Origin of the sequence: Pseudoalteromonas sp. S4492 (genome assembly GCF_005886115.1) — a bacterium.
Classification (GTDB): domain Bacteria; phylum Pseudomonadota; class Gammaproteobacteria; order Enterobacterales; family Alteromonadaceae; genus Pseudoalteromonas; species Pseudoalteromonas gelatinilytica.
On the sequence record NZ_PNCP01000036.1, the window covers coordinates 173015 to 230685 of the forward strand.

The 57671-nt window shown below is 40.4% G+C and carries 46 protein-coding genes and 2 riboswitches (2 of these 48 running past the window's edge); of the genes, 21 read left to right on the plus strand and 25 right to left on the minus strand.

The window, feature by feature from the left end; genetic code table 11:
* The 4 genes from CWC28_RS11380 to CWC28_RS11395 form a co-directional block, all read right to left on the minus strand.
* Window positions 1-318, minus strand: partial view of an ATP-binding protein gene (locus CWC28_RS11380; protein WP_063705743.1) — the 5' end (the start) only. It extends 1959 nt beyond the left edge of the window; the window shows 318 of its 2277 coding nt (coding positions 1-318); its start codon is at window positions 316-318; its stop codon lies off the left edge, out of view.
* Between the two features lie 9 nt (window positions 319-327).
* Window positions 328-1596 carry an ABC transporter substrate-binding protein gene (locus tag CWC28_RS11385; protein WP_063705745.1) on the minus strand — a complete coding sequence of 423 codons (1269 nt, stop codon included), beginning with the start codon at window positions 1594-1596 and terminating at the stop codon, window positions 328-330.
* Window positions 1597-1717: 121 nt separating this feature from the next.
* The gene (locus CWC28_RS11390; RefSeq protein WP_063705747.1) at window positions 1718-3736 is read right to left on the minus strand and encodes a hybrid sensor histidine kinase/response regulator; all 2019 of its coding nucleotides are present in this window, start codon (window positions 3734-3736) and stop codon (window positions 1718-1720) included.
* A gap of 161 nt (window positions 3737-3897) precedes the next feature.
* Window positions 3898-10032, minus strand: a complete 6135-nt coding sequence (locus tag CWC28_RS11395; RefSeq protein ID WP_249324968.1) for a M4 family metallopeptidase — start codon at window positions 10030-10032, stop codon at window positions 3898-3900.
* A gap of 379 nt (window positions 10033-10411) precedes the next feature.
* On the opposite strand from CWC28_RS11395, the gene CWC28_RS11400 reads away from it, so the two are divergent.
* From CWC28_RS11400 to CWC28_RS11410, 3 genes are all read left to right on the plus strand, one after another.
* Window positions 10412-11710 (plus strand): diguanylate cyclase domain-containing protein, encoded by a 1299-nt coding sequence (locus CWC28_RS11400; RefSeq protein WP_138625175.1) that lies wholly within the window; start codon window positions 10412-10414, stop codon window positions 11708-11710.
* Window positions 11711-11800: 90 nt separating this feature from the next.
* Window positions 11801-12694, plus strand: a complete 894-nt coding sequence (locus CWC28_RS11405) for a TIGR01777 family oxidoreductase (protein ID WP_063705754.1) — start codon at window positions 11801-11803, stop codon at window positions 12692-12694.
* 81 nt (window positions 12695-12775) lie between these two features.
* Window positions 12776-13918 (plus strand): GGDEF domain-containing protein, encoded by a 1143-nt coding sequence (locus tag CWC28_RS11410; RefSeq protein ID WP_063705756.1) that lies wholly within the window; start codon window positions 12776-12778, stop codon window positions 13916-13918.
* Window positions 13919-13935: 17 nt separating this feature from the next.
* Here CWC28_RS11410 and CWC28_RS11415 read toward each other — a convergent pair whose 3' ends face one another.
* Window positions 13936-14886 carry a LysR family transcriptional regulator gene (locus CWC28_RS11415; protein WP_138625176.1) on the minus strand — a complete coding sequence of 317 codons (951 nt, stop codon included), beginning with the start codon at window positions 14884-14886 and terminating at the stop codon, window positions 13936-13938.
* A gap of 109 nt (window positions 14887-14995) precedes the next feature.
* Between CWC28_RS11415 and CWC28_RS11420 the strand changes: the two genes are divergently transcribed.
* The gene (locus CWC28_RS11420; protein ID WP_063705760.1) at window positions 14996-15937 is read left to right on the plus strand and encodes a sodium-dependent bicarbonate transport family permease; all 942 of its coding nucleotides are present in this window, start codon (window positions 14996-14998) and stop codon (window positions 15935-15937) included.
* 83 nt (window positions 15938-16020) lie between these two features.
* Window positions 16021-16440 (plus strand): hypothetical protein, encoded by a 420-nt coding sequence (locus tag CWC28_RS11425; RefSeq protein ID WP_063705762.1) that lies wholly within the window; start codon window positions 16021-16023, stop codon window positions 16438-16440.
* Between the two features lie 12 nt (window positions 16441-16452).
* On the opposite strand, the gene CWC28_RS11430 is transcribed toward CWC28_RS11425, so the two are convergent.
* The 3 genes from CWC28_RS11430 to CWC28_RS21940 all read right to left on the minus strand — a co-directional run bounded on the left by CWC28_RS11430 (window position 16453) and on the right by CWC28_RS21940 (window position 17799).
* Window positions 16453-16833 (minus strand): hypothetical protein, encoded by a 381-nt coding sequence (locus CWC28_RS11430; protein WP_063705764.1) that lies wholly within the window; start codon window positions 16831-16833, stop codon window positions 16453-16455.
* A gap of 113 nt (window positions 16834-16946) precedes the next feature.
* Window positions 16947-17534, minus strand: a complete 588-nt coding sequence (locus CWC28_RS11435; RefSeq protein ID WP_063705766.1) for a hypothetical protein — start codon at window positions 17532-17534, stop codon at window positions 16947-16949.
* An 88-nt stretch (window positions 17535-17622) separates the two neighbouring features.
* On the minus strand, window positions 17623-17799 hold the full coding sequence (locus tag CWC28_RS21940) for a hypothetical protein (protein ID WP_156503651.1): 177 nt from the start codon (window positions 17797-17799) through the stop codon (window positions 17623-17625).
* Between the two features lie 264 nt (window positions 17800-18063).
* On the opposite strand from CWC28_RS21940, the gene sbcB reads away from it, so the two are divergent.
* Window positions 18064-19509, plus strand: a complete 1446-nt coding sequence (sbcB, locus tag CWC28_RS11440) for an exodeoxyribonuclease I (RefSeq protein ID WP_063705768.1) — start codon at window positions 18064-18066, stop codon at window positions 19507-19509.
* A 39-nt stretch (window positions 19510-19548) separates the two neighbouring features.
* Here the strand turns inward: sbcB and CWC28_RS11445 are convergent, their stop codons facing one another.
* Window positions 19549-20430, minus strand: coding sequence for an NAD(P)-dependent oxidoreductase (locus tag CWC28_RS11445; protein ID WP_063705770.1), 882 nt, complete (start codon window positions 20428-20430; stop codon window positions 19549-19551).
* 114 nt (window positions 20431-20544) lie between these two features.
* Here CWC28_RS11445 and CWC28_RS11450 point away from each other — a divergent pair, with 114 nt between their 5' ends.
* Window positions 20545-21060 (plus strand): glutathione peroxidase, encoded by a 516-nt coding sequence (locus CWC28_RS11450; protein ID WP_063705772.1) that lies wholly within the window; start codon window positions 20545-20547, stop codon window positions 21058-21060.
* The gene (locus tag CWC28_RS11455) at window positions 21026-22009 is read left to right on the plus strand and encodes a 2-hydroxyacid dehydrogenase (protein ID WP_063706187.1); all 984 of its coding nucleotides are present in this window, start codon (window positions 21026-21028) and stop codon (window positions 22007-22009) included. Before CWC28_RS11450 ends, CWC28_RS11455 begins: the two co-directional genes overlap by 35 nt.
* A gap of 60 nt (window positions 22010-22069) precedes the next feature.
* On the opposite strand, the gene CWC28_RS11460 is transcribed toward CWC28_RS11455, so the two are convergent.
* The 3 genes from CWC28_RS11460 to CWC28_RS11470 all read right to left on the minus strand — a co-directional run bounded on the left by CWC28_RS11460 (window position 22070) and on the right by CWC28_RS11470 (window position 24444).
* The gene (locus CWC28_RS11460; RefSeq protein ID WP_063705774.1) at window positions 22070-22396 is read right to left on the minus strand and encodes a hypothetical protein; all 327 of its coding nucleotides are present in this window, start codon (window positions 22394-22396) and stop codon (window positions 22070-22072) included.
* Between the two features lie 4 nt (window positions 22397-22400).
* Complete coding sequence (locus CWC28_RS11465) at window positions 22401-22907, minus strand: hypothetical protein (protein ID WP_063705776.1); 507 nt, start codon at window positions 22905-22907, stop codon at window positions 22401-22403.
* A gap of 211 nt (window positions 22908-23118) precedes the next feature.
* Window positions 23119-24444, minus strand: coding sequence for a sodium-dependent transporter (locus CWC28_RS11470; protein ID WP_063705778.1), 1326 nt, complete (start codon window positions 24442-24444; stop codon window positions 23119-23121).
* A gap of 147 nt (window positions 24445-24591) precedes the next feature.
* Here CWC28_RS11470 and CWC28_RS11475 point away from each other — a divergent pair, with 147 nt between their 5' ends.
* Entirely contained in the window at window positions 24592-25329 is a 738-nt protein-coding gene (locus CWC28_RS11475; protein WP_063705780.1) for a 4'-phosphopantetheinyl transferase family protein, read from the plus strand.
* Here CWC28_RS11475 and lysC read toward each other — a convergent pair.
* Both lysC and nhaD read right to left on the minus strand, forming a co-directional pair.
* Complete coding sequence (lysC, locus tag CWC28_RS11480) at window positions 25306-26685, minus strand: lysine-sensitive aspartokinase 3 (protein WP_138625177.1); 1380 nt, start codon at window positions 26683-26685, stop codon at window positions 25306-25308. The genes CWC28_RS11475 and lysC overlap by 24 nt on opposite strands.
* Before the next feature lie 81 nt (window positions 26686-26766).
* A riboswitch (Lysine riboswitch) is annotated at window positions 26767-26939 on the minus strand.
* An 88-nt stretch (window positions 26940-27027) separates the two neighbouring features.
* On the minus strand, window positions 27028-28278 hold the full coding sequence (gene nhaD, locus CWC28_RS11485) for a sodium:proton antiporter NhaD (protein ID WP_063705784.1): 1251 nt from the start codon (window positions 28276-28278) through the stop codon (window positions 27028-27030).
* Window positions 28279-28426: 148 nt separating this feature from the next.
* Here nhaD and CWC28_RS11490 point away from each other — a divergent pair, with 148 nt between their 5' ends.
* From CWC28_RS11490 to CWC28_RS11510, 5 genes are all read left to right on the plus strand, one after another.
* Window positions 28427-29701: an MksB family condensin complex protein gene (locus CWC28_RS11490; protein WP_063705786.1), complete on the plus strand. Its 1275-nt coding sequence runs from the start codon at window positions 28427-28429 to the stop codon at window positions 29699-29701.
* Window positions 29702-29703: 2 nt separating this feature from the next.
* Window positions 29704-30249 (plus strand): condensin complex protein MksE, encoded by a 546-nt coding sequence (locus tag CWC28_RS11495; RefSeq protein ID WP_063705788.1) that lies wholly within the window; start codon window positions 29704-29706, stop codon window positions 30247-30249.
* Window positions 30249-33035 carry an Mks condensin complex protein MksF gene (locus CWC28_RS11500; protein ID WP_063705790.1) on the plus strand — a complete coding sequence of 929 codons (2787 nt, stop codon included), beginning with the start codon at window positions 30249-30251 and terminating at the stop codon, window positions 33033-33035. Before CWC28_RS11495 ends, CWC28_RS11500 begins: the two co-directional genes overlap by 1 nt.
* Window positions 33036-33158: 123 nt before the next feature.
* On the plus strand, window positions 33159-33713 hold the full coding sequence (locus tag CWC28_RS11505) for a DUF4136 domain-containing protein (RefSeq protein ID WP_063705792.1): 555 nt from the start codon (window positions 33159-33161) through the stop codon (window positions 33711-33713).
* Window positions 33714-33874: 161 nt separating this feature from the next.
* Entirely contained in the window at window positions 33875-35713 is a 1839-nt protein-coding gene (locus CWC28_RS11510) for a TonB-dependent receptor (protein WP_063705794.1), read from the plus strand.
* Between the two features lie 54 nt (window positions 35714-35767).
* Here CWC28_RS11510 and CWC28_RS11515 read toward each other — a convergent pair whose 3' ends face one another.
* Together CWC28_RS11515 and CWC28_RS11520 are read right to left on the minus strand one after the other, a co-directional pair.
* On the minus strand, window positions 35768-36460 hold the full coding sequence (locus CWC28_RS11515) for an ankyrin repeat domain-containing protein (RefSeq protein WP_138625178.1): 693 nt from the start codon (window positions 36458-36460) through the stop codon (window positions 35768-35770).
* Window positions 36461-36513: 53 nt separating this feature from the next.
* Window positions 36514-36762 (minus strand): YkgJ family cysteine cluster protein, encoded by a 249-nt coding sequence (locus CWC28_RS11520; protein WP_054562006.1) that lies wholly within the window; start codon window positions 36760-36762, stop codon window positions 36514-36516.
* A gap of 158 nt (window positions 36763-36920) precedes the next feature.
* Between CWC28_RS11520 and CWC28_RS11525 the strand changes: the two genes are divergently transcribed.
* The 4 genes from CWC28_RS11525 (at window position 36921) to CWC28_RS11540 (ending at window position 43898) form a co-directional block, all read left to right on the plus strand.
* Window positions 36921-38093: an efflux RND transporter periplasmic adaptor subunit gene (locus CWC28_RS11525; RefSeq protein WP_063705798.1), complete on the plus strand. Its 1173-nt coding sequence runs from the start codon at window positions 36921-36923 to the stop codon at window positions 38091-38093.
* Between the two features lie 3 nt (window positions 38094-38096).
* On the plus strand, window positions 38097-41249 hold the full coding sequence (locus CWC28_RS11530; protein ID WP_063705801.1) for an efflux RND transporter permease subunit: 3153 nt from the start codon (window positions 38097-38099) through the stop codon (window positions 41247-41249).
* 160 nt (window positions 41250-41409) lie between these two features.
* Window positions 41410-43026: a L,D-transpeptidase family protein gene (locus tag CWC28_RS11535; RefSeq protein WP_063705803.1), complete on the plus strand. Its 1617-nt coding sequence runs from the start codon at window positions 41410-41412 to the stop codon at window positions 43024-43026.
* Between the two features lie 8 nt (window positions 43027-43034).
* Window positions 43035-43898 carry a D-Ala-D-Ala carboxypeptidase family metallohydrolase gene (locus CWC28_RS11540; RefSeq protein WP_063705806.1) on the plus strand — a complete coding sequence of 288 codons (864 nt, stop codon included), beginning with the start codon at window positions 43035-43037 and terminating at the stop codon, window positions 43896-43898.
* Between the two features lie 124 nt (window positions 43899-44022).
* Here the strand turns inward: CWC28_RS11540 and ribB are convergent, their stop codons facing one another.
* Both ribB and CWC28_RS11550 read right to left on the minus strand, forming a co-directional pair.
* A complete protein-coding gene (ribB, locus tag CWC28_RS11545) occupies window positions 44023-44676 on the minus strand; it encodes a 3,4-dihydroxy-2-butanone-4-phosphate synthase (RefSeq protein ID WP_105174345.1) in 654 nt (217 codons plus the stop codon).
* A gap of 106 nt (window positions 44677-44782) precedes the next feature.
* Window positions 44783-44930, minus strand: a riboswitch (FMN riboswitch).
* A gap of 47 nt (window positions 44931-44977) precedes the next feature.
* Entirely contained in the window at window positions 44978-45916 is a 939-nt protein-coding gene (locus CWC28_RS11550; RefSeq protein ID WP_063705813.1) for a LysR family transcriptional regulator, read from the minus strand.
* A 102-nt stretch (window positions 45917-46018) separates the two neighbouring features.
* Here CWC28_RS11550 and CWC28_RS11555 point away from each other — a divergent pair, with 102 nt between their 5' ends.
* Window positions 46019-46675, plus strand: coding sequence for a nitroreductase family protein (locus CWC28_RS11555; RefSeq protein WP_138625179.1), 657 nt, complete (start codon window positions 46019-46021; stop codon window positions 46673-46675).
* A 37-nt stretch (window positions 46676-46712) separates the two neighbouring features.
* On the opposite strand, the gene CWC28_RS11560 is transcribed toward CWC28_RS11555, so the two are convergent.
* From CWC28_RS11560 to dapB, 5 genes are all read right to left on the minus strand, one after another.
* Window positions 46713-47756: a S66 family peptidase gene (locus CWC28_RS11560; protein WP_138625180.1), complete on the minus strand. Its 1044-nt coding sequence runs from the start codon at window positions 47754-47756 to the stop codon at window positions 46713-46715.
* A 119-nt stretch (window positions 47757-47875) separates the two neighbouring features.
* On the minus strand, window positions 47876-48352 hold the full coding sequence (gene greA / locus CWC28_RS11565; protein WP_063705817.1) for a transcription elongation factor GreA: 477 nt from the start codon (window positions 48350-48352) through the stop codon (window positions 47876-47878).
* A gap of 51 nt (window positions 48353-48403) precedes the next feature.
* Window positions 48404-51622 (minus strand): carbamoyl-phosphate synthase large subunit, encoded by a 3219-nt coding sequence (gene carB / locus CWC28_RS11570; RefSeq protein WP_063705819.1) that lies wholly within the window; start codon window positions 51620-51622, stop codon window positions 48404-48406.
* Between the two features lie 16 nt (window positions 51623-51638).
* Window positions 51639-52775, minus strand: a complete 1137-nt coding sequence (gene carA, locus CWC28_RS11575) for a glutamine-hydrolyzing carbamoyl-phosphate synthase small subunit (RefSeq protein WP_138625181.1) — start codon at window positions 52773-52775, stop codon at window positions 51639-51641.
* 207 nt (window positions 52776-52982) lie between these two features.
* Window positions 52983-53780, minus strand: coding sequence for a 4-hydroxy-tetrahydrodipicolinate reductase (gene dapB, locus CWC28_RS11580; protein ID WP_138625182.1), 798 nt, complete (start codon window positions 53778-53780; stop codon window positions 52983-52985).
* A 289-nt stretch (window positions 53781-54069) separates the two neighbouring features.
* Between dapB and CWC28_RS11585 the strand changes: the two genes are divergently transcribed.
* Window positions 54070-55383: a Na+/H+ antiporter NhaC family protein gene (locus tag CWC28_RS11585; RefSeq protein WP_138625200.1), complete on the plus strand. Its 1314-nt coding sequence runs from the start codon at window positions 54070-54072 to the stop codon at window positions 55381-55383.
* Between the two features lie 93 nt (window positions 55384-55476).
* Complete coding sequence (locus CWC28_RS11590; protein WP_105173989.1) at window positions 55477-56259, plus strand: outer membrane protein OmpK; 783 nt, start codon at window positions 55477-55479, stop codon at window positions 56257-56259.
* A gap of 86 nt (window positions 56260-56345) precedes the next feature.
* On the opposite strand, the gene CWC28_RS11595 is transcribed toward CWC28_RS11590, so the two are convergent.
* Together CWC28_RS11595 and CWC28_RS11600 are read right to left on the minus strand one after the other, a co-directional pair.
* Window positions 56346-56849 carry a hypothetical protein gene (locus CWC28_RS11595; protein WP_105180364.1) on the minus strand — a complete coding sequence of 168 codons (504 nt, stop codon included), beginning with the start codon at window positions 56847-56849 and terminating at the stop codon, window positions 56346-56348.
* Window positions 56850-56962: 113 nt separating this feature from the next.
* On the minus strand, window positions 56963-57671 hold the 3' portion of the coding sequence (locus CWC28_RS11600; RefSeq protein WP_119851981.1) for a M48 family metallopeptidase. It continues 89 nt past the right edge of the window; only the last 709 of its 798 coding nucleotides appear in the window; its start codon lies beyond the right edge, outside the window — the gene reads right to left on this strand; it ends in the stop codon at window positions 56963-56965.

Sequence of the window (57671 nt, forward strand, 5' to 3'; positions counted from 1 at the left end):
TTCAAGTTCATCACTTTTCAAATCAACACTTTCTAAGCGTGTTTTTATACTTTCAAAGTTCTCTATGATTTTACTAAATACCGTTTTACTACCTGAGAATCCATAAACAGAGATATCCCGCTGCATTTCAACGATATCTTTATTTATTCGAAGAATAGCCACAGCATAATTACTGATACGGCTTATATCGTTAAAGGATGCTTCAATTCTTTGCAATCGCTTGTTCAAGACAAAGTAGCTCGCCCCCATTGCAAGTAATACAAGCGTCAATGCTAATAACACCTTGGCCGCCAAAGACCTAGAAACAATTGTTAGCAAAGTAATTCCTTATGAGTTCAATAACTCATACCATTTATCTAAACTGTAATCATAGTTAGGCATTACCGTATTCCATACCGCTATATTTGAAAAGCGCTTGATATAGCTGCCTCCATCGCGGACTTGACCCGCTTGCACAGATATTTTTCCGTCTGTTCCGCGTAAATCGATGGATGCTTCTTGCCCTTCATACCAATATTGCCATTCAGCTTTTGACATAAGAGGCTGACTCCGCTCTGGGTTTGAAATGTAATAGCCTTGTCTTGCTATAAACGCGCCTGGGTAGCCAGAAAGCCACCAATTCATGTATTCATAGGCAGCATCTTTAACATGCCCCTGTGCATTTGCAGATAAGCACATTACCCCATGCCAAGCACGATAGCCTTCTTTTGGAGAGGCATACACAACGGGTATACCTTGCCCTTTGCAAGCGCTGACACCGGGCGAAAACATGCTTTGAATCGTGACGCGCTTCATTTTCATAAAATCGACGGATTGCGGTACCGAAGTCCAAAAGCCAGCGAAGTGACCCTGCCTTTTCTTTTGCAATAAAATTGCAAACAGCTGGTCAATTTCGCTAATACTCATATTGCCCATATCTTTAAATGTCATCAGCCCCTGCGCTTCGGCAGCCAGTGCAGCATCAAAAATACCGATTGTTGGCGCATTAACAAGGGCGACCTTACCTTTATTCTTTTCATCGAGTAACCAAGACCAAGACTCTGTTTCGTAAGGAGTACCCTGTTTTATAAATTGTGTGTTGTAGCCAAACGAGTCAACATTGTGTACATAAGGCATAAAACTTATTGCATTGGTTGGTGTAGTCGCAAGCGAACCATCTGCTTGTACGTATAGAAGTTTGTTGGGTGAGTCACCAGCGCCTAATTTAGCATCAGGTACAATTTTTCCCGTTTTAGAAAGTGGATTAATTTCCTGCCAATAAGTAAGCCGCTCTGTTTCGATAGGCTGAATTGCACCTGCTTGCCAGAGAATGTTAATTGAATCTGACCATTGCTCATATAAATCGAAACTACTTGGATCTGAAGCTGCTTTTTGCAACACTGCGGCACTGCCCATTGGAGTAAATTCAATATTAATACCCAGCTCAAGCATCGCTTTTTGCCTGAGCTCTTCTTGTAGAGTTACGTGGGTGCCCATTACCCTAATTGTAGGCGTGCTCTTCGCGAACACATAAGGAGCCTTGAAAGCAAGTGTTGAAGCCACAGCACCAACACCTAATGTCTTAAGAAAGTCACGGCGGTTATCAGAGTAGTCCATTTAGCAATCCAACATTTTAAACCCATTAAAAGTATAGGTTAAATTTCGAAATTGCCTAAAATAAGTACTAATTTACCTTGTTATAATTTTTCTATCCTGAGCAGCCATACAACACGAATGCTTACATTGAAAAATGCTCTTTTGCAGTTGCTATTGCTTGTTCAATGGCCGTGTTTTTAACAGGTTTTGAAACAAATAAATCCATTCCAGCTTGTTTGCAGGCTGCCTTATCATCTGCAGAGGTGTTGGCTGTTAAAGCGATGATATAGGTTTTATCCGTTGGGCAGATTTGCTCCTCTCTTAAAATACGGGTTGCTTCAATACCATCCATTTCAGGCATTACACAATCCATAAAAATTAGATTGTAATTGTTTTGCTTACACTTATTTATCGCATCAATCCCATCGCAGGCATAATCGGCCGTTAAACCTAATTTCTCAAGATGCGCTTTCAAAACAAATCGATTTATTTGATTGTCATCAACAACCAGTATTGATAGAGGCAAGGTTGAAAAGTCGATATCACAGGTAAGTAGCGCATCATGTGATTGTGGCTGCCCGAGCTTTAGAGGTAGTTGAATATCAAAACAACTGCCTTTTTGATATTCGCTACTGACCTGTATTGTGCCACCCATATAATCAATCAGTTCTTTGACAATAGCGAGCCCAAGGCCTGTTCCGCCTTGCTTACGCTCTTTTGTAACCTCTTGTGTAAAGGGTGAAAATAGCGATTTCATAAAGCTCTCGGTCATCCCTATTCCTGTATCGCTAACCTGTAAATGAAGGCTCACATCACCATCATGATGTTTAGCAGATACCTTAAGCTTTATTTCACCCTGCTCAGTAAACTTTAACGCGTTACTCAGTAAGTTTGAGGCTATTTGAGTGAGTCGAGTATTGTCACAATAAATCCAACATTCATCACTAATATCAATGTCGACGTCAAAATTGAGATTCTTTTCCTGGTATAAAGGTAAATATAATGACGCAAGATCAACAAAGATTGTTTTTAGTAAAAAGTGACTAGGCTCTAATTTGAGTTCACCATGATTTATCTTAGAAAAGTCGAGCACTTCGTTGATGATGTTTAACAAAATATCAGCACTTCGTAGTGCAACTTTGAGTTTTTCTTCTCGCTTTTGCTCTGACTTTTCATAAAGTAAAGTCGTTAGCATGCCTGTAATGCCATTTAACGGCGTGCGCAGTTCATGGCTAATTTTAGCCAGCAAGATACTGCGATCTTCAAGTGTACGTTCAGCATCCGCTTTTTGCTTTTTAAGCTCTTCACGAAGTAGCACCTCTTTCGTGACATCTTGAAAAGTACCAATTAAACGAATGCATTGCCCGTTTTCAAATTCAGCTTCGCCATACGTTGAAACCCATATAGGATTCCCTTTTGCTGTGATGAGCTGAATTTCGATATTCCAATCTTTACCCTGCTCGATTGCTTCTTGGACTACGTGTTGTATTGCATCACGACTTTCACCTTCTTTATAAAACTCAATGGCCGTTTCAAGATTAGGGGAATAATCTGCAGGGACTTCGTGGATAGCTTTCGTTTGCTTGCTCCAGTACAATTTACTGGCCAACAAATCGAGTTCCCATGAACCAATTCGAGCGACCTCTTCCACTTGCGCCAGCATGTAGTTTTTTTTCAATAACCGTTCAGATGAAGCATTTCGTGCCAATTCATTCCCTAACCACTGAGCAAATAGCTCAACATAATCATGGGACTCTTCACTAAATGGCTCTGATACATTCGGGGCAGAGAAGTTAACTGTACCAAATACTTTTTTGCCAACATAAATAGGTGCACCTATGTATGACTCAAGTTGGAAATTTACATAACAAGGGTGCTGTGCAATATGGCTTTTTGATGCATGATGAAACGACAAAGCCTTGTTCGCTTCAAGAGTATGAGTACAATAGGTTCCCTCAATATCAAACTGCGTTCCAACAGCAATCGCATCATCAGGTGCAACCACATGAATGACCGTATAGAGCTTGTCATCAACTTGACTCACAATCGCAAATTCGAGTTCGAAAACATCTAAACCAAATTGCAGTAACTTGACTACTTTACTAGAAAAATCAATTTCTTGGTTTGATACTATATCGTGAAATTGGCGCAGAAAGTTCAACCTAGCTCCCTAGTTATACGAATTTTATTTTGCTCTAAAGAAGCATACCAAGAATTTCAAATAACAACAGCAGGAATCATAATTTAAGATTGAATTTGTATTATTAATAATGATTTTCACTTATTAAAAAGCCCCTTAAAAAGGGGCTTTTCTTAGCTCTTTTAGTGTCTGTATACTCGCCTTCTATAAACGAAAGGTAACAGAGCAATTAGAAATACAAAAACGCCACCGCTACTAGACTCAGTTTTATCACCATTGCTACTAGTAGTTACATTTTTGACAGTAACATCTATTGATTGTTCTGTCGTTCCTTCTCCATCCGAAACAACTACTTTGAATCTGATTAACGAATCCACTGAGACAGTTGGAGATTTAAATTTTAACGTTTGAGAAGTAGATTGAAGAATATCAGCTTGAAGCCCTTGCGTTTGCGTCCAATTGTAAGTTAATGACTGTGATTCTTTATCTGTCGCAGAAACAGTAATCACACCTTCTGCATTCTCATTAACTGTATAACTATTAGCAAGTTCAATTGTTGGCAATTGGTTTACATGCATGAATAAAACAGATTGCTCATGAACAAATTCCTCGTAACCATCGTTAATGGTTAAAGAAATTGTTCCCTGCTTCGACTCTAAAAGCTCAGACACTTTCAAGATTGCTATACTTTCATTCTGGTTTTCGATAGTAACTTCGGGTATCGAAATAGCCCAGTGATACGTTAATTCATCTGCGTCACTATCTGATGTGCCTGACGCATCTAGAACGAAAGTATGCAGCTCTTCTATCGTTTCTGGAATAATAAGAGATAATGTTGGTGCGCTATTAAGACTTTCTTGTGCAAGTTTTGCGACAACCTCAACAAAACCATTTTTCACGCCGTCTAAGTCAAATTCACTACCATCTTCAATCCTAATCACTGAACAATTACTGCACTCAGAACTAAACTCGCTGCTTGCAATTATCTCTACCGATTTCCAACCACTTAACGTTAGTACGCGTGCTTGTAGCTCATCGCTCAATAAAGCGTTTTCAAGCATTGGTAAAGCAAGGTCTACTGATTCTGTGCGCTGAGCGAGCTCAACATTAATGTTTATCATGTCACTCTTCAATTGGAAGTGAGGATCTTCAACCCTCATCTCGGTGAAGGCATCAAGCAACATCTCTTCAGATACATTCATATTTTCTATGAAGTGCTCACTGTGAGTGCGAATAACGTCACCTGCTCTGATGATATGGAAAACATTGTTCGTATGTACATAAGAATCAGATGCGAGTACCCCCTTCGAGGTGTTTGCTGAATTATCTAAGAAATCAACAATGCCATCACCATCACTGTCGCCTATCCACTCTATGCTATCAGGGATATTATCACCATCGGTGTCCGCACTTTCATCATCAAAGATAACATTATTAATTAATGGCACGGTCTCAGTTTTAGTCAGAACCGACTCTCCATTTTGTAAAATGTCATACTGTAAGGTAATGTCTCCTTGCCAAGCATCTTCAATACCAAAATAGCCACTCCAAATTGATGTGTCATACATATACACGTCAACTTCATTGATGACTTGTTCAGCAGATAATAATGTTACTTTTAGCTCTAAACTTTCATAATCTGAAAAGCCATATACTTGTATATAAAGTTCGGCGCTATTCCCTTTGACCAAACTTGCCATTTTCTTACCATTTTGTTTATAAGTGGCAGTGATAGTACGTGGAGCATCTTCATCTAAATGAATTATTTCAGATTTACTAAACTCCCCTGTATAACCGCCGTCGTATACTTCAAGCTCAATTGAATCGATTGACGATTCCACGATACTTGGGAAGACTACATTCTTGATCCCTTCAATACTGTAGTCACCAACATAATGGCTATAATTTCCAGCACTTAAATTTAACCCCAAATAATCATATAGCGGTTTACCTCTTACATTAAGCGCAACGACGGGCAGAGCATTTCGATAAGCATAGGTATAAGGCTGAATATCAATACGAGGATTTATATGTAGGTTTATTGTGCCTGAGGCTGTATTACCAGCATTATCGCTTGCCGTAATATCTAAAGAGTAACGCCCTGATTCAAACTCTATATCTAGCCCTGATCCGACAGTTATTTCTTTGATGCCTGATACCCTATCAAAAACAATAAACTGCTCTAGCAAGGTTTCAAACAATTGTTCTTCAGTAAATTCGCCGTTCATAGCGACGACATCGTTTCGGATGGTTGGAGCCGTCGTATCAGTAACAAAGAATGTTTGCACAGCTCTTGCGCTATTCCCTGCAATATCTTCAGCGACCCAAGTTACTTGATTCTCGCCATATACTAGCGTTCTAGATAAAGGGTATACCTCAACTGCTGCTCTATTGTTATCTGTAACCTCAGGATAAAGACTTCTAGGAATAGATGTGTTTTCATAGACACCTTCAATTGTCACAGGTGTTAAATCAGAGAAAACAGGTGGTAAATTTTCTCCTAAATTTGGATCATCTGGATGACTATCCTCACTATCAACCACACCATCTGAATCAGTATCTTCAGCTGTTGGGTTTGACCCTATTTCAAATTCAGTTATGTTAGCCAAACCATCTCTGTCTAAATCTTGACTTGCATCGAATGAGTCAAGGACATTTAAGCCAAATTGATACTCCCAGAAATCTGGAATGCCATCATTGTCGGTATCTAAACGAGTATCAACCTCTGAAATCCACATGACTCTATCAATATAAAATGGTTCATAACGGTAAAAGTCTGCATCAGCTAGATTAATTTTAATGACGTTGAAGCCATCATTGACAGGTATAAGTAAACGAGATTCACTATATTGAACAAGGAGATTTTCGTTGTTCAGTTGAACTTGAAAGTGGTCATTTTTGTTAACTCTATAGTCAACGGTGATAAAACCCTGCTCAAACAAACCAGCAATAGCAAAACCTGCATTTACTTCTGTATAATCTTCGCCATCAAACTTAGGATTGAAAGAAAGGCTATTCACTCCGTTTGTAGACCAACTATCACTTGAAATCCAGTCAACATTATTTGCTGCTAACACCGTAAAGCGGTTTGGTAACCCACCATATTCAAAACTTTCGAAAAGGTTATTTATTGCTGAAGGTGTTGAAGCGTAATCTGATGGTGAGCTTTGTGCATAATACTCTTGTACGTCTGTATAACCATCTTCATCTAAATCAGCACCAGTAACATTTGCATTAATCGGTGAGGTCATAAGTATATTTACTTCATAACCGTCAGGAAGTTCATCTCCATCACTATCAGAATGTCTAGGATCTGTTCCAATACCATACTCTTGCAGAGCTGTTAATGCGTCATTATCGTAGTCAGAAGATGCATCATTAGCATCAGTTAAATTAAGCCCATTTTCAACTTCCCAAAAATCTGGCAGCCCATCACTATCTGTATCAGCATCGCTCGTTTTAGAAATAAACTTAAAATTATCTAGCCAAACAGCATCCTCTCCTGTAGATATTGAACCATCTTTTGAATATGAAAACTCAATAACGTTAATACCTTCAGGGATTTTAACAGTTACCGACCCTTCCTTCGTTCCAGCGATCCACTCAATATCACTATTTGAACCATTAATTCTCAGCGCAAAAGAATCGCAACATTCTTCAGATTCTATTTTATAGTCAAATACAAGGTATGCTTCTACGAAGACACCTGTAGCACTGAATGAGCTCATCTGACTATCTGAGATTTTACCAGAACGAATGCTATGCGAACCATCGGTAGCAAAACTATTATCAATGTACCAATCTGCGTTGTTCTCTGATGAATGGTTAAACCATTGAGGTAGTTGATAGTCTTCAAATGAACTAGTTAGATTCAATTGCTCTGGAAATGACGCTGCATCTTGTGGGTCTGTTTGTAACTGAAACTCGGTGTAGTTACTAAATCCATCATTGTCACTATCAAGCATTGCATCAGTAGAGTCTGTTAAATTTAGACCATGCTCATATTCCCAGCCGTCTGGAATTTGGTCTCCATCTGTATCAAGGTTATTAGGATCGCCCTGATTTAAAAATTCATTGAGGTTACTCAAACCGTCATTATCATTATCCAATGATGCATCGTCTGGATTCGAAGGATCTAGTCCGTGTGCAACTTCCCAAGAGTCGGGTATTGAATCACCATCATTATCAGCAAATTCATTACTGATATAAATGTTATCAATGAAAACTGTATCTAAGCCTGATGATACAGAACCATCTTTAATGTAAGCGAATTTAAGTGTATTTAAGCCTACAGGAATAACCTGCTCGAAAGAGCGCCAATCGGTGATACCAGAATCAATAACAATTAATTGCTCGTTTAGGTAAACATACAAATGATCAAAACCAGCTTCTGTAGAAAGTTTATAAATAAAGCTTAAATACTTAGTCTGGTCTGTTACAAAGCTGTATTCAAAACTAGTTGCTTGACTATCGTCAATGTCATTATTAGCCAAAGAGAAACTATAGTTTTCATCTATTTGTGAAGTTTCCCAAGGCGTAGAAGGGTCTGTAAAATTAAAACTCTCAGGAACAAGATTGTCATTAAAGTTAAATGAGATTGTTGCAGGTATTGTTGGCGTAGAATCAGCATCACTTGGGTCTGAACCTAATAAAAATTCAATTAGGTTAGTGAAGCTATCATTATCTAAATCACTTTGTGCATCTGAACTATCAAGTGGATCTAAGGCGAAATTGACTTCCCAACCATCCGTCATTTTATCGTTATCAGAATCAGGGTTAGTTAGGCTCGTTTGATACACATGATGTTCTTGGTAATCAGTTAAACCATCGTCATCTGAATCAGAATCATTTGGCAAAGAATTTAAACTGTATTCTTCTAGGTTGGTCAATCCATCTTCATCTAGATCACCTGAGGCATCTGTAGGGTCTGATGAATCGAGTGAATATAACAACTCCCAATTGTCATCCATTCCATCGTTATCATTATCAATGAATTGAATATTATTACATACAACACCTACCGTATTGAATGCATCAACAACATCATTTGCCGCATAACCTAAATCAATGGCACTGTTTATTGCACCACATGCACCATCGATAAAGTCCGTTGAATTTACCCAATAATTTTGGTTTGCGTAGAGCATAATTTGAAAAGCTTTACGTGGATCCCACTCTGGCTTATTTGCTAGTAAATAAAATGCTCTGTTGAATACACCACTACTGTAATGAACATCAATTCCAGAATAAAACTGTGATGCGTGGTCTATTGAAATACCATCATTTGACGGTGTTTCAAAATAACGCAATGCAGTTCTATTTTTTGTGATGTCGGCACCAGACAACCAATCTGTAGTGCCTCTGACAAAGTATTCAGCAGTTTCACCAGCCATGTCTGAGAAAGACTCATTGATCCCTCCCGATTGGTCATAATAAAATAAATTAGAATTTTGCTCAGTTACACCATGACTTACTTCATGAGATACGATATCTAAAGAAACTAGTGGGTAAAAACTATCAGCACCATCACCAAAGCTCATCGCAGAGCCATTCCACGTCGCGTTTTCCCAACCATCACCTTGGTGAACACGTAACAATAACTTAAAAGTCAGTGGTGCCGTGTTATACCATTGCTCATACATATCAAACACTGAGGTACCAAATGCATGGGCATCGTTTAAAGGCGAATAGGCACCATTAACCTCTTTGTGAGTATTTCGAGCACATGGGAATGAAAACGCAGTTGAAGGCTCGCTCCCTGACTCCATCGAAACAGTTTTTACTTTATCATTTTCTAAAAAACATGTTTCTCCTACTTGGGAAACAGCAAATGCGGGATAATCATCGCCATATTCATAACGGCCAACTTTCTCATTACCACCAGGTCCCATCGCCTGTGTGTGCTTGATATTATTCCACGCTTTAAACACTTCATAAGTCTTTTCACTGATAATAGCTGAAGGCCTTGATTCATGTTTTGCATTTAAAATTTCAAGTTCAATTAAATATGCGTAATGAGCTTGATCGTTTTTAACATAAATGTAGCGCTCTGATTTTACGAGCTTATAAGAAGAATCTAGTGACAGTTTAGAGGCTTTAAGTACTGCTAAAACAGCGGTCTCTAAATCAAATTGATTATTCGCTCTTAATTGCAATTGTGTTTCATTGATATCAGTCGCAAAAAAGCCACTCATATGCTGTGACTGCGCTTGAACACGAATTTGTTGGCCCCAAATTGGAATGCCAGAATAATATTGCTGTAAAATTTTATTTGATGAGTTTTTTCTTAACACACTACTCGAGTTAAAGTGAGGCAAAGTTACCTCTTCAAAATAAGAACCTTTTTTTTGATTATTTTGAAGATTCTGATTTATTAACAGCAGGTTTTGAAGTTGTGGTTGGTTGAGGGGACTGACCCTTTCGACTGTTGCAGCTTGAAGAGAGTATGCGTTAAACATACTAAAAACTGCAGCACCTGCAATTAATCCCTTATGCATAATAGTTCCTTAAATACATTATTTACTTATTATCGGGACTAAATTACCAAAAATAAACACAATCTGCACCAATTTGTTAAGCTCACATTAATAATTTAACCAAAATTTCGACTACATATCTTAAAACTCACACTGGAAAAATACTCAATACCCATCAATACTTTATTATTAATAACTGAAACAGTCCCCTACTCATTCAATGTCGCTAAGAGCTAAATTTATCCTTCTGCTATCCACAATTTTTTGTGTGGTGGTAGCCAATACTTTCATTATTTATGCATTAGATAAACAAGGTCAGGCTAAGCTTGAGGCAGTGATCCATACTCATAATGTGCTCGATGAATCAGAAAAGCTCTACAATCAAATAACGAACGCCGAAACTGGACAGCGGGGTTATTTATTAACACAAGACCTCAACTATTTAGAACCCTACTATTCGGCTCTTGAACAAGTAAAAAAACATTTCTTGGCTGTTAATAGACTTACCCTAAGCAACCCCGAACAACAAAATACGCTTGCTTTAATTGATGAACTAGTTAACAAAAAATTAGCTGAGTTGGCATTAACAGTGACACTTGTAATGCAAGGCACACCTTATGCCCTTGAAGAAGCTAAAGCGATTGTGTTAACTGATGAGGGTAAACAGTATATGGACCAAATCCGTTGGCATATTCTACAGTTTCAAAATACTGAGAAAGCCAAGCTAGAACAGCAAAATGCTGAGTACCAAAGAAATAGGTTGTTTATTACCCGGTTCGTCACTTTGCAAATCCCATTAATTGTTATCTTATTAGTATTTTGTGCTTTTTATATCAATTCTAAACTTTTCAAGCCAATGAAAATATTAATAAAAAATACCAAACAGCTTGAAAAAGGCATGCCTGCAAAAATGATGACGATTAATTCTCATGATGAAATAGGTTACCTTTTCAAACGCTTCATACGTATGAGCAACATAATTAATAAGCGAGCAAGTAAATTAAATTTTCAAGTAAGTCACGATCATTTGACGGGTGTTTTAAATCGAACGGAACTAGAGCCTGCATTAAAACACGCTACTAGTCTTTGTTCTGAAGATAACAAACTGGCTGTAATCTTTATTGATATTAATAAATTCAAGCAACTCAACGATAACTATGGTCATTTAATCGGTGACCTAGTACTTAAAGAAACAGCAAAACGGGTTACTTCATCAGTTAGAGCTGATGATGATGTTTACCGTTATGGAGGGGATGAATTCGTTATTGTTGCCCACAACATTGCCAAGCGTTGCTACATAAATGCCATGCTCAACCATTTAATGGAACGATTTGATAGCCCTTTTATATTCGAACAACACACAGTTACGGTGTCACTTAGTATTGGTGTAGCCCTAGCACCTGATCACAGTCAAGATCCTCAAAAACTGCTCAAGCTTGCTGATCAAGCAATGTACCAAGCTAAACAAGCGTCAAAAAATGGTTATCATCTTTACCAGAATAGTACTCAAGAAGACTAATCTAAATTACTGCTTTATCCGTATATATTTGCAAAAACCCTCATCACTATGTATAAAATTTACACAGCACTTTTAACTTAAGGCAACACTATGCATCTTTTATTGACAGGCGGAACGGGTCTTATTGGTAGGCATTTGTGCCCTTTTTTATTAAACCATCACAAGGTGACTGTACTTACACGAAACCCAATTCAAGCTGCTGTTATTCTGACTCATCAAGTGCACACTGTTAAGTCACTCGATGAGGTGAATTTTGAAGAGGTTGACGCTGTAATTAATCTAGCTGGAGAGCCAATTGTCAACAAACGTTGGAGCGAGTCGCAAAAGCGCACTTTGTTAAATAGCAGAATTAATCTTACCCTACAGATATCTAAAGCGATTAGCCGCTGTGAATCACCACCTCATACCTTTATTTCTGGCAGTGCGATTGGCTTTTATGGCCGCCAAGAAAACCAGCCAATTGATGAAAGCTTTAATGATATTTATCCTGAATTTAGCCATGTGCTTTGCCGTGATTGGGAGCATGCAGCGACGAAAGCACAATCTGACCAAACTCGAGTATGCCTACTTCGTACAGGTATCGTATTAGCTAAGCAAGGTGGTGCTTTAGGTAAAATGCTGCCTGCTTTTAAATTTGGCTTGGGTGGACCAGTAGGCCATGGTCAACAAGGAATGTCGTGGATCCATATTGACGACATGATCCAACTCATCCTTTTTGTGCTTTCACATCAGGATATACACGGGCCTGTCAATGCCACTGCGCCAAATCCTGTTGATAATAATGAGTTTAGTCAAACTCTTGCACATGTGATATCGCGTCCTGCCATGTTACGTATGCCTAGCTGGGTTTTAAAATTGATGATGGGCGAGATGTCAGACCTACTCCTTCATGGTCAATTTGTGCTTCCCAATAAACTACTTAGTCATAATTACCGCTTCCATTACCCAACGTTAAAACCAGCATTAGAAAGTCTAAAATTATAGTTACAATGTACGGGTTGATAATACTCAACTAATACATAATAATTAATCTGATTTTAGTCGAGTGATTATTCAGGGAAAATCATGATGCATTTACCCACCATAATCAGCATTTCAATTTTATTGAATGTGATTATTGGGGCGTTTCTACTGTCTTTGTATTTTTTAAGGCAACAGCCGAGCTATTTATATTGGGGTAGTTCGTGTTTATTTTTTGTATTTGCGCAAATCACCGCTTCTCTTCGTGTTTTTATCGACTTACCTTTAATTACCCATTATCTGGCAGCTTTACTCATTATTTCAGCGCCTTTGGCTGCAATTTTAGGGATCCATGCTTATAGTCAGTCAGATAGGAAATACCATAAAGCCTGCGCCTTTGTGCTGATCCTATCCATGCTGATATTACTGCCAGTGCATGACTCCCCATTAAACCAAATAATCAGCACGGCTATCATAGCTATTTGCTTTAGCTACGCTGCATTTGCGCTCAGAAAGCTGCAAGTTGAGCGCATCATACACCTGGCTTTACTAAAACTGTGCTTTGTAATTCATGCTTTGATTATGTTAGTACAATTTTTGCTTTTAGTTTCTGATTATAAGGGCGATATTAATACTGATTTAAGCCACATTCTCGCGGTCATTTTGATAAGCCATATTATAATTACCACCCTAACTGCTATGATTTGGCCATTAATGATGTTTTTAGAATCAGAGCAGATACTAAGCGATCTTGCCAATCGTGACCCGCTTACAGGATTATTGAATCGCAGATCATTTATAATGATTAGCAATAATTACTTAGAGCAAGCTAATAGTAATCTTACAGAGCTCTGTGCTTTGATGATTGATATCGATTTCTTTAAAAAAGTAAATGATCAATATGGTCATGAAACCGGAGATGAAGCACTCAAATGGGTTGCTAAAAAGATTAAAAGCCAGCTTCGCGAACACGATTTAGTCGCCAGAATCGGCGGTGAAGAATTTGCTGTAATATTACCAAGCACCAGTCAGACCCAAGGCGAAAGCCTATCTGAGCGGATCCGTTTAGCAATACACAACGATAGCTTTCAATATCAGCAACATTCAATAAAGCTTTCAATTAGTGTTGGCATCATAACTCATAAATCGGGCACAAATAATGTTAACGAATTACTGGCAGAAGCCGACAAAGGCTTATACAAAGCAAAATTAAATGGCCGAAATCAAGTTGTTACTATGGCATTTTAACGTGACAGCTTGTTAGTTTAATTTAAACTTTTATTTAGCTGACTTAACTCATTGGTCACCCACTGTTTATCTAAGCATTGCTCTAAGTTAAGTTGGGCAAATTTTAAAAAATTGCGCGCCGCATGTGACAAATGGCGATCGGTGCGAACCACAAAATACCAATGACTGGCTAAATTCACATCCTCTACATCTAGTATGCAAAAGCTCGTATCATGGGGTGGCAATACATGGCGAGAAACAACACCGAGCCCCATTCCTGAGCCAACTGCAACACGTATTGCCTCGTTACTCGCCATTTGTACTGTGTTGCTTAAAACAAAACCTCTACTTTGTAATTCACTTTCAAAAAGCATTCGCGTAGCAGAGCCTGGCTCTCGAAGTAAAAAACGTTCACTCACTATGTCGTGCAAAGTGACATGGCTTTTACTCGCAAGTAGATGGTTTATTGGCGCAATAAACACTAATGGGTTTTGCAAAAACCGCCCTGCTTTTGCGTGCTCTAATGAAGGGGGGTGACTAAATACATAAATATCATCTTCGCCTCGTTCAAATCGAGCAAGCACCTCGGCACGATTACCTATTTCAAGCGGCAGCTCAACATGAGGATGTAAATTACTGTACGGTCCAAGCAATTTGGGCAAGATATATTGTGCGGTGTTAACCATGGCTATTTTACAGCGCCCGCGCTCCCCACCTCTGAGCTCAGCTAAGTAATCCTGATAATCATCAAAATGACCAAACACCTGCTGGCAAGTTTGAAACAACGCAAAACCCGCTTCTGTAATATGAATACGCTGCTGATTAACCATCACTAATGGCTCATTCACTGTTTCTTGCAAGCGTTTAATTTGTTGTGAAACCGTTGGTTGCGTTAAGTGTAACTGCCTTGCTGTCTCACTAATTGAGCGCGTTTTTACCACACACATAAACACTTCAAGTAAGCGAAAAGAAATATGCCTTAAGTCCATTAACACCAACCCATAGATAATAACCTATAAGATACTATCATTTATTTAATTATTTACTATGTGAATTTTTATCTAGAATAGCGGCGCTTTTAACCAAGAGGAGAACAAAGTGCCTGATATTGTTGTAATGTTTTTTGTTTTAGGGCTCACAGCCGGATTACTTCGCTCTGATCTTAAAATTCCGCAAGCAACCTATGAAACCCTTAGCCTATTGTTAATGCTCACCATTGGCTTAAAAGGCGGCATGGTGCTGCATGGCAATTTGCATTGGCAACTTCTACCCGAGATGGGCGCTGTGTTACTGCTTGGCGGCTTGATACCATTAATGCTGTATCCGGTATTAAACAAACTGCTTAACCTTTCTGTTGCTAATAGCGCAAGTATTGCCGCGCATTACGGCTCAGTAAGCGCAGGTACATTCGCCGTTGCTTTAGCTTATGCCGAATCGAACTCACTTAATGTAGGTGCTGAAGTCACGCTTTATTTAGTAATGCTTGAATTACCTGCCATCATCGTTGGCTTATTACTATACCGCCGTCTAGGAAATGGCTCTGGGCAAAACCTATCACTCAAAGCGCTGTGGCATGAAACACTGACTAACAAAAGTGTGATCTTGCTTGTGGGTGGTGTGATTATTGGCATGATGTACGGCACGCAGCAAGGCAGCCAAGTAACTAGCCTTCTTACCAGCAGCTTTAAAGTTGTATTAGCGTTATTCTTACTCGAAATGGGTTTAATGGCCGCACAAACACTGCGCCCTATTCCATGGCATCATTGGCGTTTAGCGTTATTCGCTGTTATAACTCCAAATCTATTAGGTGCTATCGGCGTCTGTGTTGGTACTGCCCTGCAACTCGAGCTGGGATCGGTAGTGATATTAGCAAGCCTAGTTGCAAGTGCCTCTTATATTGCAGCTCCAGCCGCTATAAAAGCAGCTATTCCTGATGCTGACATAGGCTTAGCCATGTTATGTTCTTTAGGCATAACCTTTCCTTTCAATGTATTACTAGGAATTGGCTTGTATCATCAAATAGCATTGTATATGAGTTAAAAAATTCGCTAACTATCACTTTATGCATGAGATTTTTTAAAAAGTCGTTTAATATAAATAAAAAAGCAGTGCAAGGACATGCTATGTTCAATCAAACGCTCAGCACTGAGCAACAGCATGTAAGTGATATTTTTATGCGCTTATGTACGCTTTGTCAGGTGCAAAATAATTTAGAATTAGAGCAACATTTATCATTACAACTTGGCTTTTGTGAGCAAAGTATTGAGCTTGCAACTGTGCCCTATGAGTTAATTGATAAACTAGCTAAAGCTTCTGAGGTTAGTTTTGATTCACTACTTAATGGTAGTAACCAAACCACAGCTGTACTTGATGGTCCCATATTACAAGCAGTCAGTAACGGTATTATTAAGAGTATAAAAAAGCTATCAATGGCGGGGTTAATTAAAGGTGAGAACCAAACGCAAGAAGCACTTAGTCAACTTGCAGATATTCAGCTAAAACAAATAGCAAAAGAGCTCAAAATACAAAGCCAGGTTAAATAACCTGGCTTTTTACTAATTCTTACCTTTGTACATTTTCTCGTAAATGTCAGATATATTGTTTTGCTTATCGTAGTATCGCTGCAGCTCCCCAAGCGATAACTCCTTTATTTTATCGCTATCAAGCCCGGCAGGTTCTGCTAATTTAAAATGTGCGGCGTGTGGTGAATTGCCCATTAAGGTTGCAATTTCGCCCTTCAATTGTTCAGCTTTATTAAATAGTTTAATTGCTTTGCTGATATCTGTTTCATGTTCGGCTTGTAACGTGCACCAAACCACCTCAACAGACTTAGACCTGATTTGATCTTCAAAGATATTTTTTCGCGCAATCAACCACGTACTTGCAATCAGCAAGATGGCTAAAACGGCAATAGCTATGTAAATTAGTTCAAGCATTACGATCCCTCGGTAAACTAAAAGTTACTATACACCCAAACTTGGTCCGTAATACATCAGGAAAAAGCATTATAAATGCTAGTATGAGACTGAAATTCATCTAATAATTAATGTTAAGTTTTTGTTCCGAACGGCCAGCTTGGACTAAGTAATAGTTTTAATTTGGTTTTCAAAAGACCAGGAAACAACATCACAACAGCAAGCACAATACTAATGTAGAGTACAATAAAGCTATACATGTAGTGTATGTAGGCGTGTTCAGCTTGTATGTCTAACACAACAAACTTAAACCAAAGAATAAAGTGAGCTATAGAAAGGCCAACTGTTAGCTTGATAACACAAAAGAATAGCAAACCGAACTTATAACTAAACTTTTCATGAAGCTTTGCAAGCACATACATACTAAACAATGAAGTAGCGCTTAAACCAAGGTAAACATTCTGAACATTATCAACTGCATGATTTTCTTGAATATAAGTCAATGCATATTCCATTAATAATGTTGTAAGCATGTATTTCGTGACGACAACAGCTATTGTTAAAAAGTCACTAAATAACTCTTTATCTTTAACAGCTCGTATCATTGAAAGTATGAGGGCTAAGAGGTAAGACAATGATATGAGTACTTGATATGAAAACACTTCTCTGTTTTCACTGACCAATAATGCCTTGTTGTATAATTCTGCTAAGTATTCAAACATAGTTTACCCTTCATACCAAGCATTAGGATATTACTATGTGGCAAAAAAAACCAGCTGTTTGAGCTGGTTATTTTGAATAGTCTATTGTTTAGTTAGGTTTTTTTTCTTTAATAATAACTATTCCACCAGAACCTTGTAGCTCTTCCTTTTTCTTTTCTTTAATGATTACGATTCCACCAGAGCCTTGAAGTTTTGTCGTATCAAAGCTTGAAACTGGTGCTGCGTCGAATGCTAAAGTAGATAGTAATAAAGCTGATAAAGTCATTTTTTTGTTCCTTCATTGTTAAAGATAGTTTTCGTTAGCAAATACCGAGCCACTAAAATACAAATTGGGTAAAAACTAACGACTAGCCCCTATATAAGCATAAAATTAAACCGTTAGGCCATTTTTTATACTATCCACGTATGCAAAACGTACGCTGAACAGCATCAAACCGTTTAGATCTATAAACTAGCTAGGCTCTATGCCATAATTCTGTTAATTCAAAAAATAAGTCAAAGCGGCCCTACGCTTAGCAAGGTTTAATGCATGGCATATCCAGAACAACAGCAACCAACAATTTATTGGCACGACTACGAAACATTTGGCGCAAGCCCGCAAAAGGACCGCCCGAGTCAATTTGCAGGTATTCGTACCGATCTCGATTTGAATATTATTGGTGAGCCGTTAATTGAGTATTGCAAGCCTGCAGCCGATTACTTGCCCCACCCTGAAGCGTGTTTAATAACGGGTATTACCCCGCAAGTTGCGATGCAAAAAGGCTTAGTTGAAGCTGAGTTTATGGCAAAGATCCATGCTGAATTTAGCCAACCTAACACCTGTGTTGCGGGCTATAACAGCATCCGTTTTGATGATGAAGTCACACGTTACAGCTTATATCGTAACTTTTATGACCCATACGAGCGTGAATACAAAAACAATAATAGCCGCTGGGATATTATTGATTTAGTGCGTGCCTGTTATGCACTACGCCCAGAAGGTATTGAATGGCCGCTTAAAGAAGATGGTACGCCGAGCTTTAAACTCGAGCACTTAACCGTTGCCAATGGCATCGAGCACGCTGCCGCTCATGATGCATTAAGTGATGTAACGGCAACCATAGCGTTGGCAAAATTAATAAAAGAAAAACAACCTAAGTTGTATCAGTTCTTCTTTAGCTTACGCTCTAAAAAAGCACTGGCTGATTTAGTTGATGTGTTTAACATGACACCATTGGTGCACACTTCATCACGAATTCCGGCAAGCCAAGGCTGCACCAGCTGGATTGCACCAATGAGCTTTCACCCAGTTAATAAAAACGCCATTATTTGCTTTAATTTAACTGAAGATCCGCAAGTGCTATTAGATTTATCTGTTGAAGAGCTACGCACGCGTCTTTACACAAAACACAGCGACCTTGGCGAAGACGAAGCACCGGTAGGCTTAAAACTCGTGCATTTAAACAAGTGCCCTATTCTTGCACCAGCAAAAACCTTGTTACCAGAGAACGCAGCCCGTTTAGGTATTGACCGCGAAAAGTGCCTACAAAATCTCGCTATTTTAAAAGCCAACACAGAACTTCGCGACAAAGTCACCGAAGTGTTTAACGAGCAGCGTGATTATGGCGAAACCACTAACCCTGATTATCAACTTTATGATGGTTTTACAAGCCATGCTGATAAAGCTAAATTTGCCATTATTCGAGATGCAAGCCCTGAGCAACTAGCATCAATGCAGCTTGATTTTGATGATAAAAAGTTTGCAACCTTGTTATTTAGATACCGCGCTCGAAACTGGCCACACACGCTTAGCCAAGATGAACTGGCAAAATGGCGCCAGTATTGCCAAAACAAGCTAATGCACGGTGAAGATAGCCCGTCGATCAGTGGCCAAGATTTCATGATCACCCTTGAAAATCTGGCTCATGAAAATGATGATAACGAGAAAAATCTGCATATATTAAAAGCGTTGTACAATTACGCACAAAGCATGTAATAAAAAACGCGACAATTATTGTCGCGTTTTTTATGGATATTACTTTTTATGTAACGCTTCGATACGCGCTAATAAACTAGATGTGTCGTAGCGACCGCCACCTAAGGCTTGTACATCGGCGTAATATTGATCAACTGTTGCCGTCATCGGCAAAGTTGCGCCGTTGGCCTTTGCCTCATCCAAAGCGATGCCTAAATCTTTACGCATCCAGTCAACAGCAAAACCAAATTCGTATTCGCCAGCCCACATTGTTTTGTAGCGGTTTTCCATCTGCCACGAGCCTGCAGCGCCTTTAGAGATGGTTTCAATTACTTTTTCACCATCAAGGCCTGCTTGTTTTGCAAAGTGTAACCCCTCAGCCAAGCCTTGTACCACACCCGCAATACAAATTTGATTTACCATTTTACAAAGTTGACCAGAGCCTACTTCACCTAATAATTGGCTAAAACGACTAAAAGCAGCCATGACAGGTTGAACAACATTAAAATCAGCTTCGTCGCCACCAACCATCACGGTTAATACCCCATTTTCTGCCCCAGCTTGACCGCCAGAAACCGGTGCATCTAAAAATGCGATGCCTTGTAGTTTCGCTTGAGCACCCACTTCACGTGCCACTTCAGCTGATGTTGTAGTGTGGTCAACTAAATAGCTGCCCTCATGCATGCTTGCCAGCACACCATTTTCACCATAAACAACTGAACGTAAATCATCATCATTGCCTACACACATGAAAACGATATCAGCCCCTTTTGCGGCTTCACTTGGCGTTTCAGCGTGTTCACCTTGATATTCTGATACCCACTTTTGCGCTTTAGCCGTTGTGCGGTTGTAAACTGTCACACTGTGACCTGCGTTGGCAAGGTGACCCGCCATTGGGTAACCCATTACACCTAATCCGATGAAGGCGACTTTCATTGACATAAAACTGACCTATTTGAGTGATAAATTAGTAACAATTTCATTATCTCAACCGAATAACTAAAAAGCGAATGAAAAAAAGTTCATTTAAACCGTTTAAAAACACACAGGTAAAACATGGATAGTATATATCGTTTCAATGCCCAGCTTGCATCTGGTGAAAACTTCAGCCTTGAATCGCTACAAGGAAAAACAGCGCTTATCGTCAATATTGCTAGCAAATGTAATTTTTCAGTGCAAATGGCAAGCCTTGAAAAACTCTATCAAGAATATAAACAGCAAGGATTTACCGTACTCGGTTTTGCCTGTAATCAATTTGGCCATAATGAGCCACTTGAAGGCAATGAACTTAAAGCCTTTTATCAGCAACACTTTGATGTCAGCTTTCCTATTTTTAACAAGGTGTTAGTCAACGGGCCTGACGCTCACCCTTTATTTAATTATTTAAAGTGCCATACCCGTGGAATTGCGCAAAACCGCGCAATTAAATGGAATTTCACCAAATTTCTTATAAACTCAGAGGGTCAACTTGTTGCGCGATATGCCCCGCGCACCAAGCCCGAAACCCTCAAAATGGTGATAGAGAGTAATTTAAATGATGAAACTGGCCTTATTCAGTGCGCAAAAGTATGAGCAACCGTTTTTTGAAAGGAATCTAACTGAATACGCTGAGTCTGTTTCGCTCAGTTATTTTGAGCAATCCTTGAACAGCAATACCACACCCCTTTGCCAAGGTTTTGATGCCGTGTGCGTGTTTGTAAACGATACGGTCGACAAACACGTCATTGCTGATATGGCGGCTGTCGGTATAAAAGCAATCTTATTACGCTGTGCAGGCTTTAATAATGTTGACCTTGATGCTGCCAAAGAGCATAACATCAAGGTTTGCCGCGTCCCTGCATATAGCCCAGAAGCAGTAGCAGAGCATTGTATTGCACTCATGCTAACGCTCAACCGAAAAACCCATAAAGCCTTTAACCGAGTACGTGAAGGCAACTTTGATTTAAACGGTTTACTCGGTTTTAATCTGTTTAAAAAAACTATTGGGATAATAGGCTGTGGCAAAATCGGTTTAGCACTGGTTAATATCTTAAATGGCTTTGGTGCTAAGGTGCTCGTGTGCGACCCTATGGCTGGTGAAGGCCCTTACACCCTATGCGATTTAGACACATTGCTTACCCAAAGTGATGTCATTTCATTGCACTGCCCGCTCAACGAGCACACCCATCATTTAATTGATGCTAACGCATTTAAGAGGATGAAAGACGGTGTCATGCTGATTAACACCTCTCGCGGTGCACTTCTCGATAGCCAAGCATGTATTCAAGCACTTAAGTCTAAAAAGCTTGGACACCTAGGCCTAGATGTATACGAGCAAGAGTCAGAGTTATTCTTTAAAGATCACCGTGAAGAAATCATGCAAGACGATATTTTTTCACGCCTTATTAGCTTTCCGAATGTGTTAGTCACAGGCCACCAAGGCTTCTTCACCCAAGAAGCACTTAGCGAAATAGCCTGCACTACATTACAAAGTGCTAATGAAATAAGCCAAGGCTTACCATTAACTAACGAAGTGAATTAAACATTATTAAATTTAAAGCCAGTTATCAAAAAATTAAACTGGCTTGGCTTTATTAAGTTTCTAAAAGCCGAGTCCAGCTAATACTAACTTCGTCTTAAATTTGGCCGCTGAGGTTGATACACATACCTTATATTGATTTTTGCTGTTCTTAAGCTTTCGTAATAAAATATTGCGTGCAGTTTTTTTTATATAGCTAATTGGGTTTGCTCCCAAAGGCATTGGTCTTGGAACAAAGTCCATTAAATCAGTGCATTTATTAGACTCTTGAAGCATATATATGGTTTGATTAAAGACTTCATCATTCATTTCCCAACTACGAGCTTGATTACCATAAACTGACGCTAAGAAAGCTTTTAGATTTTCTTGCTCTATTTTATTCAATTCCATTTGTCTATTCCTTCAATAATTTGACGATATTGTTAAAATCGTTTTTTTCTCCCATCACTGAAAACCAATGCACCTCACCACCATTCAAAATCAATATAACTCCATGCTCTTCATTATCATTATAACTAGAGTAAAGTTTGATTTTACCTAAATCTTCAATGTAAGTATTTTTTGACTCAATGTTGAATGAAGCAGACGTACTCTCAGATAGTTTAGCTAACCAAATTGGTAGCTCTTGTCGAGTTTTAATATCAAAAAGTGAACTCATAAAAGTTTCAGTATTGCCAGTAAGATCAACTGTTGGTATGAAATTTTTGGGATCAACTATCTCATGTGTTAACACAAAATCATCAAATTTTAAAATTATTAAATTACCATTATGGGCAACTTTATGAGGGTTAATATTGAGTTTTAGTTCGTTAGAAAAAAATATTTCTAAACTTTTAGCTGAAAAAGAAATCGATGTAATAAATATAAAAATTGCAACCAGCATAATCTTATTTATATTCATAATTAGTCCCTTAATTATTAAGATTTCTTAAACGTAAATTTTCGCATTTAATTTGTCAATAGGTTATAAATTACTCAGCTGTGGTTTTACATAAATTTAAAGTTACTCAGATACAAGTCTTTAAAGTAAAAGGCGTGAGGTTTAAACCCCACGCCTTTTACTTTTTTCTTTCACCTTGAAACTAGAAACTTGTAACTAGCAACTCGAGTTTCTATTTCAACAACGCCACGTTCACGAATACCGCCGTCATTAATAACGGGCAGATAAAGCGAATGTACTGGGCAAACCAATAATGAGGGCCGCTCGATACTTGATGCAATTTATTACCACGCTGCCATAACCAGCCAACAGTAATGAAATAGAACAGCCCCATCAAAGGTAATTGGTACTGTGTAAGTACCATAATGACTAAACCAAATAACCAGTCAAAGTTTAAGATAATCAGTGATGAAGCAATAAACACGATTAGGGTTACAAATAAGGTCGCTTTTTTGCGCTCTACACTGTGATTCTCAACCAAAAATGCTACTGGAATTTCAGTCGATGAAATAGTTGATGTCACTGAGGCAATCGACATTAATACAAAGAATAATAAGCCAACGAGTAAACCCACTTGACCCATCGTGCTAAACAGTTCAGGTAAAATCGCAAAGATTAACTGCCCTTCACCAACCAATTTACCGCCACTAAATACCTCTACACCGTTATGTTGAGCAACAAAAATAGCCGGAATAATCAATAAACCTGCTAAAAAAGCCACACCGGTATCTAGCAGTGCCACGGTTCCAGTAAGTTTCGGCAGGTTGGCATCTGGTTTTAAATATGAGCCGTAAACCATCATACAACCAACACCTAACGACAATGAAAAGAACGCTTGTCCCATTGCCGCAATAATTAAGTTGGCATCAAGAATTTGACTAAAATCTGGCACTAAGTAAGCTGCAAAACCATCCATCGCACCATCTAGGGTCGCGATATAAGCAATTAACGCCACTAATAACACTAGCAATAATGGCATCAAGCGGCGTGACCAAGTTTCGATACCTGATTTAACACCTTTTAAAATAATACTCGCAGTAAGAATAAGCATCAGTGGCGTAAACACAAAATTGCGCGCCATGGAGTCACTGTGCAAAAAGTTACTTAACTCAGTAAAACCAAAGAAGCTTGCGACTGGCTCGAGCGCATAAGCGAGCATCCACCCTGCAACTATCGAATAAAAGCTCAGCATCACAATCGCACCAAAGAGGCCAATATAGCCAGCTGCAGCGCCCACTTTAGGTGCTGTGTCTTGCCATGCACTAGATAATGCTTTTACCGGATTAGCTTGCGCTTGGTGGCCTAAGTACAGCTCAGTATAAAGAGCTGGAAGCGCTAATAAGAAAATAACAATGAAATAAACAAGTAAAAATGCACCGCCGCCATGGTTTGCCGCTTGTGTTGGAAAGCCCCAAATATTACCTAAACCTACCGCCGCGCCAGAAGCTGCTAAAACGAAACCTAATCGGCTTTGAAAGCCGTCACGAACTTGTGCCATACATCTACAAATCTGTTATTATTTTTCCTCATTAAACCATAATTACAGTCAACTGCGTAAACTATTTGCGTTTGTTCGTGCCTATAAAAGTGCATTTGCTGTAAAAATAAACAAAACTAAATTCAAGCCCCGTGTAAGCGTTATACCATGAGCAGTCACTACTTTTCGAACACCCTTATCATTGAACAGCAGTGCCAAACAACGGCCAAAAAAATCATGCTTATGGATGCAACAGGTATTGATGTTGCAAGTTTACCCCTTGATAAATTACTTAGTGAGTTTGAGTTAAGTGTGCTTGAAAAACGCAAAGTGCCTAATGCAAAGCAAGAGTACTTAGCGACTCGCCTCACGTTAAAGTATTTGTATCAACATGCTTACCCTCATGATGATTTAGCGCTCAGTGAAATATCGAGCCAGTTTGATGACAAAGACAGCAAGCTAAAATTACATACCCCGGTTAGAGAACCTGTGTGGACCTGTTTATCACATTCAAATGGTTTAATTGGCGCAGCTCTTAACCCAGAACAGCAGCTATTTGGTTTTGATATTGAACAAAGCAGTAAGCCTCGCCCTTTTATCAAACTCGCCAAGCATTTTTATCATCACGATGAAGTTGACTTCATTAGCCGTTTTGACACATCCAATGAACAGGCACAGTGCTTTTTTAGAATTTGGACATTAAAAGAAGCGCTTGCCAAAGCAAGTGCTCAGCCTATTGCGAAACTACTTGCTCCTAATATATTCGAAGAATTGAACAAACATGATTTCAGCGCGAGTAGCAACTCTATTGAAGGCTTTGATATAAGTGTTGTGGCACAAAAAAGCACTGACTGGCAGTGCTCTTTTATTAACTTTAGTGACTTACGCCGCGACTTGGCTTTCTAATAGTCGGCTGTGGATAGCCTGAACTACATAATCTGACTCGCTTTGTTCAACTAAGAAGCACAGGTTATGTTTACTTGCACCGTGGCAAATTAAACGAATATTAAAATCGCTTAATACCTGCATTAAGTTCATTTCTTGCTGACGTAATTGAATTTCAGAACCAATTAAAGCCACCAGCGTTAAGTTATTTTCAACCGATACATGACAAAATTCAGAAAGCTTATCTAAACAGGCTTGATCAAGCTCTGGACGTGATGCATTCGGTGCGTTATCCAACGTAATTGCAACACTGATCTCAGAAGTAGTAACCAAATCAACCGAAATATTAAATTCGCTTAAAATGGTGAATACACGGGCTAAGAAACCGCTCGCAAGGAGCATTTCTGGGCTTTTAACCGTTAATAGAATCTGGTTTTTACGCTGTGTTACCGCACGAATACCTGGTTGCTGAGACTTTTCTTTTTCAATCCATGTACCACCTAATTGCGGCTCACGGCTTGAACCAACAAACACACTAATGTGGCTACGGCTTGCCGGTAAAATAGTAGCAGGATGCAGTACTTTTGCACCAAACGTTGCCATTTCTGCCGCTTCATCAAAGCTTAAGCGTGCAATTGGGCTTGCTTTAGCGCATAAACGCGGATCAGTACTGAAAATACCGACTACATCGGTCCAAATATGCACGCTTTTTGCGTTAATTGCTTCAGCGAGTAATGCAGCACTGTAATCTGAACCACCACGGCCTAAAGTAGTCGTTTGATTGTGTTCATTGCTACCAATAAAGCCTTGGGTTACCACAACCTGATCATCAAGTAGCGGTACTAAATGCTCTTTAGCTGCCGCAGCGGTTGCTGCAACATTTGGGGTAGCTTTAGCAAATTGGCTATCTGTTTTTAGCACTTTGCGAACATCAAAACGCACCGCATCAAGACCTTGGCCACGTAACACTTGAGTAAACAAATACGATGATAAACGCTCACCAAAGCTCAGTAGCTCATCTTGCTCAGCTACTGACTTTGCGCCTTCTGACGCTAGATTTTGAAAAGCCTTAAGCGTTTCATTAAAGCCATGTGCTAAATCAGCATCAAGCGACAGCTCTGCCAAGATTGCTTCTTGTATGGCGACTACGCCAGTAATATGTTCATCACGCTCAGCCGCGCTCAAATCACGTTTACACAATGCAACTAAATGGTTTGTCACGCCCGCACTGGCACTCACAGCAACTATACGTACTTGATTATCAGCACAAACGATTTCTGCACAGCGGCTCATAGCATCAAAGTTAGCTACACTGGTGCCACCAAATTTTGCAACAACGTAATCTGATTTTGTGTTGGCGGCTAATTGGGTATTCATGTCGTCTCCTTTTGTGGAAAACTATCCACAGTAATTCAAGAAGAACTCGGCAAGGGGGTGCTTTGAAAATAAAGAGTAGTCCATGCCAGAAGCTCTCCACCTAGTTTGGTGACAGTTTTGAGGATTCAGCCCCATAAACCGAAAAATAACCGTGACGTCCGGTTAATTTTCTCGGCGAGTACTTCCCTCATTAATGGTCATCGGCGTTCGTCACCTCACATTAATTACCTAAGTATCGCACCTCTTCTGAATGTTAAGTTAACACCTGGTTAAAATAACAAAGCCTGCAGTTAAAAGCAGGCTTCGAAAGTTAACGTTTAGACGTCTAGCTGTCAAGTTGTTTTATGAAATTAAACTGCCCGCTAAGTGCGAACCGTAATAACCAACGGTATAAGCAATTAATAAATAAACCGACATTTTAAGATAGCTCATAAAGGTCAGTGCCTTAACCTTACTCATGGCAATAATACCTGCCGCAGAGCCGATTATAAGCATTGAGCCACCTACCCCAGTTGCGTAAGTAAACGACAGCCATTGCTGAGGGCTCATCACAATATCAGCTTTTAAAAGTGCTGCAGTCAGAGGTACGTTATCTACCGCTGCTGATAATAGCCCCATCAAGTAGTTGGCATATTCCGGTGCCATCAACTCATATAAGTGAGTAAATTTAGCAAGCATGCCAACTTCTTTTAATGCGCCAACCAGCAATAACACACCAACGAAGAACAATAAGGTGTCGTATTCAATTTCACGTATATAATCGATGATTTTTTTGTTAACGTCTTTTTTGCGCATTAAGAATTGTGCAACCAAAAACATCAGTGATAAACCAAATAAAAAGGTTAATAGCGGTGGTACACTGTAAAGTACGCTTAAAGTTAACGTGGCAATAATCGTCGAGAAGAAGATAACCGCAATGGTTATATCTGTTTTTTCAATTCGACGCGCGGTTTGTTTTTCAAATACTACATTACCCGACATACCCACCGATAGCATCGCTGCTAACAGTGCCACACTTGAAAGCGCAGGGACAATCAACAACAACAGGTGTCCTATCGTCACTTTTTCATCTAAGAAAATCATCAAGGTCGTAACATCACCGGTGATCAGCGATACCCCACCCGAGTTAACACTAAATACAATTAAGGTTGCATATTTTATTAATTTTTTAGGATCTAATTTCAGCGACATCACCACAGCAAGCGAGATTAAAGTCGCGGTTATGTTGTCTGATATTGATGAGAATAAAAATGCAAAGCCACCAATCAGAAACATCAGCTTTCGTTCACTGATTTGATTTGGCATAATTTTATGAACAATATTCTGGATAAAGCCTTTAGAGTTTAAATACGCTACAAAGGTCATTGCAGCCATTAAAAATAGCCACAAAGTCGCGATCTCTAAAATGTTGTGATCCAGTTGGTGTTGTATGGTTTCTGGGCTTTGCCCATGAATTGGAGAGATAAATAAGATAATCCAGCATAAAGTGCCAAAAAAAAGCGTCGTTTTGGCCTTGTTTACATGGATAATATCCTCTATAACGATAAGCAAAAATGCCACCGCTATCAGGGTTAGGATAAGTGGGGTTACCATGGTGTTTGAACAACCTTTATAAAAATGTAAAAATTGTAAGTCGAGTGTTTCGGCGCGGATTCTAGCAGCATAGAAAGCATAAAACTATTCTCAATTACATAATTTACTACTAATCGCTAACACCAAAGTCTGAATTTACTGGAGCTTTATGATCCCAGCTAAAAAGTTATTAAATACCCTTACTGAACATTGGGGGGTGTTAGAACTGCTATTTAAACGTTTTAAGATGGCTGATTTCAGCTTAAAAGACGTACAAAATGCGATAAAACAAAAACAACCTTCCTGGTCAAATGAACGCATTTATAAAGAAACAAATCGTTTATTGAATCAAGATATTATCATTCCACTGGCAAAATCATCGCAGTTAGAAATTAACCGTGCAATCGCCGATTTTGCGACTTTTTTACTACAAGAAGAACACCTAGGTCTTGCCCAAGAAATTAGTGTGCTTGTTGATGATTTAGCTCGCCTTGGTAATCGCCTTGCTAAAGCGGGTGAAATTGAAGATTACGATGAGCTTCGTCGCTTCAGCCGTATTATGGATGATCGGGTACGCAAAATAATGAAATTGTTTGCCCACAATGAAAACGCGATTTTAAATATTGTTGAGCAAGCAAAAGCTGATAACGCGGTACAATCACTGCAAAAACGCTATCAAGCAGTAATTGAAGCATTCGATGAATACATTGAGCCTATGCTTGAAATGGTGGATATTCGTGGTGACTTCCACGCTTGCTTTAATACCATCGAAGCGCAAATTAGCACGCAAATAGAGCAAATTGATCGCCTAGGTAAGTCATATCAAGACAAGCGCATGCTTGAACAATTACGTACCCGTATTTTAGAAATGCATTTAGTTGGTCGTGAAAGTTTACGTAAAAGCGCCGATATGCTGATGCCGCTACGGGAAGAGTTACGCCGTAACAACCTAATTACTCGCCAAGCGGCTAAAGTGCTTGGTTTAGTGCGTAAAAATGGCGTCGATAACATGTTAAGTGCAGTACAGCCTAACTTTGTTTCAGACGCACAACGTTTTTCACTTGGTCAGCAACGTCATATCGTGGCCTATATGGCAGGCTTAGTTGACTTTGAGCACGATGAATATCAGCTTCCTGAACATGATGATGTGCCCGCCTATCAAAGCCCGCATATTCCTGATTACAACGATGTTAAAACACAATTTAGAAAACGCTTTAAAAAAGCCAGCAAAAAAGCTCAGCCGCTGCTTAGTTTCTTAGATGAAAGCTACCCAGATCTTGAGGCTGACGAAATGCTGTTCTTGTATCAAAAATTGATTAGCGATGGCGACCTTGAAATCAGCCAAAGCCAAGAGAAAGTAAAAATAAAAATTGCCCAGCAACACTTCTCTCTTTACCCATTTAACTCATCGATTGCTGACGATAAAAAAGCAACAGAGCAATAACCATGACAGATATTAATTTAGATGATTTAACGCATCTGCAAGCTATTAATAAAAAGCTCACATCAGGCTACCACATTAGCGAACAAGACACGCTGATGTGGCAAGAGCTTGATCAACACATTGATGCTTATCGCGCGTTATTTAACGCCCTTGGCCACGACCTACAACATGATAGCCGTGGCTTTTACTATTTTGGAAGCGACGAAAGCACCCCAAATATGGGTAAAATTTCGCGTGCCATCGCACTGACTATCTACATCTTGATTGAGCACTATGCCAATACTGGTAAAGATCCAATGCGTGCCTTGTTTGACGAAGTAAACGACCTTGAACTGATGCAAACCTTAGTGCAAATCAACAAGCACCTGTTTGATCAATTAGAAATCTTCTCAGGCTCAGATTTACGCAAAGACGTTTACCTACGTATGGTGCGTTTAGGTCTTGCTCGCGAAGTAGAAAACGGCTTTATGCTGCAAGCACCTATTTATCGTTATATCGATGCATTAATGGAAGTAAACGAAGAAACCTACCTAGGAGATGACGAATAATGCAAAGCCAAAGCCTATACGGACTCAGCAAACTTGCGCTTTTAAATACCGCTGGCTATGCAAAATGCGTGATCCCGCTGGATAAAAGTAGTTCAATCTGTGCACCTAATAATACCGGTAAAAGCTCGGTAATTAATGCCCTGCAATTTCCATTGATCAATGATTTACGTCTAACAGAATGGGATGGCCACGATTTAGACGAAACCCGAAAATTCTACTTTTCATCAGATCAATCCTATATTTTACTCGAAGCTGACCTACCTAATGGCCCTGTGGTGATTGGTGTTGCTGGCCTTGGTAAAATTGCTGGTTACGCGCATCAGTTTTTTTGCTACCAAGGTAAGTTGAACCTTGATCACTACACTCAAGGCAAAACTATTGTAAAATTCACCAAGCTTTTTAATCACTTAAAAGAGCAAGGTTTCAATCCAATTGAATTAAAAGCGCAAGAACTAAACGCCCTACTCACTGGCGGCGCAACCCCATTTGATGGCGATATCAACTTAAAAATGATCCCCCTCAATAACGTGCAAGACTCCGCGATTTACAAAGAAATATTCCGCCGTATCCTTAACTTGCATAAGTTAGGTGCCAGCGATGTTAAACGCTTTATGTTACGCGTATTTGAGCGCCATATGTCAAACTCACGGGTTGATTTTTATGAAGTATGGCGACGTTCATTTGATAAAGTGAATCGCGCTAAACGTGAATTAAAAGCCCTTGAGTCAATGCAAGAGCCAATCGCAGCTCTTGAATCTATGCTTGAAAACCAAACGGTTTTAAAAGGTAAACTTGCTGCCTATGCGCCAAAAATTGACCAAGCACTGATTGACTTTGAAACCTATCAACAAGAGCAACTCTCTGAGCTAAATATTGCCCTTGAGGATATCGAACACGAAAAGCACGAGTTCGAACAAAAGCAGCAGCTGTATATTCAGCAATCCCGTGATATTGAGCGTAAACAAACTCAAATTGAACAATGGTTTTTAGATTATCGAGCGCTTAAATCTGAGTTTGAATTAGTTAATAAAGCCACCCTAAAAGTAAGCCTTACACAGCTTAAACAAGATTATGAATCGCTATCTCATTCATTAAGCAGTGCCCAAGGGCAAAGCTTGCACACGCTTGATTACCGTATTAGCGAAACACAAAAGCAAATTAAGAGCTTAAAATTACAGCTGAAGAACCTTGAGTTCAATTTATTCACCCGTATGCGTGAAGATTTATCTTTAAAAGAAGTTGAAGAGATTTCGCGTATTCTAAACCCAGATATATTATCGTTTGCCACCACCAGCAATGGTGATGTTGAGATCACAGACGAAGATGCCTTTGGTGAGTTCTTAGAGCAGTTATCGGCAAATGTGAAAGGCGGTGTACTAACTCTTCCTGGCGCGACGATTAAACTTAAAAAGCTAAGCCCAGTGCAAATGCAAACGGGCGAAAATAAAGAGCAATTAACCGCGCAACTCGCTGCCCTAGAAAACTCACTAAAAGAGTTTAAACAACAACGCGAAGTTGCTGCTAATGTCGCCGAAAAGCAAAAAGAAAAAGATGCCTTATATGATGAGCTAATGGCCTCAGAAGAAGCATTAAAACGCTTTGAACAATTTGAAATCATGCAGCAATCTGTCGATGCACAAACCATGCTAAAAGAGCAATTAAATGCAGAGCGCGAACAAGTTGACGACTACCTGCAAGACATTCAAAAGAACAGTGGCTCAATCAGCGACCGTCGTTCAATTATCAAGTCGAAAAAAGATCTGCTTGCCCGCCAAGCTGATCGTTTACGCCAAGTTAAATCTGAACGTATCGATCACACCCTTGATGTTTACTCAGGTAAAGTGACTCCATACATGATTGAAATCACTATTGATTTTGATAACTTGAGCGATCTTATTCACCACTTCAATAAAGACTGCCAAGAGTTACGTAACTTTGATATCAACGTACGTAATACCTACCTACATATTTACAATGCGGGTATTACTAAATTTGATAACGAAAACGATGAGTTTACTAAATACGAAAAGCTTATTAGCGCGTTTCATAACATCGACAACGAGCGCGATGCCGTTGAGCGTCAAGGCCGCGTTGCGTTAACCGAAGTAGCCGCTACTATTAAAGGCTTGCGCGAAGACTTAGACCGCCTGCGCCGAGAAATGAATAGCTTTAATAAAGGAATTAGTCAGCACCGTATCTCTAACCTTCAAGCATTCAAAATTAATGTTATTCCGCGCAAGATGCTGGTTGATAGCATTGATACAATTATCAGTACCTCAAATCAGTTTGAGCAAGGCGATACCCTAGACCTATTAAGCCAAGAGCCTTATAGCGAGTCTGCGGTAAATGAAGCGAAAGATCATTTAATTAAGCTTGCCTCAGAAAAAGCCGGTTTAACTCTGACCGATTTATTTGATATTCGTTTTGAGGTAGTAAACCGTGCTGGCGAAACTGAACACTTCGAAAAAATCGATTCAGCCGGCTCTAACGGTACTCGTATTACCATTAAGCTACTGTGTGGCATGCTGTTTATTCGTTACTTATTAAGCGACCAAGAACAAAACTTGTATCGTATTCCGATTTATATCGATGAAGCAGCCGATATCGACCCACAAAACCAAAAAGCAATTATCGAAACAGCGCTAAGCTTTGGCTTTGTGCCGATTTTTGCCTCAGTTAAACCACAAGTTAGCTGTGATTACATCGTCCCTATTCGTACTGTTAAAGATGGTGCACAAAACTGGGTCGATGAAAGAGATTGGATAGAAGTGGAACACACTGCTTAATTACAAACTATTACAGTACTTTTTTGTAAATGTGCCATAGTTTTTTAAATAATCATTCAGTTGAGTATTATTTGTGTTATGTTATCAATCAAGTAGTGGAAATTTTGCCAAGGAGCAAACAATATGAAGAACTTATTAATCGCGACGGCTGTATTATTTTTAGCGGCTTGCGCTAAAACGCCTGATTGGGATTACGACAAATCAGCAGATTTTAGTAATTATAAAACCTTCTCTTGGGTACCTAATGCCAGCTTGACTAAAAACGTAGCGAACTACCAAATTAGTCCTTTAATGGAAAAACGCGTTCGTGAAGCTGTTAATGCTGAACTTGAAAAAAGCGGTATGAAGCTAGTTGATTTAGCACAAGCAGATGTACTGATTAACTATCATGCCTCAGTTGATACAAAAATTGATGTTGATACCTTTAACGTAGGTTACGGTGCACGCTGGAATTACTGGGGTATGGGTTATAACACGCAAACCACCACTCGCGAATATGAAGTGGGTACGTTAATTCTAGACGTAGTTGACCGTGCTTCTAACCAATTAGTTTGGCGTGGTGCTAAAGAAGGTCGTTTGCAAAAAAATCAATCACCTGAAAAGCGCACTGAAGTTATCAAAGAAACGGTTGCTAACATTCTAAGTAACTTCCCACCGCAATCTATTAATCAAAACTAAACACCGTTTTAGTTAAAAGACCGCGCCTTAGCGCGGTTTTTTATTGCCTGCTGAAATCTGGTTGGAGTGGTATAACTCAGTGATTCAGATACAATACCCGCAATTTTCAGTGCGCCTAACTAGCCCACTACCCAGATTAAACAAAATCAAGAGAGTTTTAGATGGTACGCGCAGTACAGCTTACACTTCCCGCATTATTCGTCACTTGCTCAGTACTAGCAGAAGACACCAACAATATTGAACAAATCACCGTTGAAGTTTCAGCAACCGCAAATAAAGAACCGGTTGGTACTTTTGATGCGCCGGTATCAAACTTAGAATATGACCCACGTGTCGATTTGCAATCACGCAATATGGCTGAAGCTCAAGCTGATGTCACTATTCGTGGTGGTATCTTCGAAAATACTGGCTTTCGTGTCGGTAGCAGTACATTATTTGACCCTCAATCTGGTCACTACTTTGCTGAAATTCCTATTGCCCCACAGATGCTAACAGGCCCTTCAGTGCTTACAGGGGCTGATAATGCCCTTTATGGTATGAATAGCTCGGTTGGCACGGTTTCATTTGGCTGGCGCCCTATCACAAGCACTGGCAGCGTTTCACTTGGCACAGGTACGAATGGCTTTAATTTACAAAGCATTCATGCTGCCCATAGCCAAAAGCTGGATAGTAAACCTGATTGGCGATTAGGTTTTGAGGGTGAATACTCGCACTCAAAAAGCGATGGCTCAATTGATAATGGCGACCACGACTTTGAACGTGCCTCAGCACGCGTTCAAATTGCAAGCTCTACCTCGCAAACCGATTTAATGTTCGGGCGCCAAGAGAAGTTTTTTGGTTGGCCAAATCTATACACGCCATTTAATTTTAATGAAACCGAAGACCTTGAAACCAAGCTTTTCATGCTCAATCACAAACAAATGTATGGTGAGAGCAATACCTTTGAAGTGACTGGCTATTATCGTAAACATAACGACCATTATGTTTTGTCTCGTGAAAACCCAGCTATTTTTGAAGCGTTTCACGAAACCACAGTTAAGTCATTAGCACTCTCTGGACGTCACCGTTTAAATGACCGCTATGCAATTAATTATGCTGGGCAATTTATTGCTGATGAAATTGAATCAACATCTCTTGAAAACAATTTTACATCACGTAATTACACTAAGCTAAGTATCTTGCCTGAGTACAAATCAGCCCTTACAGCAAACAAAGAGCTTACTTTACGTGTTGGTGCTGCATTTGATGATACCAACCGTGATAGCTCAGATACCTCATTTATTGCCGATGCCAGCCTTAAAGTAGCTAATCAAAATGGCAGTGAACATACTTGGTATGCGTCATACGCCGAGGCAACACAAGTTCCCGGTTATACCGCTATTGGCGGCAGCGAAACGGGCGGATTATTCAGAAGTAACTACAGCCTTGAGCGCGAAACCACCGATAACCTTGAATTAGGTTTACTGATTGAACAGTCTTCATGGCGTTTAGATTCAGCTATTTTCTACCGTAAAGATAAAAACCTTACGGATTGGACATATCGCTTTGATGCAACCTCAGCACGTTTTGCAAACCCGGTTGATATAGACACCTTGGGCGTTGAGTTTTTAGCGAATAAATCGTTCGAAAGCACTGAGTTGATTGCCAGCTACACCTATTTAGAAAAGTCAGAAGACTATGGCACGGCAGATATTGATGCGAGCTTTTATGCGCTTAACTACCCTGATCACCGTGTAACACTGGGTGCAGTATGGCAACCAATGGATGTGCTTGAGCTGCGTATCGATAACGAATGGCGTAAGCAACACAATAACCGCCTACGTAGCTCTGATGATGAAGCCTTCTTCACGCAGTTAACGCTAAAATTTACCCCAGCCCAGCTTGATAATGTGTTTGTAACCTTTGCAGCTGACAACATTTGGGATGAATCATTCGAAGAAGTCCCGGGTACCCCTGGTCGCGGCGAGCAATATACTCTTAGCGCTACCTACACGTGGTAAGCAAAAACAATAATGCCAGTCAATTGACTGGCATTTTTCGTTGAGAACGATTAATTATTTCATAATAATCTGTTTCACTTCATTTAGTTGCGAGCACTCAGACTGATGACATTCTCGAGTGGAGTTATCTTCTAAGATCTTTAAAGCATCATAGCCAAAATTATTTTTGAGTGACGTGTCAGCGCCTTTTTCAATTAGTAATTTCATCGCAGTGTAGTTACTCAATATCGCAGCATATATTATTGGTGTTGAGCCTGTACCATCCTTAACATCTAGTTTTGGAGAAAACCTAAGTAAAGTTCTTAGGTGCTCTATTCTATCTGGCCCTAATACTTCAAATATTAAATTTCGTTTTGCAGACACTCTGTAACTATTGGGATTTCCACCCATTTGAAGTAGCTCACTTAAAAAGTTAGAGTCGAGATTAATCGTGGCTAAGCTTAAAACACTACTCGATTGATTAATTTGATAATTTGGATCAGCCCCAGCAGCTAGCGCTTTTAAAAACTGGTCTTTATTATTTGATTTTAATGCATCAACGAGTTGTTGATTAGTATGCAATTGCGTTTCTGAGCTGTGATCAAGTTTGACTTGCAGTGGTATTGCATAAGTAAATGAGCTTGCTAACATCAGATAGATGATTACATGTATTTTCATAGTTAATTTCGCAAGTATTGTTTCTTGTATTCTAAAACAGACAAGTCGTTCTTTATTATTTTTAAATAACATGAAGAAAACTTTAGCCATAAAACACAACTGATCCCAGCAACCGTTAAAAAGTGTTAAAGGTTTAATCTTTTTTAAGTCATCTGTTCAAGTTCAGTAATTAAATACAGTGCTTGTTCGTTAGTGGTGCCACATACATCGATGGTAGCAGAAAAGTCACTACACACCTTAGGCCTTGATTCATCACCAAATAATTTACATAGGTTATTATCGTCGAGTTGAATACAGCGCTCTCCCGCCGCTTTCCCGTTTGGCATTCCTGGTATCGGTGAGCTAATACTGGGTGCAATACAACAGGCGCCACAGCCTAATCTACATGCCATTTTATCTGTCATTGAGTACCTCTTATAGAACCTTTGTAGCGTCTTTGTAATATGTGTAATGGTTTGTTACATCTTCAAACGCCTTGTAAACACTTTATTGCGTATGCTTAGCCTAACAAATTTATTTTTAATTACCGTCAACCGTGAGGGACTATCCCGTGGCTAGTAAAAAACAAATCATTCTCCCTATCGCCGTATTAGTCGGCGGACTTGGAATGGCATTCGCATTTGCCTCAATGAAGCAACCGCCAGTCGAAAAACCAGAACAAGATCTGCGACCGCTTGTATCAATTAAACCGTTAAGCTTTGACGCCATTACCCTCGATGTAAAATCATACGGTATCGTTAAACCTAAAAACCAAACTGAGCTTGTTGCGCAAGTGAGCGGTCAGGTTGTGTCGTTATCAGAACAATTTGTACAAGGTGGATTTGTTAAGCAAGGCGACATTCTAGCACGAATTGATCCAAATGATTACGAAGCTGCACTCATTGAAGCAGAAGCGGGACTAGCGCAAGCAAGCTCAGCACTTGAGATTGAACGTGCTCAGGTGTCAGTTGCACAAGCCGAATGGGATCGCATCAAAGGTGACTCAAACCAAGTTATTCCATCTGAGCTATATCTACGTAAACCACAACTTGCTGAAAAACTTGCAAGTTATCGCGCTGCACAAGCCAGTGTAAAACGCGCTAAACGTAATCTTGAGCGCACTTACATTAAAGCGCCTTATGATGCGATTATCGACGAGCGCTTAATTAGTTTAGGCAGTGTGGTAAACCCAGGTAACAGTTTTGGTAGCCTAAGCTCGACGTCACTGGCTGAAATTCGTTTACCTGTAGCAGATAAAGATCTGCAATACCTAAATAATCAAGGTATTGGCGCCAGCGTATCAATTAACGCTGAATTTGCGGGTAAACAAACTACATGGCAAGCGACTATTGTACGTAGCGAAGGGGTTGTTGACCAACGCAGCCGCATGAATTATTTGGTAGCGCAAGTAGCAACACCTTATGAGCAAAAACAACCACTACGTTTCGGTTCATACATAAATGCAACCATTCAAGGTCGTGCGCTGGACAACGCGATTGTGGTACCGCATCACTTAGTAAAAGACAGCAAAGTCGCCGTGTTACAAGACGGTGAAACACTCTCGTTTAAAACACTTAATATAGTGCGAGAACAAAATGGCATGGTGATCGCCGACAATGGCCTTGCTAATGGTGAGCAACTGATTACCTCGGCACTTGAATACCCAACTGAAGGCATGGCAGTCAAGCTTGATAATGCAAAGCTTAATGCGCCAACAACGCAGTTAGCGTTAAAAGAGGAATAAGCCATGACCACGCACAGAGAAAAAGGGCTTATTGCCTGGTTTGCACGCAACCCGGTTGCTGCAAATTTGCTTATGATTTTTATCTTAGTGGGCGGTTTGTTAACGGCAATGTCTATCCGTAAACAAATGTTCCCGCAATTTGAAAGCAACTGGATCAGCATTCAAGCTGTTTATCCGGGTGCAGCGCCGCAAGAGGTTGAAGAAGGGATCACCATCAAGGTCGAAGAGTCTTTAGAAGGGCTCGAAGGCATTAAACGCTTAATTACCTATTCAAACCGTGGTTTTTCACAAGCTTGGATCGAAATCGAAGAAAAGTACGACCCTCAAGAAGTACTCGATGAAATCAAGATGCAGGTTGATTCAATCAATACCTTCCCAGCTGAGATGGAACGCCCTATTGTACGTCGTGATAAGTACGAGCAAGAGGTAATGATCTTAGCCCTGTATGGCGATATGACAAATTACCAACTAAAAGAGCTTGGTAACGACATAAAAGATGAATTACAAGCCTTACCTCAAATCAACTTGGTTGAATTTCATAGTGGTTTAAATTATGAAATTGGCATCGAAATTAGCCCAGATAAACTACGTGAGTATGGTTTAACCTTCCGTGATATTGCTACAGCCGTTCGCAGCTTCTCTGCAAATATGTCAGCTGGTCAAATTCGCTCAGAAAATGGCTATATTTCGATGCGTGTTGAAAACCAAGCGTATCGTGGTAAAGAGTTCGAAAATCTACCTTTATTACACTTACCTGATGGCGCACAAGTGTTCTTAGGCGATGTGGCCACTGTGCATGATGGCTTTGAAGAAGGCCTGCAATATTCTAAGTACAATGGTAAAAACTCACTAACATTTGAAGTTAATGCATCAAAAGATCAAGACATCACGAAAGTTGCAGGGGTATTAAAAAACTACCTAGCAGAAAAAGCACCACAGCTTCCGGCTGGCGTAAAACTGTCTCCGATTGTTGATTTAACTTACTACCTTGAAGGTCGTCTTAACATGATGATCGACAACATGGTATGGGGTGGTATTTTAGTCATGGTGGTACTGGCGCTATTCTTACCACTGCGCTTAGCATTTTGGGTGATGATGGGTTTACCAGTGTCATTCCTAGGTGCATTTTTAATGATGCCAATGGGCTTTTTAGATGTCACTATCAACTTAGCCTCGTTATTCGCATTTATTCTGGTACTCGGGATAGTCGTTGATGACGCTATCGTAGTGGGTGAGTCAGCCAGTTCTGAAATTGAAAAGCACGGTCATAGCCTTGATAACGTAGTACGCGGCGTAAAACGTGTTGCTATTCCTGCAACCTTTGGTGTGTTAACCACGATTGCCGCATTCTTACCGCAAACACTGGCATCAGGCCCAGGCTCTGCGTTTTCGAAAGCCATAGGCGGTGTGATCATCTTATGTTTAGTGTTCTCATTAATTGAATCAAAACTAATCTTGCCTGCTCACTTGGCGGCAATGAAAAATAAACCAGCGAATCCTAAAAACCCTTTACATCGCTTACGCTTAGGAATGGATAAAGGACTTAAAAACTTTGTCGATAATTATTACACTCCATTTATTGGTCACTGTATTCACTATCGTTACACCGTTATTGTTGGTTTTATTTGTGTATTGATTGTCAGTGGCGGTATGTTCGCAGGTGGTTTAGTGAAGTTTGTTGCGAACCCTAAAATTCCACATGATTTCCCACGTATCTCAATTGAAATGAATTTATCGTCATCTGAGCAAGCGACTCTTGAAACAGCGCAAACAATTGAGAAACTGATTCTAGATGTCGATAAACAAGTTGAAGAGCAATATGGTCAACCGATGATCCGCGATTTATCGGTTAGTCTGCGCGGCAGAACCAGCGCACGTATCATGGCAATTTTAGTTGAACCCGATTTACGCCCTATTGATACATTCCAGTTAAGTGCAATGTGGCGCGAGCAAATGCCACCATTACCAGGTGTGAAAACGCTGAATATTGAAGACAGTATCATGAATGGGGGTCGCGATGACGGTGATGTAAGCTTCCGCCTTGAAGGTAAAGACATCAACAAACTTAAAGAAGTGGCTGCGCTATTAAAAGAGAAATTAAATAGCATGGAAGGTGTGGGTGATGTTAATGACTCACTCCAATCAGCAACCGATGAAGTACAACTTGAACTTAAACCGCTTGCTTACAGCTTAGGTTTAACCCTCTCGGATGTAGCATCACAAGTTAGCTTTAGTTACTACGGCCTAGAAGCACAACGTATTTTACGTGACGGTGAAGAAATTAAAGTAATGATCCGCTACCCTCGTGAATCACGTAACGCGGTAAGTGACATCACAGATGCACGTATCATTACGCCAACAGGAGTTGAAGTGCCGCTGGCTGAAGTAGCTAAAGTAAATATTGTTGATGGTGTAAACCGTATTCGTCGTGAAAATGCTAAACGTACGGTAAATGTGTGGGCAGCCGTTAACACAGACCAAGCTGAACCATTTGCCATTGCAAAAGAAATCCGTGATGAGTATTTACCTAGCCTACTGAAAAGCTACCCAGGCGTAGAAAGTAATGTAGCGGGTCGTATTCAAGAAGAAATGGACAGTGTGGCAGAACAAGTGCGTGACTTTGCTCTATCAATGCTGATCATCTTTGCACTGTTAGCGATTCCACTTCGTTCATACTCACAGCCGTTTATTATTATGTCGGTTATTCCATTTGGTGTAATTGGTGCAATGTTCGGTCATATGATTTTAGGTATGACAATGAGCAGCCTGTCAGTATTTGGTATTATCGCGGTTGCAGGTGTTGTGGTAAATGACTCGCTAGTAATGGTCGACTTTGTTAATAAGGCCCGCGCAGAAGGTGTTGCAATTAAAGACGCGGTAATGCAAGCCGGTGGTCGTCGTTTTAGAGCTATCTTACTGACCTCTGTCACAACCTTTATTGGTGTATTACCAATCATTATGGAAACAAGCTTACAAGCAAAAATTGTTATCCCTATGGCTGTATCACTGGCATTCGGGGTGTTATTTGCAACGGTCATTACGCTTATTTTAATCCCTTGTCAGTACGTCGCGTTAGAAGATTTTAAACGCTTAATTGGCAAGCTAAGAGGTAAAAAAGCAGAGCCAGAAGCAAAATTACAAACAACCAGTCATTAAACTCCCTTTAAAATCCCAACCAAGCGCTTGGCAAACTCATTTGCCAAGCGTTTTTATTTAAAAAATATGTTCCTATAAATTGCATTGCTTTGCTAAGCTTAAATGAGCAAAAAAGAAACAATGTAAGCAAATTAAAAAAATACGTTATAAGGACATAGCTATGAAAATTCTTCGCTACACAGCTTTGGTAAGTTGTTTATCCATTTGCATGCCTGTGCTGGCCGAAAATCAGTACTTACAACAACAGCTTGAGCCTATTCTGATTGGTGAATCTCACAGTATTGAAAAACAACAAATCCACTCCCCCGAAATGACCATTGCCACTTACAAAGCAAACGGCTTTGAACGGGTATGGGATGACAGCAAATATGCTAAACAAGCGCTCAACTTAATTGCCCAAGCTGAACTTGAAGGCCTCTCCCCTAATGACTATCACTTTGATACTTTAATGGCACTAGCCAGCGAGATAGATAAACGTGGAGCCGATGCCGTCGAAGCCCAGTTTGATGTACTGATGACAGATGCTGTCATGACCTATGCAAAACACCTTATACGCGGAAAAGTTAACCCAAAACAACTTGCAGCCACATGGAACTATGAACAATTTGATGTCAGCCCTGATGCCGCGGCCGCCTCATTACTTAAACATGTAAAATCAAAAAGCCTTGATAAGGGACTTGAAAACCTCAAGCCTGTTTTACCACATTATCAACGCCTAAAAGACGCCCTCGTGTTTTACCGAGAGCTTGATGCCACAGGTGAATTACCAGCCATCGTATTGCAAAACAATGTTTTAAAACCGGGTCAATCAGACCCAGCTGTGCCGCTCTTAAGGCAAAAGTTAAAGCGATTAAACTATTTTGAAGGCAGTGAAAGTGACGTCACGGATTATGATGATGAGCTGGTGGCAGCAGTTAAACGCTTTCAAAATGCGCATCAAGTTGCTGATGATGGTGTGATTGGTAATGCAACGTTAAAACTACTCAACAAAGATTACAGCGAATACGTCAATGATATTTTAGTGAACCTAGAGCGCATTCGTTGGGTTGATAATACCCTAACAGAGCGCTTCTTAGTGGTTAATATCGCAGGTTACCTGCTGTATTTATTTGAAGACAATAAATTAAAATGGCAAACCAATGTAGTTGTAGGCAGAAACTACACCAAAACGCCAATATTTAAAGGGCAAATGAGCTATATCGTGATGAACCCAACCTGGACAGTACCTCGGAGCATTTCAGGTGGCATCATCAAAAAAATGAAAGAAAATCCAAACTACTTAAACGAGAAAGACTTTGTTGTGGTTGATAGCCGCCGTAATCCCGTGGATAGCGAGAGTATTGATTGGGCGAATGCCAGCCGTAAAAATTTTCCGTATTGGTTTGTACAACAACCTTCAGAGAATAATTCACTGGGACAAATAAAATTCATGTTCCCTAATAAATACTCAATCTATTTGCACGATACCCCTGCAAAAAGTTTATTTCAGCAAGACCAACGTGCATTTAGCCACGGCTGTGTAAGAGTTGATGACCCATTCACCTTGGCTGAGAAAATCTTAGAAACGTCAGATAATTGGAGCCGTAGTGAAATTGATGACGCCATTGCAGCAAAAGAGACTAAAAAAGTCAGCTTATCAAAACCGCTAGACGTACTTTTAATGTATTGGACCGTTGCGGGTAACGACGAGGGCCTACAATTTTATACCGACGTTTATAATCGCGATGGCGCGTTATTAAAAGCACTCACCACGCCATTAGCAAACAATACAATTTAGAGGTCACTATGTATTTCAGCCGTATTATTTTAAGTGTGTGCTTAGTGTTAACTACATACTCTGTTGCTGCCATTGAATTAACTGACTCGCTGCACAGCCTTGTACTTGATGCGAAACAAGTGCTAACACTTGATAACACGGCTGATTTTACAGCTGCTGCAGTATCAGATGTTGAGACAGAGCGATTAGGGCCAAATAGTCTTGCCGTTTATGCCCCAGAAAATGCAGGGTTTTATAACCTAGTACTGAGTAACAATATTACCCGCAAACACTTACTCGTTATAGTGAAAACACCATTCAATGCCAACAATAAGCAATTGAATAATTACCAAATCGGCCTCTACCCTGCACCTTATAAAAACTACCCACAGTACAGTGCGCCAAATGGATTTATTGAAGTAACACAGGAAGACTTAACTCGCCAACTGACTCCTCATGTGCAAATTAAAAACGTGATATGTAAACAAGTAAGTGGCTTTCCAAAGTATCTTTATGTCAACAACGATGGCTTGTTGATGCTCGAAGATCTGCTCACGTTTGTACAAAATGAAGGGATTAAAGTTAGCAAGTTTGCTTTTATTAGCGGCTATAGAACACCCCACTACAATCGATCAATTGGTAATGGCAAACACAGCCGACATCAATATGGCGATGCCTTTGACTTATATATAGACGAAGATGGTGATGGCCGAATGGACGATTTAAACGGTGATGGCAAACTAACGATTGCTGATGTTGACGTGCTTTATAAAGTGTTTGAAAAATTCCAAAAACAGAGCCGCTATAATGGCGGTATTGGCCGCTATAAACCCGCCTCCCACCACGGTGGTTTTGTTCACATAGATAACCGAGGATTTACCGCTAGGTGGTAAGCCTTTTCAATCAAGCCTGGCGTAATGAGGTTTTGCACCGGTTAATGTATAAATGAAGCTACCAAGGTAGCCTCATTTTACTTACGGCTTATAGCTCAAAACTTAAAACTTTTTATTAACGCTTTTAACAAGCCTGTTTTTGCGTTGCTTGGAGGTAGGCAACTAAATCTTCAATCGATACAACAGGCATGTTGTGCTCATTGGCAAACTTGCTTACTTGAGGCAAGCGAGCCATTGAACCGTCTGGATTCGTTAATTCGCAAATAACACCAAACGGTGTTAAACCCGCTAACTGCATTAAATCAACCGATGCCTCAGTATGGCCACGGCGCACTAATACCCCACCCGTTTGTGCTCGCAGTCCAAACACATGTCCTGGGCGAGATAAATCTTCAGGCTTTGCATTGTCAGCTGTTGCCGCTTTAATGGTGGTTACACGATCAGCTGCTGAAACGCCGGTTGTCACGCCCGTTTTAGCTTCAATGGTCACTGTATACGCTGTTTTGTTCTGACTGGTGTTATGCTCAACCATTTGTGGTAAATCAAGCTGTTTAACACGCTCATCGCCCATGCAAAGACACACAATACCGCTGCCTTCACGGATCATCATGGCCATTTGCTCTGTTGTCAGGTGCTGTGCTGAATACACAAAATCACCTTCGTTTTCACGGTTTTCGTCATCTACTACAAGTACGCCTTCACCTTGCTGCAAGGCAGCAATAGCACGTTCAACGCGTTCAAGTGGTTCGCCAAATTGGCTAAGTAAAGAAGACTGAATCATCATTTTTAATACCTATTAAATTAAATATGAAAAGATTCAGGACATTGAAAGGCACAGCAAAAAAGACCACCCGCAGGCAGCCAATTACTGTTTTATAGATTAACTATATTCTCTTTCATCCGGACTATCACCGTCGGCTCTGGCCTCTCACCAGATCTGCTGACCTTTAACCAACGTTAAAGCGCTCGCGGGCTCACTTAAATTTAAAGTATACCGCCGGTGGGGAATTTCACCCCGCCCTGAGAATGTTGCTTAGCCATAAATATGAATAAGCCTCGCTATTCTATACCTAAAATAATTAGTTATCGAGTACCCGCTTATCTAAAATGCCTTTTTCAATCAATTGATTGAGAATTACCTTGGTTTTTGCTCGGCATATATCACGCACTAAACGAACCGCAGGTGTAATGGATTGTCGACTTGGGCAAATTAACCAAAGCTCTGCACATAAGTGAGGGTAATTTTGCATTACTGGCACTACCCGCCCACTTAGCAAATCATCACTGATATCAATGCAAGATTTAACTGCTAGGCCTTTTCCAGCCACACACCAACGCCTTACCAAATCACCATCATTCGATGCTCGACGGCCTTGCATTTTCACCTTAAAGCGCTGGGCTCCATCGGTAAATTCCCAGACATTATTGATGATATCTTGCAGTTGATAAAATAGGCCTTGATGCTGATTTAATTCATCGGGATGTGTCGGCGCGCCATGTTCGGCAATATACTCTGGAGTTGCACATAACAGCCGCGGAACATTACAAATTTTAAAGCCATATAAATTTGAGTCGGATGGCGAGCCATACCTAAGCGCAAAATCAACGGAGTCTCGGTAAAAGTCGACATTACTATCGCTAATATGCGGGCGCATACTCAGTTTTGGATACTCATCAAGTAACTCATCTAACCAAGGAATAATAATATTGCGGCCTAAGTCTGAAGATAATGCGACTCTTAGTTCTCCTTCAATTTCATCATGCTCACCTTTTAAGGCGAGTGTCGCTTGCTCAAGCATGAGCACCGCTTGCTGACACTGAGGTAAAAAGCGTTCCCCTGCCGCAGATAAACGTAAATGACGAGTAGTTCGAACAAATAACTCTGCACCCAGCGCTGCTTCAACACGTTTAATTGCCGCACTGGCGGTAGCGGCTCGCATGTCTAATTTTGCTGCCGCGGTTGTAATACTGCGAAATTCAGCCACCTTGAGGATTAATTTGAGATCTTCAACCAGCATATTAACTAAAATTTTTTGATAATGTTTATTCGATTATGCGCTTTATCGTAAAGTATGCAAGGCGTAAACTGCACCTAATTGTTATACATGCGGGAGCAAACCATGACACACCCAATCATTTCTGACTTACAACGCCGTTACACAAGTAAACGTTACGACGCTTCAAAGCACATTAGCCAAGCAGACTTAGCTGTAATTTTAGAAGCATTACGCTTGTCGCCATCGTCTATTAATTCTCAACCATGGAAGTTTGTGGTCATTGAATCAGAGCAAGCAAAGCAACGTTTACATGATAGTTTTGCAAATAAGTTTCAATTTAACCAAGTACATGCAAAAGCGGCTTCGCACACTATTTTATTTGCTTATAACCCAAGCTATCAACGTGCTGATTATGAAAAAGTAATTGATGCGGATATTGCGAATGGCCGCACTAAGGCAGAAAACAAAGAGCAAGCATTTGGCGCATTTGCCTTCGTTGATTTAAATACTGACGAGCAAGGTGTTAACGCCGCTTGGACTAAAGCTCAAACCTACATTGCCTTAGGCAATACTATGCACACAGTTGCTCGTTTAGGTTTAGATTCAACACCGATGGAAGGTGTCGATAAAGACTTACTCGGTGAGCTTTTTGCAGATGAATTAGGCGGCTATGTTTGTGAGGTGGCACTCGCTATTGGTTATCACGAGCCAGAGCAAGATTATAATGCTGCATTACCAAAATCGCGTTTAGACAAAGACGCGGTAATTACTGTGGTTTAAGCGCTTAGAAATTATGCAGGCTTTGCCTGCATAATTGTTATTTTAAATCGGTTTTCACAACCACATTACTCGCCAATCCATCATTCAAATTCGCCGTTATTGTGGCAACAGCTCCATTTATTAGTGCTAAATTAGGGGCAACATGACCAATGTCAGCATCAACGATAACCGGGAACAAATTGCCTTTAAATGCAAGTTCGATGGCTTGGTATTCATCAAAGTAGCAATCGTTATTTATTGCAGGGCTACGACCAAACACCACCGCATTCACATCTGTAAAAACATCATTCAACTTTAATGATAACAAACAACGTGCAAGGGCCATTGGACTGAGCTCTGCATTTTCGAGGTATAAAATTAACCCCTCTGGTGCATACTGTTTTTTAAACTCATGCAACGCGTAGTAATTTGAGGGTAACAATAAGCCTAGCGTATCTAAACAACCACCAATTAATCGCCCAGATACTTCAATTTGGCGTGTATCTTTATAATTGATACAGCGCCACTGACTCTGTGCGGTAAAATCAAATTGAGCATCAGGGTCGGCTTTATAATCAATAGGTTTTTGCTGATAAAAAGGCGCAGCGACTTGATGCAGCTGCTGCTTTTCTTCAAGTGCCATGGCGTTGAAAATATCCGCTAAATAAGCATCAGGATCATTTGGGTGAATTTGCATCAAATTGGCAGCATGCAAGGTTGCCCAACCACAGCGAGTGGTTAATGCACATGCAAACGTACTGATATCTGAAAAACCAACTAACCATTTAGGTCTTGCTTTGCTTATCGCATTAAAATCAAGAAGAGGTAAAATCTCCATGGTGAGATCCCCTCCCCAAGGAGGCATAATTGCCGCAATTGAATCATCAGTTAAATACTGCATTAGCTCTTCTGCTCGTTGCTTAGCGCTATTATGCTCTTGTCGTAAGCAGGCACCTTCAATAACGGTAAAACCTTTAGCAGTTAAGCCACTAAGCACTGTGTCTAAGCGTCTATGAAACGCTTTATCAACACCCGATGAAAAAGCACAAATAGCTATACTATCGCCTTTGGCAAGCGGCTTAGGATATTGAATTTTAGCCATTATTACTCCTTCATTATGATTGCTAAGCGACCAACCTAGCGAATAAATTTCCCTCTGTAAACAGGCATAAAAAAACCGCAGTATAAAACTGCGGTTTTTATCAATGCTTGGTTAAGCTATTAAATATACTCAACTTCAATGATTTCGTACTCGACTTCACCGTTTGGTGTTTTAATGGTAACGGCATCATCTACCTCTTTACCAATTAAGCCACGTGCGATTGGCGAGTTAACAGAGATCAGGTTGTTTTTGATATCTGCTTCATCATCACCCACGATTTGGTAAGTTACCTCAGCGTCGGTTTCAACGTTAACGATAGTTACTGTTGTACCAAAAATAACTTTGCCAGTTTTTGGCATTTTCGTCACATCGATGATTTGTACATTTGAAAGTTTCGCTTCAATTTCTTGAATACGACCTTCACAGAAACCCTGTTGCTCACGAGCAGCATGGTATTCAGCGTTTTCTTTCAAATCACCGTGTTCACGCGCTTCAGCGATATCAGCGATAATTTTTGGACGTGTAACTGTTTTTAATTCGTTAAGTTCTTCGCGCAGTAATGCTGCACCACGAACCGTCATCGGAATTGATTGCATATTATTCTCACTTAATCCAAAGGGCGAATTGCTCGCCCCTGGCACATTTCCTTAGTTAATTCGCTGATGTAGTTCCTGAACTGACGTCACCTTGCTACGGTCGTCTGCTTGGTTAGCAGTACAGTTAGCAAATGCCGCGTTCAGCGTCGTTGTATAGTTAGTCTTGTGCTGTAATGCACCACGACGTAACACCTTCGAATCTTCAATCGCTTGGCGACCTTCAGTAGTGTTTACAATGTAGCTGTATTCACCATTTTTAATTCTATCAAGAATATGAGGACGACCTTCGAATACTTTGTTTACGCGACGTACTGCAATGCCAGCTTCTTCAAGTGCTTTTGCAGTGCCACCTGTTGCATCTAGCTCAAAACCTAATTCAGTCATGGTTTTAGCCAGTTCAACAATACGTGGTTTGTCACTGTTGCGTACCGATAGTAACGCGCGACCACCGCGTGGTAAAGTGTTGCTTGCACCTAATTGTGCTTTGGCGAATGCTTCGGCGAAAGTTTCACCAACACCCATTACCTCACCCGTTGAGCGCATTTCTGGGCCACGGATTGGGTCAACACCTTGGAACTTAGCAAAAGGAAGTACGACTTCTTTAACGCTGTAGTAAGGAGGAATTACTTCTTTTGTAATACCTTGGCTTGCCAGTGATTGACCCGCCATACAACGTGCCGCTACTTTAGCAAGTGCGATACCTGTTGCTTTAGAAACAAACGGTACTGTACGTGCAGCACGTGGGTTTACTTCGATTAAGTAAACTTGACCGTCTTTCACAGCAAACTGTGTATTCATCAGACCAATTACGCCAAGCTCTAGTGCCATATCTGTCACTTGCTTACGCATTACGTCTTGTACTTCAGCTGTTAATGAATGAGCTGGTAAAGAACATGCTGAGTCACCTGAGTGAACACCTGCTTGCTCGATGTGCTCCATAATACCACCGATGATTACTTGTTCACCGTCACAGATAGCGTCAACGTCAACTTCGATTGCGTTATCTAAGAAGTGATCAAGTAGTACTGGCGCTTCATTTGATGCAGATACCGCTTCAGTCATGTAACGACGTAAGTCGTCTTCATCGTATACGATTTCCATCGCACGACCACCTAGTACGTACGAAGGACGTACAACCAGAGGGAAACCAATTTCAGCAGACTTAACAACCGCTTCTTCTAAAGAAGTCACTGTTGCATTTTCTGGTTGCAGAAGGTTCAGACGCTCAACAAGTTGTTGGAAACGCTCACGGTCTTCAGCACGGTCGATTGCATCTGGAGAAGTACCAATAACTGGCACACCATTCGCTTCTAGTGCACGCGCAAGTTTAAGTGGCGTTTGACCACCGTACTGAACGATTACACCTTTAGGCTTTTCAACACGTACGATTTCTAATACGTCTTCTAGCGTGATTGGCTCGAAGAATAAACGATCTGATGTGTCGTAGTCAGTCGAAACAGTTTCAGGGTTACAGTTAACCATGATTGTTTCGTAGCCGTCTTCACGTAAAGCTAATGCTGCGTGAACACAGCAGTAATCGAATTCGATACCTTGACCGATACGGTTAGGGCCACCACCGATTACCATGATTTTATCTTTGTCAGATGGATTCGCTTCACACTCTTCATCATAAGTTGAGTACATGTAAGCTGTATCTGAACTAAACTCTGCAGCACACGTATCAACGCGCTTGTATACAGGCACGATATCTAACTGGTGACGCTTTTTACGAATTTCTGCTTCAGAAACACCGGCAATTTCAGCGATACGCGCATCAGCGAAACCTTTACGCTTAAGCTTGCGTAAGAACTCAGCATTTAAACCAGCCATACCTACTTCGCTGATTGTTGCTTCGTCTTTTAAGATGTCTTCGATTTGCACTAGGTACCAAGGGTCAATCTTAGTGAGTTCGAAAACGTCCTCTACGCTCATACCGTGACGCATTGCATCAGCAACGTACCAAATACGCTCTGCACCTGGCTCACGTAATTCACGGATGATTTTTTCTTTTGCTTTCGGATCATCAAGAGCAACAATTGGGTTAAAGCCCGTTGCGCCTACTTCAAGACCACGTAATGCTTTATGTAGTGACTCTTGTTGGTTACGACCAATCGCCATAACCTCACCCACAGACTTCATCTGTGTTGTAAGACGGTCGTTTGAACCTGCGAATTTTTCGAAGTTAAAACGTGGGATCTTAGTTACAACGTAGTCAATTGACGGCTCGAAAGACGCTGGTGTTTTACCGCCAGTGATGTCGTTTTGTAGCTCATCAAGGGTGTAACCTACAGCTAGTTTTGCAGCGATTTTCGCAATTGGGAAACCCGTTGCTTTTGATGCTAGAGCAGATGAACGCGATACACGCGGGTTCATCTCGATGATAACCATACGGCCATCAACTGGGTTCACACCAAATTGTACGTTTGAACCACCTGTTTCAACACCGATTTCACGAAGTACCGCCATCGATGCATTACGCATGATTTGGTATTCTTTATCCGTCAATGTTTGCGCTGGAGCAACCGTGATTGAGTCACCAGTATGAACACCCATAGGGTCAAAGTTTTCGATAGAACATACGATGATACAGTTGTCGTTTTTGTCACGCACAACTTCCATTTCGTATTCTTTCCAACCGATTAATGATTCGTCGATTAGAAGTTCATTTGTTGGTGATAAATCTAGACCACGCTCACAAATTTCATCAAATTCTTCTTGGTTGTATGCAACACCACCACCGGTACCACCCATCGTGAATGATGGACGAATGATACATGGGAAACCGATGCGGCTAAGTACATCGTGTGCTTCTTCCATTGAGTGAGCGATTTCTGCACGCGGACACTCAAGGCCAATGTTTTTCATTGCTAAGTCAAAACGCTCACGGTTTTCAGCTTTATCGATTGCATCAGCAGTTGCACCGATAAGTTCAACACCATGTTTAGCCAGTACGCCGTGCTTATCTAAATCAAGTGCACAGTTTAATGCTGTTTGACCACCCATAGTAGGCAGTACTGCATCAGGCTTTTCTTTTTCAATGATTTTCTCTACCACTTCCCAGTGAATTGGCTCGATGTACGTCGCATCCGCCATTTCAGGGTCAGTCATGATAGTTGCAGGGTTCGAGTTTACAAGAATTACTCGAAAGCCTTCTTCTCGTAGTGCTTTACACGCTTGTGCACCAGAGTAGTCAAATTCACAAGCTTGACCGATAACGATCGGGCCTGCGCCTAAGATAAGAATGCTTTTTATGTCGGTACGTTTTGGCATTGTTACTCCGGTTAAATTAGTTAGAACGTGCTTGCATCAAATCGATGAAGTGGTCAAATAATGGCGCCGCATCATGTGGACCTGGGCTTGCTTCTGGGTGACCTTGGAAGCTAAATGCAGGCTTATCTGTGCGGTGAATACCTTGTAGCGTGCCATCGAATAATGATACGTGAGTTGCACGTAAATTCGCTGGTAATGTTGCTTCGTCAGCTGCGAAACCGTGGTTTTGCGCTGTGATCATTACAACATTGCGATCAAGATCTTTAACTGGGTGGTTACCACCGTGGTGACCAAACTTCATTTTCATCGTTTTAGCACCTGAGGCAAGCGCTAGTAATTGGTGACCTAAACAGATACCAAAGATTGGCGTGTCTGTTTCTAGGAAAGTTTTAATTGCTTCAATCGCGTAGGTACACGGCTCAGGGTCGCCAGGGCCATTTGATAAGAAGATACCGTCTGGGTTTAATGCCAATACGTCTTCTGCAGATGTTTGTGCAGGAACAACGGTTAATTTACAACCGCGGTCAACTAACATACGTAAGATATTACGTTTAACACCGAAGTCATAAGCAACAACGTGGAACTTCTCGTCTGCTGCTTCTAGCGTTTTAAAACCTGAACCTAATGTCCAGCTTGAATCACGCCACTCAAAATTTTCCTTGGTTGAGACAACTTTTGCTAAATCCATGCCTTTTAAGCCTGGGAAGGCTTGCGCAGCTTCAAGCGCTTTATTCTCATCTAACTCGTCGCCTGCAATGATACAACCATTTTGAGCGCCTTTATCACGTAAGATACGTGTTAATTTACGAGTGTCGATGTCTGCAATACCTAAGATATTGCGTTCTTTTAAGTAATCACTTAACGATTGCTCGTTACGGAAATTACTTGCTAGCAGTGGCAAATCACGGATCACTAGGCCTTTAGCCCAGATTTGACCCGCTTCTTCGTCTTCGCTGTTAGTACCCGTATTACCGATATGTGGGTACGTCAAAGTTACGATTTGTTCCGCGTATGAAGGGTCAGTCAAAATTTCTTGATAACCAGTCATAGACGTATTGAATACTACTTCACCGACTGACATGCCGTCAGCGCCGATTGCAGTACCGCGAAACACTGTGCCGTCTTCTAGGACTAACAGAGCGGATTTAGTCAAGTTAACCTCCTAACAGTAAAAAACGGGAGTAAAGTCATTTGCTCTACTGCCCGTTTAAAGCGATTGGAAACACGCATTTATGAATTTTTGGCAAATTGGCGCTATTCTACAGTAATTTAGCTTTCAGATCTAATCTTAATTAATAAAATAGTAAAAATAAGCGTTATTAACGAAAAATTCACTGAAACTGCCAAAAAAGAGACTAAACTACTTCAAGTCAAGCACATCTTGCATGTCATAAAGTCCAGCTGGTTTATTTTTCAACCAGCCTGCAGCTCTTACAGCTCCTAACGCGAAGGTCATTCTTGAACTTGCTTTATGAGTTAATTCTAGCCTTTCGCCAGAAGTTGCGAAATATGCGGTGTGTTCACCTACAATATCTCCGCCTCTCATGACCGAATAACCGATTTCATTTTGCGATTTTGCGTGTTCGTCTTTGCTTCTATCAAAACGCGCGACTTCATCATGCTGCCAGCCTTTTGCCTCAGCAATTGCTTCACCAATTGCCAATGCAGTTCCCGATGGCGCATCGATTTTATGACGATGATGAGCTTCAAATATTTCGATATCCATGTCATCGCCAAACTTCACAGCCGCAGTCTGCACTAAGTTAAGCAGTAAATTCACACCTACGCTATAGTTGCGGGCAAAAACAATCGGAATGTGTTTCGCGGCTTCATTAAGGGCATCAAGATCATCTTGGCTAAGGCCCGTAGTACCAATTACCATCGCGATATTTTTTTCGACCGCTGTTTTTAAGTGGTTGCGCATGCCTTGAGGTAAGGTGAAATCTATCAATACATCTGCATCTTTTACGTCTGTTTCTTTGCTAAATGATACATCTGCTGATGCAGCGCTGTTTAATTGATTAACCGCTATATCCAAAAGTGGTGAGTTTTCGCGTACGTACGCGCCCGTTAATGTTGCGTCATCTTTTTTTGAGACTGCTTCTAAAAGTGCAAGTCCCATGCGGCCGTTTGCGCCAAATACACCTATGCGGTTCATATAGTTACCTTATCTATTCTTCTTAGCTGGCTGGATTTTATCGAAAACTCATGTAATAGTCAGGTTAGCTTATAAAAAATACAGAGCTAATTTTAGATTTATTAATAGAACAACAATAATAACAGATAGTCTTTGCATTTAGCCATCTATACATTTAAACTTCTTCCTTTGCGCCGATTTGGTCTTTGGCTTGCGGGCGCTGTTGTTGTCTTTCATTGTTTAAGACAGCGACTAAATACAGCTAAAAGAAGTGTTTGGCTGTGTTATTGGTTATCTAACGAGGAATATGATGCAGCCATCATTTAATAAAACAAAAGCAAAACTTTCTTTGCTGCCGCTTTTGGTGTTTGTCGGCTTATTTTTAGGCGCTGGCTTATACTTACAGTCTCAAGGTGTCGATTACGCCTTCTATCAATTGCCTGCTCCTGTGGCAATTTTGCCAGCCATCATGTTGGCATTTATCTTAAATAAAAATACCATCAACCACAGTGTTGAAACCTTTATTAAAGGCGCTGGCCATAGCAACATCATCACTATGTGTTTGATTTATCTGCTTGCCGGTGCATTTTCTGCAGTTGCTGGTGCAACCGGTGGTGTTGATGCCGTTGTTAATGCCGGTTTATCACTTATTCCACCAGCTCTGTTACTACCTGGATTATTTTTAATTGCTGCGGTTGTGTCGACTGCGATGGGCACTTCAATGGGTACTATCGGTGCGATTGGCCCGATTGCTTATGCCGTTGCCCAAAAAACAGGCATTGATCCATCTCTTATGGCTGGCACGATTGTATCGGGTGCCATGTTTGGTGATAACTTATCAATCATCTCTGACACAACTATTGCGGCAACTCGCACGCAAGGCTGTGAAATGAAAGATAAATTCCGTGAGAACTTAAAAATTGCCTTACCCGCTGCAGCATTAACTATCGGCTTGTTATTCTTCTTAACGCCTACTGCAGAAGCTGTTGAAACGCAAGACTTTGATATTTTATTAGTATTACCTTATGCATTTATCTTAATACTCGCGGTAATGGGCTTTAATGTATTCGTAGTACTGTTTAGCGGTATTATCTTTGCTGCACTCATGGGCTTTACTGGCAGCTATGAAGGTGCAAGCTTTGTAAAAGATGTTTATAAAGGCTTTACGGATATGCAGGAAATCTTCTTGCTATCGATGTTTATTGGCGGTCTTTCAGAGTTTATCCGTATTAATGGTGGCCTTGATTATATTGCTAACAAAATTCAAGCAATTACAAAAATCATTGCAAAATGGCACCGTAAAGTTGCGGATCAATTAGGGATTGCAGCACTGGTTATGAGCAGTAACTTATGTATCGCTAATAATACCGTGTCTATTATAGTTGCAGGCCCGATTGCTAAAAAGTTAGCGGATGATGGTGAAATTACAGGAAAGCGTTCAGCAAGCTTACTGGATATTTTTGCTTGTGTTACGCAAGGCTCATTGCCGTATGGCGCACAAGCACTTCTACTGGGCGCAACGTTCAAAATTAGTCCGTGGGAAGTTTCTACCTCTTCTTATTACTGCTTTATTCTTGCCTTTACTGCCGTTGCAGTAATTTGCTTACGCCGAAATAAAGCATAAGTTAAATAATTTTTTCTCTCGATACGCCCAAATATGGGCGTATCTGCTATAATCCTGTCTTTATATCCCCCTTTACACCATCAATATTGAGATATGAACTTGAAAAAGATCCTTTCTGTTGCTGCGCTTTGTGCAGTAAGTACTTCGAGCTATGCCGCTAATTGGAGCTCTACGCAATTACACGTTAATAACGGTGAACACAAAAATCCGTTTTCATTAACTAAGTCAAATACCACAGTTGTATCACTACAGCATGCGTCTGGTTATGACTATGGCGACAACTTCTTTTTTATTGATTACAGCAATGACGACCGTCAAGATGGCTATCAAGATAAAGACTTTTACGGTGAGTGGTATTCAACATTTAGCTTATCAAAAATCTCTGGCAGTGATTTCTCATACGGGGCAATTGCTGATGTAGGTGTAACTGCAGGTTTTAATGCTGCGGGTGATTCAAAAGTTCTTAAGTATTTACCAGGTGTAAAACTTAGCTGGCAAGCACCTGGCTTTAGCTTTTTATCAACTTTATTTACTGCTTACATCGATGACAGTGAAGGGGTAGCACGTGGTGGTGCACCTACTGAAACAAACAGCTGGATGATTGATGTTGCTTGGGGCTACCCATTCACTATTGGTTCTCAAAAGTTCAACGTAACAGGCCATGTTGAATACATTGCTGAACGTGAAAATGAGTTTGGCGAAGATGTTAACGCATGGATTTTAGCGCAGCCAATCGTTACTTGGGACTTAGGTCATGCAATGAGCATGAAAGAAAATACCCTGCTACTTGGCATTGAGTGGCAATATTGGCACAACAAACTAGGTACAGACACAACTGAGTCAGTACCACAGCTTCACGTTGAGTGGACGTTCTAACGAGTTACGAGTTACGAGTTACGAGTTACGAGTTACGAGTTATAAAAATTAAAGCCTGTATAGTCAGCTAGAATACAGGCTTTGTTTTAATTAAATTGATTAGAAGTCCATTTAGACACATAGCGACCACCTGCAACAGCTATTTTCTCTAAACGGTCGCAGGCACCAAAAGCAACTCCTGAACCAATTTCCTTCGTTGTTTTAGCTATAATCTCATCACCTTTTTTAAGTTGCACATGTAATGTTGCTGATGAGCTTGGTCTCACCGATGGAAAAACCCATCTATGCGAGTTAATTTCAATATATTTCGCTTCAACGACATACTCTGCTTTGGATTTTTCTTGTTGTTCAACTAATGTTACTAAATATTTTTTTGCTGAATCAGTAATTGAACTAGCTAACTTATCAAGCATGACACAATCACGTTGAACTTTATCTGCTTCAACTCCAAGGGCAAAATGCACTGCATTTAACGCTATAGGAGGTGTAGGCTTTAAGGCAATTGCTTGAGTTTGCTGCTGTTTGGTGCTTTTACAGGCGGTTAAAGACACTAAAGTACATAGCAAAAAAGTAGGGATAGAATACTTCATATTAATTCCATTTAATTGTTTTTATTATTAAATCAGATAGTTATTTGATGATAATAGACATCGACGAAAAATGAAACAAAAAGAGCTGCATAAGCAGCTCTGGAAAGATTTAATTACAGTTTACACTGTGGGGTTTTGCCTTTTGCTTTAGCGGCTTGTTGGGCTTTTAATGCATCCGACATGTGCTTTTGAAGCTCTTTAATGCGGTTACCCGGTGCAGGGTGAGTCGACATAAATTCTGGAGTACCGCTACTGCCTGCAGCACTCATATTTTGCCAAAGCGATACAGATTGCTCTGGGTTAAACCCTGCTTTTGCCATTAAATCTAAGCCAACAATATCTGCTTCTGATTCATGTGAGCGACTAAACGGTAAGACAACACCATACTGTGCCCCCAAACCTAAAGCTTGCATGATCTCACCGCGGTATTGCACATTCCCCATATCTAGTGCTGCACCACCAACTTGCAAGCCTGTTTGTAAAAGTGCGTTTTGCGATACACGCTCATTAGAATGCTCTGCAATAACGTGTGCTACTTCATGACCTAGTACTGTTGCCAATTGGTCTTGATTTACAGCAACTTTTAATAAACCTGTATGTACGCCAATATAGCCACCTGGTAATGCAAATGCGTTTGCTGAATCTTCTTCAAACACGACGACTTCCCAAGATTGCTTTGCATACTCGTTAGGTAAAACGGCAATAACATCATCAGCAATACACTTCACATAAGCATTGACACCTGGATCAGTATTAACAGGTTGTGTTTTTTTCATTTCAGCAAAACTTGCTTGACCCATTTGGCTCATTTGTGAGTCTGAA

Bases quoted from the DNA above. Each gene is read 5' to 3' on its own strand.
- CWC28_RS11495 (WP_063705788.1), top strand. From the start codon at position 29,704: ATGACAGATATTAATTTAGATGATTTAACGCATCTGCAAGCTATTAAT.
- CWC28_RS11400 (WP_138625175.1), top strand. From the start codon at position 10,412: ATGTCGCTAAGAGCTAAATTTATCCTTCTGCTATCCACAATTTTTTGT.
- CWC28_RS11550 (WP_063705813.1), bottom strand. From the start codon at position 45,916: ATGCTGGTTGAAGATCTCAAATTAATCCTCAAGGTGGCTGAATTTCGC.
- CWC28_RS11560 (WP_138625180.1), bottom strand. From the start codon at position 47,756: ATGGCTAAAATTCAATATCCTAAGCCGCTTGCCAAAGGCGATAGTATA.
- dapB (WP_138625182.1), bottom strand. From the start codon at position 53,780: ATGAACCGCATAGGTGTATTTGGCGCAAACGGCCGCATGGGACTTGCA.
- CWC28_RS11405 (WP_063705754.1), top strand. From the start codon at position 11,801: ATGCATCTTTTATTGACAGGCGGAACGGGTCTTATTGGTAGGCATTTG.
- CWC28_RS11465 (WP_063705776.1), bottom strand. From the start codon at position 22,907: ATGAATATAAATAAGATTATGCTGGTTGCAATTTTTATATTTATTACA.
- CWC28_RS11435 (WP_063705766.1), bottom strand. From the start codon at position 17,534: ATGTTTGAATACTTAGCAGAATTATACAACAAGGCATTATTGGTCAGT.
- CWC28_RS11385 (WP_063705745.1), bottom strand. From the start codon at position 1,596: ATGGACTACTCTGATAACCGCCGTGACTTTCTTAAGACATTAGGTGTT.
- CWC28_RS11515 (WP_138625178.1), bottom strand. From the start codon at position 36,460: ATGGCTAAAGTTTTCTTCATGTTATTTAAAAATAATAAAGAACGACTT.
- CWC28_RS11500 (WP_063705790.1), top strand. From the start codon at position 30,249: ATGCAAAGCCAAAGCCTATACGGACTCAGCAAACTTGCGCTTTTAAAT.
- CWC28_RS11595 (WP_105180364.1), bottom strand. From the start codon at position 56,849: ATGAAGTATTCTATCCCTACTTTTTTGCTATGTACTTTAGTGTCTTTA.
- CWC28_RS11460 (WP_063705774.1), bottom strand. From the start codon at position 22,396: ATGGAATTGAATAAAATAGAGCAAGAAAATCTAAAAGCTTTCTTAGCG.
- CWC28_RS11590 (WP_105173989.1), top strand. From the start codon at position 55,477: ATGAACTTGAAAAAGATCCTTTCTGTTGCTGCGCTTTGTGCAGTAAGT.
- CWC28_RS11530 (WP_063705801.1), top strand. From the start codon at position 38,097: ATGACCACGCACAGAGAAAAAGGGCTTATTGCCTGGTTTGCACGCAAC.
- CWC28_RS11520 (WP_054562006.1), bottom strand. From the start codon at position 36,762: ATGGCATGTAGATTAGGCTGTGGCGCCTGTTGTATTGCACCCAGTATT.
- CWC28_RS11510 (WP_063705794.1), top strand. From the start codon at position 33,875: ATGGTACGCGCAGTACAGCTTACACTTCCCGCATTATTCGTCACTTGC.
- CWC28_RS11470 (WP_063705778.1), bottom strand. From the start codon at position 24,444: ATGGCACAAGTTCGTGACGGCTTTCAAAGCCGATTAGGTTTCGTTTTA.
- CWC28_RS11455 (WP_063706187.1), top strand. From the start codon at position 21,026: ATGAAACTGGCCTTATTCAGTGCGCAAAAGTATGAGCAACCGTTTTTT.
- lysC (WP_138625177.1), bottom strand. From the start codon at position 26,685: ATGAATACCCAATTAGCCGCCAACACAAAATCAGATTACGTTGTTGCA.
- sbcB (WP_063705768.1), top strand. From the start codon at position 18,064: ATGGCATATCCAGAACAACAGCAACCAACAATTTATTGGCACGACTAC.
- nhaD (WP_063705784.1), bottom strand. From the start codon at position 28,278: ATGGTAACCCCACTTATCCTAACCCTGATAGCGGTGGCATTTTTGCTT.
- CWC28_RS11430 (WP_063705764.1), bottom strand. From the start codon at position 16,833: ATGCTTGAACTAATTTACATAGCTATTGCCGTTTTAGCCATCTTGCTG.
- CWC28_RS11505 (WP_063705792.1), top strand. From the start codon at position 33,159: ATGAAGAACTTATTAATCGCGACGGCTGTATTATTTTTAGCGGCTTGC.
- CWC28_RS11585 (WP_138625200.1), top strand. From the start codon at position 54,070: ATGCAGCCATCATTTAATAAAACAAAAGCAAAACTTTCTTTGCTGCCG.
- CWC28_RS11410 (WP_063705756.1), top strand. From the start codon at position 12,776: ATGATGCATTTACCCACCATAATCAGCATTTCAATTTTATTGAATGTG.
- CWC28_RS11450 (WP_063705772.1), top strand. From the start codon at position 20,545: ATGGATAGTATATATCGTTTCAATGCCCAGCTTGCATCTGGTGAAAAC.
- CWC28_RS11555 (WP_138625179.1), top strand. From the start codon at position 46,019: ATGACACACCCAATCATTTCTGACTTACAACGCCGTTACACAAGTAAA.
- CWC28_RS11425 (WP_063705762.1), top strand. From the start codon at position 16,021: ATGTTCAATCAAACGCTCAGCACTGAGCAACAGCATGTAAGTGATATT.
- CWC28_RS11540 (WP_063705806.1), top strand. From the start codon at position 43,035: ATGTATTTCAGCCGTATTATTTTAAGTGTGTGCTTAGTGTTAACTACA.
- carB (WP_063705819.1), bottom strand. From the start codon at position 51,622: ATGCCAAAACGTACCGACATAAAAAGCATTCTTATCTTAGGCGCAGGC.
- CWC28_RS11490 (WP_063705786.1), top strand. From the start codon at position 28,427: ATGATCCCAGCTAAAAAGTTATTAAATACCCTTACTGAACATTGGGGG.
- CWC28_RS11445 (WP_063705770.1), bottom strand. From the start codon at position 20,430: ATGTCAATGAAAGTCGCCTTCATCGGATTAGGTGTAATGGGTTACCCA.
- CWC28_RS21940 (WP_156503651.1), bottom strand. From the start codon at position 17,799: ATGACTTTATCAGCTTTATTACTATCTACTTTAGCATTCGACGCAGCA.
- CWC28_RS11535 (WP_063705803.1), top strand. From the start codon at position 41,410: ATGAAAATTCTTCGCTACACAGCTTTGGTAAGTTGTTTATCCATTTGC.
- greA (WP_063705817.1), bottom strand. From the start codon at position 48,352: ATGCAATCAATTCCGATGACGGTTCGTGGTGCAGCATTACTGCGCGAA.
- CWC28_RS11475 (WP_063705780.1), top strand. From the start codon at position 24,592: ATGAGCAGTCACTACTTTTCGAACACCCTTATCATTGAACAGCAGTGC.
- CWC28_RS11415 (WP_138625176.1), bottom strand. From the start codon at position 14,886: ATGGACTTAAGGCATATTTCTTTTCGCTTACTTGAAGTGTTTATGTGT.